A 46803-nucleotide genomic window follows, 5' to 3' on the forward strand; every position below is an offset into this window, starting at 1 on the left:
GGCGGGAAGGTAAAGCGGCGACTGGAGGTGGACTAATGCGAATATTACATACCGCCGATTGGCATCTCGGGCGGACGCTGGAAGGAAGAAGCCGGCTGGAGGAGCAGGAAGCCTTCCTGGACGAGCTGGTCGGGATTGTGCGGGATCAGCAGATCGATCTCGTGCTGATGGCGGGAGACGTCTATGATACGGTAAATCCTCCGGCCCAGGCGGAGAAGCTGTTCTATGAGAGCATATCCCGTCTGGCCGACGGGGGAGCGCGGCAGATTGTCGCCATCGCCGGGAATCACGACAATCCCGAGCGTCTTGCGGCATCCGCACCTCTGGCTGACCGTCAAGGGATTACACTGCTTGGCCTGCCGGGCACCGAAGCGATGCCGCTGGATATCCGCCGGACCGGAGAGCGGGCGATGCTCTACGCCCTGCCGTATCCATCGGAATCCCGTCTGAAGGAGCTGCTGTCCGAGGACGCGGATGAGGAAAGTCTGCAGGTCGTTTATTCGGACCGGATCGGGGCCATGATCCGCCAGGCTTCGCAAAGCTTCTCCAAGGATACGGTCAATTTGATCATGAGCCATATTTATGTGCTCGGCGGGGCGGAGTCCGATTCAGAACGGCCGATCCAGGTAGGCGGAGCTTATACCGTTAACGCGAAGGCCTTTGGCACGGCGGCGGATTACGTCGCTCTCGGCCATCTTCACCGCCCGCAATCGGTGAAGGCGGACGTGCCGGTCAAATATTCGGGCTCTCCGCTTGCCTACAGCTTCTCGGAAGCGGGGCAAGCCAAATCAGTCACGGTACTCGATATATCCCCCGGTGGAACACTGAGGACGGAGGAGATTTATCTGTCCAGCGGGCGTCCGCTCGTTCGTTGGAAAGCGGCGGAAGGAATCGCTCAAGTATACCGCTGGTTCGAGGAGAACAGGGATGCTTCCGCGTGGATCGATTTGGAAATCCATCTGGAGGAAGCTCTGACTATGGAACAAATTCAGGGCTTGCGCAAGCAGCGAGGCGGGATTGTGCAGATCCGCCCGATTTTCACCCAAGCTTCCGAGCAGCTTCCGGAGGAGCAGGAGAGGCTGCCCATCGACGAAATGTTCAGCCGCTTTTATTCGCGGCAAACCGGTGGAGCCCAACCTGAACCGGAATTAATTCGTCTGTTTATGGAGCTGCTTAATGCCGAAGAGGATTCCGATTCAGAATCAGCAGGGGAGGCGAGAGGATGAGGCCGGTCTATTTATCGCTATCCGGATTGCAGAGCTATCGCGAGAAGCAGGAGGTAGATTTCACCCGTCTGTGCGACGCGGGCGTGTTCGGGATTTTCGGGCCGACGGGAAGCGGAAAATCGACGATCCTCGATGCCATCACATTAGCCCTCTATGGCAAAGTGGAGCGCGCCAGCAACGGGACGCAAGGTATTCTGAACCATGCGGAGAAGGTGCTGTCCGTTTCCTTCGTGTTCGAATTGTCCTATTCGGGAGGGGTCAAGAAATACCGGGTAGAAAGGCAGTTCAAGCGCGGTAATGAATTGTCCGTGAACAATACGATCAGCCGTCTGATCGAAGAAGCGAATGGGGAAGGGGTCGTCCTGGCGGATAAAGCATCCGAGGTAAACCAGCGGATTCAGCAAATTCTGGGCTTATCCATGCAGGATTTTACGAGGGCCGTCGTGCTTCCGCAAGGGAAATTCGCCGAGTTCCTGTCTCTCAAAGGAAGCGAGCGAAGGCAGATGCTGCAGCGGTTGTTTCACCTGGAGCAGTACGGCGATTTGTTGAATGCGAGAGTCAGCCGCAAGCTGAAGGATACGGAGGCTGCCGTCAAGGAACTGGCGGCGGAGCAGCAGGGGCTCGGGGACGCCTCCCGGGAGGCGGTTGCGGCAGCGGAGCAGCGCTTCCAGTCGGCGGCGGAACAAGCCAAGGAGAAGCGGGAACTGCGATTGCTGGCAGACATGAGATGGGAAGAGAGCCGCAAAATATATATGCTGAAGCAGGAGGCAGCGGCACTCCGCCAGGAATGGCAGGCGCTGGCCGGGAGGGAGCCGGAAATCCGGGCCATGGAGGAAGGAATACAGCGGGCCGGACAGGCCGAGCTCCTGTATCCGCTCTTTCGGGAATGGGAGGAAGCCCGGCGATGGTCTGCCGAGAAGCTAAGGTTACATAATGAAATTAAATCCGGCTTCGAACGGATGTCGCGAATGCATGACGAGACGGCGGCACAGTATACGGAAGCCAGACAGCGGCTGGCCGAGCATGAAGCTCCACTGCGCATTCGCATGGAAGAGCTGCAGCAAGCTCTTCGGCTGGCGGAGGAAGCGGGGCGGAGCGAGGCTGCCCTTCATGCGTTGGATTCTCGTAAACAGGAGGCTCTTCTGCATAAGCAGAAGACGGAGGAGGAGCTGCTGAAGGAGCGGCAAATCCATGCCAAGGCCCTTCGTTTGCAAACGGAGCTGAAGGAGCGGAAACAGCTTGTCGAGGTCCCTTCCGAGGAGCGGCAGCGTCTTCAGGATGCTTCCAAGGCACAGCAGCAGTGGGAAACGCTGGCCCGTCAGCGCGCCGAAGGAGAGCGGGAGGCACAGGAGGCGGAGGAGCGTCTGGCCCTTGTGGAGAAGGAGGAGCGGGAAGTCCGATCCGGACAGGAGCGTCTGGCGAACCGCCTGCAGCTTCACTGGTCCGAGACGGTCAGGCAAGCGGCTTCCGCAGCACAATTGGAGCGGTCGGCCGCGGCACTTCTGCGGGAAGCCAATGACTGGCTGCGGCGGATTGAGGAGGAGGAGCGGGAGCAGGAGCTTGGCCGGCTGGCGTCGATGCTGGCCTCCTCCTTAAGCCCGGGCGACGCATGCCCGGTGTGCGGCTCGCTCCATCATCCGGCACCCGCTCAGGCCCACACGGCGCACGAATACGCAGGGGAGATCAAGGTGCTGAAGCAGGTGGCCGAGGAAGCCAAAGACCTGCAGGTACAGGCCATGCAGCTGAAGCTGTCCGTCGGCCATTTGGCGGAGAAGCTGGCGGACCGGATAGGCGGCGCTTCTCTGCAGGAGGCTGCGGCGGCTGCCGCCGAGGCGGCAACGCCACCGGAGGGCGGAGCGTCCATGGCTGCCCGGTATGCGGAATCGGCAGAGGCCTTTATCGGTCAGACCGCCAAGGACGGCAAAGAATCTGTTCCGGGACCGAACGTATCGGGTGATGAGGCCGAACAGGTGCACTTGCATAAGCTTGCGAAGGTGGAGGAGCAGGCCGACAAGCTGCTTGAACATGGACGAGCTCTGCGGGAGCGGCTGGAAGGCGAGAAGAACGCATTAGCCCGTATGGAAGGGCAGATGCGGGACTTGTTCGCAGAGTGGACGCTTCTGGAGCAGCGGCGTGGAGAGCTGGCAGCGCGGAAGGATGCTTTACGCACCGTGAAGGACGGCGGCGTCCGCAAGCTGGAGGCCGTCCGTGCGGAAATGGATCTTCAGGAACGGGAATGGCAGCGAAGGTTTCCCGATCTGAACAGGGACACTCTGGAGGAGCAGCTTGCCGCTCTGCATCACAAGGATAAAGAACGGGAGGAACTGAACGAACGGCTGGACAAGAGCGTTGTTTTCCTGGAAAACTCGTTAGCGAAGCTTAACGAGCTGCAAGCGGAGATGGTCGAACGGGACAAAGAATTGCTGCAATTGGATACGGAGCGCAAGGGGCTGGAGCAGCTGCTCTCGATGCAGAAGCAGCAGTTAGCGGAGAAGGCGGGCCATGAGCCGGTCGATCGTCAACTCTCGGAGGTTAAGAGCCGTCTGGAACGGCTTGTTGCCGAGGAGAAGGAGCAAGCTGCCAGACTCGAGAAGGTCCGGGCCGAGCTGCAGGAGCTGAACCGGCAATTCATTGCTTCCGGCCAAGATTGCAGCGCCGCCGATCAGCAGCTGGCCAAGACCGAGGCCCATTGGCGCAAGGCACTGGAGCCGTCCCCGTTTGCCGGGGAAGAGGAGGTTCGCAGGGCGCTGCTTACGCCCGAACGGCTGCAGCAGTGGTCCTCCGAAGTCGCCGAATATCGGGACAGGAAGTCTCGCCTGGAAGCCAGGTTGGAGCATATCGACGGCCAGTTGTCCGGGGCCGACATTACGGAAGCGCAATGGCAGGAAATCCAGAGAGCGAAGGAAGAGGCGCATCTGCTTGATGAACAGGCGCTGAGCGAGCGTGCCAAAGCGGAGCGGGATCTGGAAGACCTGAAGAACAAGCACGCCCACTGGACCGAGCTGGAAGCCAAGCGTGCCCGGAACGAAGAGGAATACGGGCGGCTGCATAAATTGCAATCCGTGTTAAGAGGGAATGCTTTCGTTGAGTTCATAGCCGAGGAACAATTGATGCAGGTGAGCCGTTCCGCCTCGCACAAGCTGGGTCAGCTTACCCGTCAGCGCTATGCGATTGAGATCGATTCCAGCGGGGGATTCGTTATCCGGGACGACGCCAACGGCGGAATCCGGCGCCCGGTCAGTTCCTTGTCGGGAGGGGAGACGTTCTTGACCTCCCTTGCGCTCGCCCTTGCGCTGTCTGCCCAGATTCAGCTTAGCGGCCAGTATCCGCTCGAATTTTTCTTCCTGGACGAAGGCTTCGGGACATTGGACCCCGACCTGCTGGATACGGTGATCGGCGCTTTGGAGAAGCTGCATACCGACCGTTTAACGGTTGGCATTATCAGCCATGTGCCTGAGCTGAAGGCGCGCCTTCCCCGCCGCTTGATCGTGCAGCCCGCCGAGCCCTCGGGACAGGGCAGCCGGCTTTATGTGGAGAGCTTGTAGCTATATCTAATAAGGCTTCCGCTTCCCGAATAAATCGTGATTCTTTCTCCATGAGTTGAACACGTATCCTATAATTGGTTAAACTATGTTTATCGGGGACGCTTTAGCTGTTAAGAATCCGGCTTCTACAGCCGGTTTATGATTAGACGGGCCAGTCTCCATTTGATTTTACCGATGCCCGGCATCGCTGAACAAGCTTACTATGCATTTAAACGAAGGGATGATTATGGTCATGGATTGCATCTTTTGTAAAATTATCGAAGGTTCCATTCCTTCGAAGAAAATCTATGAGAACGACAAGGTGCTTGCTTTTCACGATATCCAGCCGGCCGCACCCGTTCATGCTCTAATAATTCCCAAGAAGCACATCGCCACCATGAATGATGTCCAGGAGGAAGATGTGGAGGTTATTGGAGAGATTCATCTCGCCGCACAAGAGGTTGCGAAACAGCTTGGAGTTCATGAGAGCGGATATCGGCTGCTTAATAACTGCGGCAAGAATGCCGGGCAAGTCGTGTTTCATCTTCATTATCATCTGTTGGGCGGCGAGAAGCTGGGTCCTTTAAACGGTTAATTCTGCGGAACTGTCAACATAGATTTTCATCCGAACTCCTCTCATGCGGGAAGCAAACCGCTCGAAAAATAGTTTCTTAATAAATAGGAGAGGCGAAGCTAGGTATAAGAAAAACCGCTCGTTTAACCAACTGAAGGAACCGGAAGAACGCCGTGAGGGCAAGGAGCCGCAGCATAGTTTGGGTTATGTTGGGAGGTAGGTTGACACCCGCTTTCCTTATAACATATAATGAAGTTTGATACCCGTGTTAGTCGTTTTGGACGGTCTGTTCGGAGGGAGGGAAATCTGGTGTCAGAAACAAAAGTTCGTAAGAATGAAACAATAGATGCTGCTCTTCGCCGCTTTAAACGTTCCATCGCTAAAGATGGAGTGCTGGCTGAGGTAAAAAAGCGTAAGCATTACGAAAAGCCCAGCGTTAGACGTAAGAAGAAGTCGGAGGCCGCTCGGAAGCGGAAGTTCTAGGAGGACTTATTGATGAGCTTAAGTGATCGATTGAACGAAGATATGAAGCAGGCGATGAAGAGCCAGGATAAATTCAGACTCTCCGTAATCCGAATGATCCGCTCCGCGATCAAGAATATTGAAATCGATCAGCGTAGATCGTTGGATGACAACGAAGTGCTTGATATAATAAGTCGTGAAATCAAACAGCGAAAAGATTCCCTCCAGGAATTCGAAAAAGCAGGCCGAGAGGATTTGGCGCAAGCTGCTAAAGCAGAAATTGCCGTCATTGCCGAGTATCTTCCGCAGCAATTGACGGAGGAAGAGGTTAGAGTTCTTGTACAGCAGACCATCCAGGAAACGGGCGCTTCTTCCAAAGCGGAAATGGGCAAGGTGATGGGTGCTCTTATGCCGAAGGTAAAAGGGCGCGCAGACGGCAAGCTCGTCAATCAGTTGGTACAACAACTGCTGAATTAAACCGACAACTGGTGAAACACCCCGTTCAGGGGTGTTTTTTACTATCTTAAGGAATACGCAGACAGGTTTCTGATCCGCAGCTTAGGCTGCGGATCAAAAACCGCTACTAGGCATGTTTTACTGGTTCCTATGGAGCGGTTGCAGTACATAATTTTCCAGTCGGGAGTAATCATATTTACAAGGCAGACGACTTTTGCAAAAATTTGTTTAAGCTTTGAAACATATGCCAAAACTTTACGTAGTACTTTGTAAAAGGCTGCGAGAAAACCAAGAAAGGAGGGGGAACTATGCTCAAAAAAAGAATTATGCAGGTGGTCTGGTTATTGCCTTTGTTGTTAATGCTGCTGCCCTTTGCAGGAATCCATGCGGAGAGCCAGCCCGCTTCATCCCGTGCCGTATATATCATCCCGGTGCATCAAACGATTGAAAGCGGTCTGCAGAGCTTCCTGGAGAGAGCCTTTAAAGAGGCGCACGAAGCGTCTGCCCAACTCATCGTCCTGGATATCAATACGCTGGGTGGAGAAATTACCGCAGCCATGGAGATTGGAAATCTCGTAAGAGATAGTAAAATACCAACGGTCGCTTTCATACATGGAGACGCCGCATCCGCGGGCACATTCATTGCCTTGAATGCCAATGAAATCGTAATGTCTGAGGGGAGCGTCATCGGCGCGGCGGCCATCGTCGATGTGAGCGGCAGGGAAGTGGATAATGCCAAGCTGATTTCTTACTGGGTAGAATCGATGGAATCGGCTGCCAAGATGAGAGGGCGCAACCCGGTTATCGCCGCGGGAATGGTCGATAAAAATATCGAGGTCGATATCCCTGAAGCCGGCCGGAAATTTGCCGCAGGCCAACTGGTCTCGCTTTCCTTCGATGACGCCTTGAAAGCGGGCTATTCCGAGCATACGGCTAACACTCTCGAAGAAGTGTTGAGCTACAAAAATGTACAGGAGGCTCCGCGCATATTTGTAGAACCGAGCACAGCGGAGAACCTGAGCCGGATTCTTACAAGCCCCGTAGCGAAAACCTTGTTATTGCTGGTTGGTATCGCTGGCGTAGCGATTGAACTGTTCGTTCCGGGCTTCGGCTTGCCGGGCATCCTGGGGGCTCTCGGGTTCGGCTTATACTTTTTTAGCCATTATATTGCCGGTTTTGCCGGGATTGAGGAGATTGTTTTATTTGTTCTCGGCATCATTTTGCTCATTATAGAAGTTGTCGTTCCGGGCTTTGGATTGTTTGCCGCGGCCGGTACCATTTCCCTGATCAGCGGGGTTGTGATGGCTTCCTATAATACGGCGAGCGGTTTGAAATCGTTGGGGATTGCCGTGATTCCCGCTATTATCCTGATCGCCATCTTTATTAAGATCTTTAAGCGTAAAGGAGTATGGAAGAAATTCATTCTGAGTGAAGAGCAGAAGAATGAGGAAGGGTATACAAGCAGTTCCGTCAAAGACCATCTGTTAGGAAAAAACGGAGTGGCTTTAACGGTCCTTCGCCCATCCGGCACCGCATTGATCGGTGAAGAACGCATTGATGTGGTCACCTTTGGGGATTACATTGATAAAGGCCGGAAAATTAAAGTAACCCAAATAGAAGGAACACGGGTAGTCGTCCGCGAACTTAATGAGGATGAGATCGGCTAGAGCCGGATCCAGGCTGAGCCCCGAGGCTCATTAAGACAGATAACAATAAAATGAATCAGGAGGTTGTTACATTTGGCTGATCTAGATATTTTTACTTTGTTGATCGCAGCGCTGGTTATTATTGTGCTGGCCGTATTTTTCAGCTTTTTCCCGGTGATGCTGTGGATTTCCGCACAAGCCTCCGGCGTACGCGTCGGGATTTTCACCCTGGTGGCCATGCGCTTGCGTCGTGTCATTCCCAGCCGGATTGTCAATCCGCAAATCAAGGCTACCAAAGCGGGACTTGGGCTGTCCATTAACCAATTGGAAAGCCATTTTCTCGCCGGGGGGAATGTTGACCGGGTAGTCAATGCTTTAATCGCGGCACAGCGTGCGAACATAGCGCTTGGCTTCGAACGTGCGGCTGCCATTGACCTGGCCGGACGGGATGTGCTGCAGGCCGTACAAATGAGCGTTAACCCGCGAGTGATCGAAACTCCGATGGTTGCCGCCGTAGCCAAGGATGGAATTGAAGTAAAAGTTAAAGCGCGCGTTACGGTACGCGCGAACATCGACCGCCTGGTCGGGGGTGCGGGAGAAGAAACGATCATTGCCCGCGTCGGAGAAGGAATAGTCACGACAGTAGGTTCCTCCAACACTCACAAGGACGTGTTGGAAAATCCGGATTCGATCTCCAGAACCGTACTTGGCAAAGGCTTGGACGCCGGAACTGCGTTCGAAATTTTGTCTATCGATATTGCAGATGTAGATGTAGGTAAAAATATCGGAGCCCACCTCCAAACCGAGCAAGCGGAAGCGGACAAGCGGATTGCCCAAGCGAAAGCGGAAGAACGCCGCGCCATGGCCGTTGCACAGGAGCAAGAAATGAAGGCCAAGGTAGTGGAGATGAAAGCGAAGGTCGTCGAAGCCGAATCCCAGGTTCCGCTGGCTATGTCGGATGCTCTGCGCCAAGGCAAGCTTGGAGTCATGGATTATATGAACTTGAAAAATATAGAATCCGATACCCAAATGCGTTCCAGCTTCGGACGCATGCAGGGAATGGATGACAAGAATGACAAGGAATAACCCTGGCTTCCTCACCATAAACCGAAGCAAAGGGGGGGACTAAGTGGGAATTATCGAGTATTTGTTGGATAACATCCATATCGTTATTATTGTGCTTGCCATTATATCTACTTTGGTGTCGAAGTCCAAACCCGGCAAGCCGAAAAATACGAGAAGCATGCCTCCTTTCGGAGGGGGGCCGGTCCAACCGGCCTCATCATCGGATCGTTCCCCGGAGACCGTTCCAAGAGCGGACCGGCCGGACAGAGAGGCTATGGATCGGCGATCGGTCATAGAGGATAAGCCGCTCTACAGTCATGATGATGAAGAAGAAGAGAGATACCGGGAAGTCTTCCGCTATGAAGAACCGGAATCCGGGCAACCGGCTGCCAACGCCTCGGCTACCGGTTCCCGCCGGACCTTCGATCATCGCTCTGAAGCGGATAGGCTGAAAGAGAAGGAAAGGGCTGACCAACTGCAGCGCAAAGCGATCCAAGGTATTATCTGGTCCGAGATTCTCGGGCCGCCCCGCTCCAGAAGACCTTACCGCAAGTAATTACACACCCCTGCCGGGTTCAGCCGGCAGGGGCATTTCCATATTCACTCATAGTAAAGGAGTGGCCCAAATGATAAAGAGTATCGGGATCTTCTTGATCCTCCTGCTTACAGCAGCCTGTTCCCCGGACAAGGCTGTGGACAGGCCAGAGGCGACGGGTCCGGTCATGGGGCAGGAGGAAGAAGGACGTTTACCGCATGAAGCGGAGATAATAGCCGAGCAATTAAATGTTCCCTGGGAAATGGTATTTACCCCCGAGGGAGATATTTTATTTACGGAAAGACCCGGACAAATCCGGCTTATTAGGCAGGGAAAGTTAGTGGAGGACCCGGTATTCCGGTTTGAAGAACCGTTCATAAGCAAAGGGGAAGGAGGGCTGCTGGGTCTTGAAATCGACCCCGATTACTCTAATAACGGTTATTTGTATGCCTATCATACCTATGAGGAGAATGGCCGGGTTATGAACCGGGTGCTTCGTCTGCAGCAGAGGGAAAGCCGGATCGAAGTGGACAAGATATTGATAGCTGATATTCCCGGGGATACGAATCATAATGGAGGGCGTATTAAATTCGGGCCGGACGGGCTGTTATACATCACGACCGGAGAGCGGTATGAACCTCAGCTTGCCCAAGATTTGCAGAGTCTGGGCGGGAAGATCCTGCGCATCCATCCGGACGGGACGATTCCGGAGTCCAATCCTTTTTCGGGTTCGCCGGTCTATAGCTGGGGACATCGCAATGCCCAAGGATTAGCCTGGCATCCGGATACCGGCAAGCAGTACAGCTCCGAGCACGGCCAGACAGCGCGGGATGAGATCAATCTCATTGAGCCGGGGAAAAATTACGGCTGGCCGGTGATTAGCGGCGACCAGGAGCAGGACGGAATGGTCCGACCGCTGCTGCACAGCGGGGATGATACCTGGGCGCCCTCGGGTATGACCTTCATAAGCCAGGGCCCTTGGAAAGGCAGGCTGCTTGTGGCTAATTTGCGCGGGATGCAGATTCTCGCGGTTACCTGGGGAGCGGATCATACTTCAATCGAGCATACCTCTGCACTATTTCACCATGAGCTGGGGAGAATTCGCAATGTTACAGAAGGTCCGGACGGCTCCCTGTATGTAATGACCAATAATCGCGACGGGCGGGGTACACCCGGACCAGGGGACGACAAGTTAATTCGGCTCAAGCCGTTGTTTTAATCCCCATCTCTCTCATTTCTCCTTGAAATCCTCGTCTTTCAGCTTTCATATCGTTATGAAGAAGAGCCGGCCAGGCTCTTTTTTGCCACATAGGAATCTTTAAGTTCTTTACAGTGTTAATATGGTGCTGAATAAAGATTCCAATTGGCATAAAAAGCACCTCTTTAGCCACCGCTCAGTTCCGTAGACTCCCGTTTTATGCGACTCTTTGAGACAGTCCCGGTCATCCGCCTAATTATGTAGAAAGACAATCAAAACTGCAGGTCTTTTTGGGAAAAAGCCGCGCAGTGCCTTATTCTAAAGCGATAGTGCAGGTCTTTGGAGCGATTTTTGCGAAATGGCCCCATTTTGTCAAAAAAGATCTGCACATTTGAGCGTCTTTCCCTTTCTTTTTGGAAAAAGGCAGAATTCTAATGTACTTTTGTTCGTCTTTACGATGTCCTTACGGACCCAGATGCGACCTTCATGCATGAACAATGGGTGGCTTTCTCTTGCCTATCATTTTGCTACAATGGGCAGCGATGAAAGAGAAGAGTAGGTGGGTGCGGAAAATTGACCGCCAGCCTCGCTCTTTTTTTGGAAAGCATTCACGATTTAGTCGGTTCAGGCCGTTTCTCAGCAGTTTGGAAGCTGCTTGGGACGGCTTCTTGTTTTTTTGCATGACATTTGCGCGGCACCACGAATGCCCCAAGATGATTGGCGAGGCGGGATTTGCAAGAGTCACTATGGGTTTTCATTAAGTCACAATTGGTTAAGTTGGAGCGTCGCGAAGGCGGTTTTTCTGAACAATCTGTTACCAGCGGAGAGTCCTTTTTTCATAAATGGCGAAGCATCGGCATAATTTGTAAAAAAGCCTATCAGTTCGGGGGGATGAGCGAGGCATGCGCTCCATTAAAAAGAAGCTCAACATGATGACCGCGAAGCTGCTCGAAGTGCCTCAGGATGTCATCCTTGATCTGCCCAGATTGACGATGATCGGTAATATGCAGCTCTACATCGAAAACCACAGAGGGGTCCTGCATTTTTCCAGTGAATTGCTTAAGCTGGCGCTCGGGCAGGGGGCGCTGGAGGTCCGCGGGGAAAATTTGGTCATGAGGGGCATACAGACGGAGGAAGTCTTCATCGAGGGCAAGATCCACGATATTAAATACATCAATTCATAATAAAGGGTGAATGCGGGTGCGACCAAATATCATTTCCAGGCTCAAGGGATATGTGACTATTGAATTGCGCGGGGAAAGGCTGGAGGAATTCATCAATCTGGCTGCCTCTTCCCGTCTCGTTCTGTGGGACATGCAGATTAAACAGCCGAATCTGGCCGAGGTGAATTTGCATATCGAAGATTTTTACAAGCTTCGTCCGCTTTTAAAAAAGACAGGCTGCCGCATACATCTTCTTAAAAGATACGGGTTTCCTTTTTTCCTGGACAAGCTGTGGAAACGAAAGTTTTTCATTGCCGGTCTATGCTTCTTCATCGTCGGTCTCTTCCTGCTATCCTCCATCGTCTGGAAGGTAGAAGTGGAAGGAAACGAGAAGCTGATGAAGATGGAAATTTTGGAGAAGGCGAAGCAGCTCGGGATCTATGAATATCAATGGAAGTTTCGTCTGGGCAACCAGGAGGATTTGGCCAGGGAGCTTCACAAACAGCTTCCCGGGGTGGCCTGGGTGGGGGTGAAGGTAGAAGGCACCCACATTAAGATACAAGTGGTGGAGAGCGCCAGTCCCGAGCAGAAGGAGCTTAAAAGTCCGCGTCATCTGATCGCCTCCAAAAATGCGGTCGTTACTAAAATTTTAGCGGAGAAAGGAAAGCCGGTCGTCCAACCTGATCAGTATGTGCGGAAAGGGGACTTGCTTATTTCCGGACTGATCGGCAACGAGCAGTATCAGCAGACGGTAGTTTCGCAGGGACAGGTCAAAGGATTGGTCTGGTACACAAGCAAAATCGAAGTTCCGATGGTTCGCAAATATAAAACTTATACCGGAGAGTCCTACCGCCGCTTCTATCTTGTCTTCGGAAACCGGGCGCTGCAGCTAACCGGCTATGGCACTTCATATGAACAATCCGAGCAGGAAGCTTCGCGCAAAACGCTCCAATGGAGGAACTACGGCCTGCCGGTCGGCTGGATGAATGAGAAGGTGCGAGAGGTTCGTTACCTGGAAGAGCCGTTGGAACGGGAAGCGGCGCGTCAGATCGGTCTGGAGCGGGCTCGGGCGGATATTCTCCACGGAGCGGGTGAGGATTCGAGAATCACCTCGGAGAAGGTGTTGAAGGAGCAGGAGGAGAACGGAGTGCTGGTGATGGAGGTTCATTTCGAAGTGGAGGAGAACATTGCCGTCGAGCAGCCGATCGTAAACTTGCCTCCGGAAGCGGACCCGGCCCCGGGAGAGAGCCCCGTCAGCTAGCACCTGCCGATAACGTCCCGCCCCATGGAGCTTGAGAGAGGCCGCTATTGGGAGAGGGTATACGCTTTTGGTTCGCAGCGAATAAACAGCGTAAAGCAGCCTTCACAAGCTTATGCAGAAGTCTATATCAAACTAGCAAAAACCGGTTACGATAACAGCCGCTTCTTTCCGAAATAGAAAGCTGCGGCTCTTTTCTTTGCATTAATATTTGCTTCCGGGAGCACATATACGATAATATCTTACGTATAATATAGTTACTGATGATTAAGGAGATTGAGGCCTTTTGACCGATCGCGAACACATTGTCAAAATACCGCTAACCAACATAGCCGAGGGGCTGTCGTTGTTTGGACCGCAGGACAAGTTTCTGTCTATCGTAGAGAAGCAGACCGATGCGAAAATTTTTTCCCGGGAAGAAGAGATTGTCATTCAGGGACAAGCCCGCGAGACCCAGCGGCTGCAGCAGCTGTTCGAGGTACTGCTGGAATTGGTCCGGAACAACTATCCGTTGTCGGAACGGGACATCCATTATGCCCTGGAATTATCCAAACAGATGATGGCGGATCAACTGCTTGATTTATTCAAAGGGGAAATTACACATACGTACAGAGGCAAGCCGATCCGTGTCAAGACGATCGGACAGAAGCAGTATGTCGGGAAAATTCGCAAACAGGACATTGTCTTCGGCATCGGCCCGGCCGGTACCGGCAAGACCTACCTGGCTGTCGTGCTCGCCGTGGCTGCCTTGAAGGAGGGCAAGGTCAAGAGAATCATATTGACCCGACCTGCCGTGGAGGCGGGAGAAAGTCTCGGCTTCCTGCCGGGAGATCTTCAGGAAAAGGTTGACCCGTATCTGCGCCCATTGTATGATGCTCTTAACGATGTGCTGGGGGCAGAGCAGGTTGCCAAGTCCATGGAAAGAGGCTTGATTGAAATTGCTCCTCTCGCTTATATGAGGGGCAGAACTCTCGATGATTCATTTATCATACTGGACGAAGCCCAGAACACGACCCCGGAGCAGATGAAGATGTTTCTGACCCGGCTGGGGTTTGGCTCGAAGATGGTCATCACCGGGGACATCACGCAGATCGATTTGCCCAGGGGCAGACGATCCGGATTGGTGGAGGCTGAGCGCATACTGGAGAACATCGACGAAATCGGATTCGTATATTTCTCCGAACAGGATGTGGTCCGCCACTCTCTGGTTCAGAAAATCATCACCGCCTACAACCTGGATCAAGAAAAGCATGGATAGAGAGGACTGAAAGTTTCATGACAAGAAACGAACCGTCCGCTACCGGGAATTCACCCTCCCGGTTCAGTCAATGGAAAACAAGCCCGGTTATCCGTTATTTGTTATTGCTGGGTTTTGCCCTTCTGTTTTATTTTTCTCTTCTAAATGAAGTCGTTCCGGAAACCTATGATATTCAGCCGAATAAAGTCAGTGAGAAGACGATCTATGCTCCTTATCAGGAGGAGAATTCGCTGGCTACGGAGAAAGCCAAGGAAGAGGCCGCTTCGCGGATTCAGCCGGTTTATAAGATCGTATCGATCAAGAATGAACAAATTGTCGAGACGATCTTCGACAAGCTTGAGCAGAATAATACCGATCCGGAAATGACCTTCGATGTCAGAGTCGATCTGTATCGAAATTTGCTTCCGGCTATCTATACGGATTATGTAGAGAGATTTATGAAGACATTGAGGGCGGCCGGTAATTATAACGACACTCTCATGAATGAGATTGAGAAGCAGCTGCTGGAGCAGCAGTACAAGTTTTCGGAGGAAAGCTACTATAAATTTCCGCGGCTGACCAAGGACGATTTGACGGCCATGGAAACGGTAGCGAAGGACATCGTCAATCGGCTGATGAATGACCCGCTTGTGGAGGCGCAGTCTGCCCGGGCCAAAGTGACCGAGATGGTCAACTCTTCGACATTGACGAAGAATACGGCGCGGGAACTGGTGCAGGAAATTGTTCGCTTTGCCCTGACACCCAACAAGTTTTATGATGCCAAGGAGACCGATCAGGCCAGGGCTCAGGCAAGAGAGAATACGAAGCCGGTTCTGTTCGGAAAGAATGACGTTCTTGTCTATAAAGGCGAGATGATAACGGAAGAGACGTACCAGCGGCTCAAAACCTTCAACCTGCTCAAGGATAAAACCGATTTTCGTCCGCATTTGGGCCTGGCTCTGCTGGTAGCGCTGTTCGTTCTGGTCATTTTCATGTTCATCCGCCAGAGCAAATTGAGCATCCGGAATAACAATTCCCAGCTTGTCATGCTTCTGCTGATCTTCTTCTTGAATATTATCGGAATGAAGATTGTCTCCCTGGGACAAAATTTGGAGTATCCGCATATCGGTTACCTTGCCCCCGTTGCTATGGGAACGATGCTCGTAATCGTACTGCTGGATGCGCCTCTTGCCTACGTCTCGTCGATTATTTTCAGTTTGATGTCGGGGATTATCTTCAGCGTGGACCAGGAGCGGCTGATGGATTACCGTTACCTGTTCGTTTCGCTGATTGTAAGCTTTGCCGCTATCTTTTCCTTGCACAAGGCCAGTCAGCGGATTACGATCTTGAAGGCCGGGATTATGATATCGGTCTTCGGCTGTCTCGGTATCGTCACTCAGGCTCTGCTGGATAACCGGTTTACGATGACGGATCTGTCTTACGGATTGTCGTTCGCGGCTGTCGGAGGCATTATTAGTGCCATTCTGGTGATCGGAATTATGCCGTTCTTCGAGATGGCCTTCGGGATTCTGTCTCCACTCAAGCTGGTCGAGCTGTCTAATCCGAACCTGCCGCTGCTTCGCAAGCTGCTGACCGAAGCCCCGGGCACCTACCATCATAGTGTTATGGTCGGTAACCTGTCAGAAGCCGCAGCAGAGGCGGTGGGAGCTAACGGCTTGCTCTGCCGGGTGGGCTCTTATTATCACGATATGGGCAAGACCAAGCGCCCAAGTTATTATATAGAAAATCAGATGAATATGGATAACCCGCATGACAGCATTGAACCGAGCCTGAGCAAGGCGATTATTACCGCGCATCCCCGGGACGGTGTAGAGATGCTGAAGGAGCATAACCTGCCCAAGGCGATCCGCGATATTGCCGAACAGCACCACGGGACGACGCTGCTCAAGTATTTTTACTACAAGGCGGTTAAGCAGGCGGAGGAAAGCGGGGAAGGCAAGGTCGTTGAGGAAAGCGAATACCGTTATCCCGGTCCTAAAGCGCAGTCCAAAGAAGCGGCTATCGTGGGAATTTCGGACTGTGTGGAGGCGGCCGTGCGTTCCTTGCGGAGCCCGACGATTGAACAGATCGATTCCATGGTACGTAAAATTATTAAAGACCGTCTGGATGACGGGCAATTCGACGAGTGCGACCTGACGATCAAGGATTTGGATACCATTGCCAAAGCGCTCAAAGAAACATTGCTTGGCATCTTCCATGCCCGTATTGAATACCCGGGCGATTTGCCTAAAAATAACGATAGCAAAGGAGAGTCTTAAACGATGGCCTTATTGCTGGAATGGAGCAATGAACAGGATCAGTTAGAAATTACTCCCGAGCTGATCTCCATGATTGAAGAATTGCTGCAAATCGCCGGTAAGCGGGAAGATATTCCCCTCGGGGAAGTCGCGCTGAGCTTTGTTACCGACGAAGAAATCCGCAAGCTGAACAAGGAATACCGGGGACTGGATAAGCCGACGGATGTCCTCTCCTTTCCGATGATGGAGTTCGGTGCCGGGGAGCTTGAAATCAACTACGGCGAGCTGGAGGAGATTGCTTCCGACGAGGATACGCTTGGCGGAAGCTTGTTCGGCGCCGATCAGTTGGGGGATATTATCATATCCGTGCCGAGAGCGATAGAACAAGCAGGCGAATACGGCCATTCCATTAACCGGGAAATCGGATTTTTGTTCGTACACGGTTTTCTCCATCTGATCGGTTATGACCATCAGACAGAGGACGAAGAGAAGCGGATGTTTCGCAAGCAGGAAGAAATATTGCAGGAGGCCGGTTTGATCAGGTGAACGGGATTGCAAAATGGCTGAAAAGCTTCCGCTTCGCTTACCAAGGAATTAAATATGCTTTAACTACCCAGCGGAATATGAAATTTCATTTTTCCGCTTCTTTTGTCGCTCTTCTCTCCGCCCTCTTCTTCCGGTTGGGCAAGTGGGACATTTTATTCATTCTGCTCGCAGTCACTCTTGTCATTGTTACGGAGCTGATTAATACCGCAGTCGAGAAAGCGGTTGATCTGGCTATGCCGGAGGTCCATCCGTTGGCCAAAATCGCGAAAGATGTTGCCGCAGCCTCTGTTCTGGTGTCTGCGGTTTTTGCCGTTGCCGTCGGGATGATCGTGTTCTTCGAACCGCTGGAGAGATGGATAAGCGGGATTAGGGAGGAACCGGCCAAGCTGTCTTCCTCGGCGGTTTGGCTTTATCTGGGATTGGTCGCCTTTACTCTGATCGTGACAGAAACACGGTTTTCGGCCAAATCTTATGTTCGCCCGAGCTTGTGGATGGCCGTCTCCTTTTCCATATCGACGCTGATTGTTCTGTTGACTTTCCATCCGTTGGTATCCGTACTGGCTTACAGCTTGTCTGTCCTATTTTTGCTCATACTGTATCAGAGAAGGACCCGCACGCTTCCGGCACTGGTTTTTGGAGGAGCTATTGGGATCACTGTCACGATTATGGCTTTTTGGCTGCATACGTTATTATAGGAGTAATAGTAAAAATTTGAGGAGGGGACAGCATAATGAACGATGTATCCGCATGGATTCAAGAGGCTGCATTGGCCCGCGACAAAGCATATGTTCCTTATTCGGGCTTTAAAGTGGGCTGTGCGTTGATCGGCGCGGACGGGACGATCTTCCACGGCTGCAATGTGGAGAACGGAGCTTATGGGCCGACCAATTGCGCGGAGCGGACAGCCCTGTTCCGGGCGATTGCAGACGGACAAGCCCCGAGGTCGTTTCGGGCGTTGGCGGTGATCGGCGATACTCCCGCTCCGATTACCCCGTGCGGGGTTTGCCGCCAGGTCATGATCGAATTATGCGCGCCGGATATGCCGGTGTATATGGCCAATTTAGCGGGTGATGTCAGCGAAACGACGGTTTCCGCCTTGCTTCCCGGCGCCTTTACACTGCCAACCTGAAATCGGTCCTTTGCGGAAAATCGCACAACGGGTATCAGGTCATTTTATTTACCGCCGTCAACATTGTATAATACCAGCAGGAGGGATGGAATGAATCAGAAATTTCACTCAGGATTCGTCGCCATTATCGGCCGGCCGAATGTCGGGAAATCAACCTTGCTCAACCAGGTGATCGGCCAGAAGATAGCGATTATGTCCGACAAGCCGCAAACGACACGAAATAAAATTCACGGCGTCTATTCGACCGACAGCAGTCAAATTGTTTTTCTGGATACGCCCGGTATTCATAAGCCCCAGTCCAAGCTGGGCGACTATATGATGAAAGTGGCGGAAGGGACGCTTAACGAAGTAGATGCGATCCTGTTTTTGGTCGATGTGGCGGAAGGGATTGGCGGCGGGGACCGGTTTATTATAGAAAGGCTTAAGCAGGTAAATACTCCGGTACTGCTGGTGCTTAACAAAATCGACCGTGTGCATCCGGAAGAGCTGCTGCCGATAATCGCTCAATATAAAGACCTGTATTCTTTCGCCGAGATTGTTCCGGTATCGGCTCTGCAGGGAAATAATGTTGCCAACTTACTGGACATTATTGTCCGCTATTTGCCGGAAGGACCTCAATACTATCCGGCGGATCAGGTGACAGACCACCCGGAGCAATTCGTCTGCGCGGAGCTTATTCGTGAGAAAATACTGCATCTGACAAGGGAGGAAATCCCCCATTCCATCGCGGTCACGATAGAGGATATGAGGCAGGAAGAGAACGGTGTCGTTCATATTTCGGCCGTCATTTTCGTCGAACGCGATTCGCAGAAAGGGATTATCATAGGCAAGCAGGGAGCGATGCTGAAGGAAGTCGGAAGGCAGGCGCGGGTCGATATAGAGCGGCTGCTCGGTTCCAAGACTTTTCTCGAGCTCTGGGTCAAGGTGAAGAAGGATTGGCGCAATCAGGAGCGCATTTTGAAGGATCTCGGTTTCCGGCACGATTGATTGTAAGCAACTGTTAATAATTGCTTCGCATAGGAGCTTAAGCAATAAAGCATTCTAATGAGTAAGCATCGATACTTTTCTTTGGAAGGGTGTTGCTTATGAGAGAGTTCTATTGGGATTATTTTACCCGAACGGGAAATATAGACGCTTATTTGCTTTATAAAGACAAGGATGATTGGCCGGAAGACGAATGGAATCTGACGGAAGAGGAGCCGGACCGCGAGGAATGGATCGACTGAAGAAACGGTGCCCGGGTTGTTAAGCTTGGAGCACCGCATACAATAAATCGCCATACCTCTAAAGCGATTCGGCTTATACGGAGAGGAACGAAGCCTATGCTTAACCGGACGGAAGGTATCGTTATCCGCACGATGGATTATGGGGAAGGCCACAAAATTATATCCCTCTTCACGCGGTCTATGGGGAAGATAAGCGTGATGGTGCGGGGAGCGAAGAAGGTCAAGAGCAGATATTCCGCCATTGCGCAGTTATTTACGCATGGCGATTTTGTTATTTATAAAGGCAGTCAGATGGGGACCCTGAATCACGGGGAACCGATTCATTCTTATCAAGAGATAAGAGAAGATCTGCATAAGGCTGCCTATGCCGCCTATTTGGTCGAGCTGGTCGAGCGGATGATGCCGGAGGCCGAACCCGATCTCGTCATGTTCGAGCAGCTGCTGGCCGGTCTGTCCGCGATTGCGGAAGGCAAGGATGCTATGATTGTAATTCATATCATGGAGATGAAAATATTAGCTTTGTCCGGATACCTTCCTCAATTGGAGCAATGCGTCTCTTGCGGCCGGACTTCGGGCGATATGGTATTAAGTCCTTCCAGCGGGGGGATATTGTGCTCCGCATGCAAGGCCAAGGATCATCATGCCATGCCTGTGTCCGCCAAGATTCTGCGCCTGCTTCGCTTGTTTCAGAGAGTCGATTTGCGCATGCTGGGAACGGCGGAGGTTAAGGACGAGACGAAAGCAGTTCTGAAAGCGGCCATGAGAGGCTTTATGGATACTTATCTGGATGTCCGGTGGAAATCAAGAAGCTTCTTGGACCAGATGGAAAAGTACAAGCTTTAGCTTTAGCAAGCAGTATGCACTACGATTACTCCCGTCCCGAATCGGTCAGAAAAGGGGCGGGAGTGTTATTTACCAGATGGGTCGACGATTTAACTGTATTTTATGTAGTTAAATTCAAGTGAACGGTATAAATTGATTTAAATAAATGGAAAAACTACATTTAGAATCAAGGTTTTTCGCTGAAATCGTCTTTTTTGCACAAACTAGCTGCGGTTTTTCCACTTAGTTTCCGTCTTTCGCTCCGGAGGAAAAAACTAGCTGTATAAAATCCAGTTAAACGTCCAATAAGTTATTACGTCCTGAACATCCTTTAAACGGGGTCGTTCATCCATGAAATAGTCCGACAGGAGCTTTTTGATCACCGGATTCAAATAAAATGATGAAAATGAAACAATTTTTGCAATCATGCGTATATAATATAATGCACTACTATGAAAAACAGAGATTTCATTAGCTTTTATAAGGTTAATGTATTGAAAAAGGGGGGTTGCACTTGACGGAGCCTATTTCTTCACCTGTCGTCTTTGTAGTTTCCGATTCCGCCGGCGAAACGGGAGAATCGGTTGTAAAAGCGGCTGCAGTCCAATTTTCACCTATAAAAATAGATATTCGAAGAGCGACCTATATTCATGACCGGCAAGGAATCGATCGCATTGTGCAAACCGCTAAGCAAGCTAATGGAGTGATCGTCTTTACATTGGTTATTCCGGAGCTGCGGGACTACTTGCTGGAGCAGGCCGTTATTCAACAGGTCATTACCATTGATCTGCTGGGCCCGATCATTTCCAATCTGGAGAAAGTGCTTCATCGTCCGGCCAGGCATGAGCCGGGTATGATTCATCAATTGGATGAAGCTTATTTCAAGAAGGTAGAGGCCATTGAATTTGCCGTCAAATACGATGATGGGCGAGATCCCCGGGGAATTCTCAAGGCGGATATCGTTCTTGTCGGCGTCTCCCGGACTTCCAAAACGCCTCTGGCTATGTATCTGGCGCTGCATAAACGCTTTAAGGTGGCGAACGTGCCGCTTGTGCCCGAAATGAAGCTTCCCGATGAGCTGTTCACTATTTCGAGCAAGAAAATTGTTGGGTTGACGATCCGGTCGGACAAGCTGAATGTCATACGGAAAGAACGACTGAGAGCATTGGGATTGGCCGGGAACGCCAATTATGCGAAGGTGGAGCGGATCAATGAGGAATTGGACTATTCCGCCTCCGTTATGTCGCGGCTCGGATGCGTCGTGATCGATGTCTCCAATAAGGCCGTCGAAGAAACCGCCAGCCTGATCGAAGATATTATGCGGACAAGGAAATAGGTTTTTGCGAAGATTGGAAGGATTTCTTCTGTTCGAAGCGTATATATAAATGACGAATAAACCACCGGGGCGCGAAAGGAAGACGGTATAATGCAGGGACCCAAAGTAATAGTCGATGCCGACGCGTGTCCGGTGAAGGCCGAAATCATCAAGGCGGCGGGCATTTATGGCGTTAGTGTGTGGATGGTCGCTTCCTTCGACCATCAGTTGTCCCCCTGCGATGGAGTTCGGGTGATCCAGGTGGACCGTTCGGATCAATCCGTCGACATGTATATCGCCAATCAACTCTCCCCTCAGGATGTGTTGGTGACTCAGGATTTCGGCCTGGCTACGATCGGCCTGGCCAAAAGAGCGCACGTGCTGTCGAACCGGGGGCAGATTTATACCGACCGGACCATTGATTTCTTGTTGGAAAGAAGGCACGAGCAGTCCAAAAAGCGCCGTTCCGGGAAGCATACGAAGGGACCGAAACCTTTTACCGATGAGGATCGGGAGCGATTTCTACAAACTTTGACAAAACTTTTGGGGAATTTGCAGGAAAACGGCCCAATGTAGCGAATAGTATACGTGTTAACGAATGAAGGTGATGAGGAATGAGCTACGGACGAATTCCTGAAGAGGTCATAGAAGCCGTCTTAAAGCACCATGATATTGCCGATGTAGTGGGCAAGTACGTAAAACTGACGAAGCAGGGCCACTATTTGAAAGGATTATGTCCCTTCCATTCCGAGAAAACTCCTTCCTTTACGGTGACACCGGAAAGGCAAACCTATTACTGCTTCGGGTGTCATGCGGGCGGAAACAGCATTAACTTCCTGATGGAGATGGAAAGCTATTCCTTCGTCGAGGCCGTACGCCATATGGCTGAAGAGGCCAATATTCCGATTACGTGGGATACTCCTACCGGAGAAGAAACGGAGAAGCAGAAGGAAGCATCGGCTATGCTGACCGCTCACGAATTGGCCGCTAAGTGGTACCACTATATTCTTCTAAATACGGAGCAGGGAAAGCATGCGCTTGAATATTTGCGTTCCCGGGGATTGAGCGATAAATGGCTCGATTTTTTCCAAATTGGTTACGCTCCGGCCATGAAGGATAAGTTGTTTCAGTTTCTGCTCAAACGGGAGCTGCCTCAGACATTGCTTGAGAAGGCAGGTCTTATCGTAGAGCGATCGGATGGAAGCGGCTTTGTTGATCGGTTTAGGGACCGGATCATCTTTCCGATTCATGATTATAAGGGGAGGGTCATAGCTTTTGCAGGACGTGCGCTCGGGGATTTGCAGCCCAAATATTTAAACAGTCCCGAGACGCCGCTATTTAACAAAAGCCGTCAATTGTTCAATTTGCACCATGCCCGGCCAGCGATACGAAAATCGGGGCATGCCGTTCTTTTTGAAGGATATATGGATGTCATTAAAGCGTGGGAAGCGGGCGTGGTGAACGGGATGGCGACGATGGGGACGGCTTTAACCCAGGAACATGCGCTGGCGCTGCGCAGATTGGCCGATCGGGTCGTTATATGTTATGACGGAGATCGGGCCGGTCAAACGGCCGCGTACAAAAGCCTGCCTATCCTGGAGAAGGCAGGGCTGCAGGTTAGAGTGGCTTATATTCCCGACGGCGCGGATCCCGATGAATATATTACGGCTAGAGGAGCGGATAAATTTCGATCGGAAGTGCTGGATTATGCCATGTCGGCGGTCCAGTTCAGATTGACCTATATCCGCAGCAACTTTAATTTTAAGGACAAGAACGATACGGTCCGCTATTTGAAGGCAGCCGCAAGGATAATAGCGGAGATCTCATCGCCTATAGAGCGGGAGCACCATGTCAAGGCTTTGTCCGATGAATTTTCTTATCCGGTGGAAGCGATCAAGCAGGAAATGAACGAATTTCGCCAGCAATTTCTAAAAATGCAGGAAAACGGGGATAATAACGAAAATCCGTGGAATAATGTAATAGATAATAATAGAGCTAAGGATGAAGCCCCCTCCCTATTACCTGCTTATCATATTGCGGAAATCAAACTGCTTGCTGCCATGATGCTGGACCGGGATATTGCGGAAGAGGTCAGTATAAGGATCGGGGACCAATTCAATATAGAAGATCACGCAGCCCTGGCTGCCTATTTGTACGCTTTTTATAATGAAGGGAACCGGCCAGATATCAGCCGTTTTTTGGCTTTCCTGCAAGACGAGGAACTAAGCCGGCTGGCCAGCTCTATCGCAATCCGGGAAAGCGGGCAAGGAATCAATCCTCAAGTGATAGAAGATTACATTCAAGAAATTAAGAAAGTGCCTTGCCTGAACGCTATCAAGCAAAAGAAACAAGAGATGATCCAGGCGGAGCGTGCGGGAAATATCGTCCAGGCGGCACAAATTGCTAGTGAAATCATCATTCTAGAGAAACAAATGAAATCATTGTAGGTTCTACCTTTTGATGATTCTAGGTAGGAGGGAGCAGACATTATGGCGAACGAACATCATACGGAGCTGGAAACAGAATTGACTTTGGAACAGGTTAAGGATCAATTAATCGAATTGGGTAAAAAACGATCCACACTTACTTATAAAGATATTATGGAGAAATTGGCCCCGTTCGATCAGGATCCGGAGCAGATCGATGAATTTTTCGAACAATTGTCCGAGCTTGGAATCGATGTCGGCAACGATTCGGAAGAAGATGTTCTTCCTATCGGAGATGATGAGCAGGAGCACGACGAGTTTAATTTCGACGACGATTTATCTCTGCCCCCGGGAATTAAAATTAATGATCCGGTCCGTATGTACTTGAAAGAAATTGGCCGCGTTCCGCTTTTATCTGCAGAAGATGAAGTCGACCTTGCCAAGAGAATAGAGAATGGGGACGAAGAAGCGAAGCGCAGACTGGCCGAAGCCAACCTGAGGCTGGTGGTCAGCATTGCCAAACGTTATGTAGGTCGCGGAATGCTGTTCCTTGATTTGATTCAGGAAGGGAATATGGGCTTAATTAAAGCGGTCGAGAAGTTTGATTTTACGAAGGGCTTTAAATTCAGCACTTACGCTACATGGTGGATTCGTCAAGCGATAACAAGGGCTATTGCCGATCAGGCGAGAACGATTCGTATTCCTGTTCATATGGTGGAGACCATTAACAAGTTAATTCGTGTCTCCCGTCAGCTGCTGCAGGAATTGGGAAGAGAGCCTACGCCGGAAGAAATCGCCAAGGAAATGGATTTAAGCACGGATAAAGTGCGTGAAATTATGAAAATTGCCCAAGAACCGGTTTCTTTGGAAACCCCAATCGGTGAGGAAGATGATTCTCATCTTGGAGATTTTATAGAGGATCAGGAAGCGCTGGCTCCGGCAGACGCGGCAGCCTACGAGCTGCTTAAGGAACAGCTGGAGGATGTGCTGGATACATTGACCGAGCGGGAAGAGAATGTACTCCGGCTTCGGTTCGGACTGGATGACGGCCGTACCCGGACTTTGGAGGAAGTGGGTAAAGTCTTCGGAGTCACCCGGGAAAGAATCCGGCAGATCGAAGCGAAAGCTCTGCGCAAGCTTCGTCACCCTAGCCGTTCCAAACGGTTAAAGGATTTTCTAGAATAATTCCGTTTGGCCTTTCTGCTTGCAGTAAGGCCAATTTTTTTCGGATAAACGGGTTGAAGCTGAGCACTGTATGACAGGCTCCCGGCTTGTCTCATCCCGTTGGAATGAGGTGAACGGTTTGGAACCGGAGAGAAGAAAGCTGATTATCCGGGAAATTAGGGAATGGCGCAGCAGCCGGTTGCTTCCCGAGCAGTACTGCGATTTCCTGCTCAATCTGTATCAAGACGATCCGGAGGAGAGGAATGATCGGGGCTGGCATGGGCTGTCTCCGGCCGCTATTCGTAAAGGAAGCCTTCGCAGTTGGTTATCATTTTTTGGAACTGTTGGGATAATTTGTTTGATTGCTTTTAATTTTAACTCTTTTCCCCTCCCATTGCAAATAGCCGCCGTTTCCTTTTTCGTTATTGTATGCTACGGCTTTGGGATACGTTTGCGGAACCGGCTTCCGGTTCTTTCCTGCATTTGCATGGCGGCTGCTTCCTTGCTGCTTTTGGCAGGAGGGGTGAATCTGTTAGGCAGCGCGGGTGCTGCGGAGACAGTACTGTCTGCCTATGCCGCAGCCTGTGCAGTCATCTGGATGGTAGCGGGCCTGTCAGCCAGGCTGCCCTTGTTTCATTTCGCCGGATGGATTCTGCTTCTGGTCATATATGCATCCATGCTAAATCGCTACCTGCTTCATCCGGATTGGATAGAGCTGGAGATGGCATGGATTCCTGGCGGAATTTTGCTAATATGGGTTGGATGGCTGCTGCACAGGCATCATCGATCGGCCGCTTCGGTATTATTGGCGATTGGAGCCCTGATTTGGTTCATCCCCGAGGTTTACGGTTATGTGAACAGTGATTTTCCGAAAGAGGCTTTGCAGCTTCTCTGGCTGGGCAAATGGGCTGCAGCAGCAATCATCTTATATATGTTCAGAAAAAAATGGACCGATTGGATTGTTTAGAATGATAACTATATCAAAAAGATTGAAGCAAATTGCATTATTGGTTCCGCAAGGAAGCCGTCTGGCCGATATCGGCTCCGACCATGCCTTACTGCCGGTTTACTTGGTGCAGCAGGGGACGATAGAATCTGCTATAGCCGGTGAACTGAATCCCGGACCTTATGCCGCTGCCGCCAAGCAAGTCCGTGAAGCCGGCCTGTCGCGCCAGATTGATGTGCGTAACGGGGACGGACTGTCCGTGTTAAAGGACGGGGAAGCGGATGTGGCGGTCATAGCCGGCATGGGAGGGCATCTGATCGCGCGTATTCTAGGCGAAGGGATTGCAGCCCTTCCTTCCATTCGAAGGCTTATTCTGCAGCCCAATGTAGGAGAAGAAGCGGTTCGCCAGTGGCTGCTGGATAACGGATGGTTCCTGGAGCAGGAGCACATTATGGAAGAAGACGGCAAAATCTACGAAATCATGGCGGCGATCCGGTCGGAGGAAGCGGAAGAGGCTAATCAGGCGCTTTATTGCGTCCGGCCTGTGGAAGGCACGGAGGGAATCATGCTGGAACGAGCCGATTTGATAAGCATGGGACCTTATTTGGTCCAAGAGGTGTCTCCCGTATTCGTTGCCAAATGGGAACGGGAAATCGACAAGCTGGTCAAAGTTTCCGATCAATTGGCCAACTCCCGGCTGGAAGCATCGGAAGCCAAGCAGGAGCAAATAAATAAGAGGATTGACCGAATTAAGGAGGTATTGCAATGTTTGCAAAAGGCCAAACGGTTATCCAGCTAATGGAGAAGCTCGCTCCGAGGCATTATGCGGTTCCGGATGACCGGATCGGGCTACAATTGGGTACCCTGAACAAAGAAATCAGGAAAGTGATGGTGACTCTGGATGTGGTCGAGGAGGTCGTGGACGAGGCGATTTCCGAGCAAGTGGATCTGATCATCGCCCACCATGCGATTATTTTCCGGCCTCTCAAGCATTTGCAGACGGAAACTCCTGCGGGCCGTGTATATGCCAAGCTTATCAAGCATGACATTGCGGTTTATATCGCGCATACCAACCTGGATGTAGCGGATGGAGGCATCAATGATATGATGGCGGATGCCCTGAAGCTTGAGAATACCAAGCCTTTGGATACCGTTTTTACGGAGAAGCTGAAGAAATTGGTCGTTTTCGTTCCGCAAGATCATCATGAGCGAGTGCTGATGGCGATGCTTGATAACGGGGCGGGAGCAATTGGCGATTACAGCCATTGCAGCTTCAATCTGTCGGGAGTCGGAACGTTCAAGCCAGGTGAAGGGACTAATCCCTATATAGGTGCAACCGGGAAGTTCGAGGAGGTTCAGGAAATCCGGATCGAAACGATTGTGCCGGAAAACCTTCAGGGTAAGGTCATTCAAGCCATGCTCAAAGCCCATCCTTACGAGGAGCCTGCGTACGACCTTTATCCGCTGGATCTTTCCGGCCGAAAGCTTGGTCTGGGCCGGGTGGGCCGCTTGCCTCAGTCGATAAGTTTGGCTGAACTGGCCGAGCAGGTCAAGAAGGCATTCGACGTTCCGGCCGTTAGAATTGTCGGCGAGCCCGGGACAATGCTGAATAAGGCAGCCGTATTAGGAGGATCGGGCAGCCGGTATATCGGTTCTGCGTTATTCGCCGGCGCCGATGTGCTCATCACGGGAGACGTGGATTATCACTCGGCCCAGGATGCCTTAGCCGCCGGGCTATGTATTATCGATCCCGGGCATAATTCCGAGAAGATCATGAAGGCCGGGGTGGCCGCTTATTTAACCAAGGCGCTGGCGGATGGCCGTTATGATACGGAAGTAACAACTTCGCAAATCAATACGGAGGTTTTCCGATTCCTGTAATTGATGGTGCCAGCTTTTGGCGGTTGTAATTGAACATGAACCATTGTATAATTTTATAGATTGGGAAGTTTGACAGACAATCGCCGGCTGCGGTGACGCAGCGGGAGGAAAGTCCGGGCTCCATAGGGCAGGATGCTGGATAACGTCCAGTCAGCGCGAGCTGAAGGATAGTGCCACAGAAATGGACCGCCGATGGCTATAAGATGCTGGATCTATTCCATATCGAATAGCACAGGCAAGGGTGGAACCGTGGTGTAAGAGACCACGAGGAAATATGGCGACTTATTTCCTGGTAAACCCCATCCGGAGCAAGACCTAAGAGGAACGCCGTAAGATTCGTCTTACAGCCTTAGCCCGAGGTGCGTTCGGGTTGGTCGCATGAGTCGTGCAGTAATGTACGGCCTAGATAGATGATTGTCACTTCAATGGTGGGAGGGTCTGATCCCGTTCGGACCACTGGAAGTACAGAACCCGGCTTATGGCAAACTTTCCACATAATCTAATGAATGCATTAACCCGCCCTTGGGGGCGGGTTTTTCTGTATGCTTCACTCTATAAGCTATTCCTTCAGCCCGTAACGGGATTCCAACCGATCTATGTCACGCTGCAGCCATTCATCCCAATTGGCTGCCGACTCTCTTCCGCGGGCGGCCATTTGCAAAGCCCGGTTGACATTGATCTGCCCGTAACCGAAATATCTATCCTTCCCGGGCGTTCCCAGATCATCGGCCGATTTCCGCATAATATCCATTACTTCCGTATTTTTGAGCAGCGGATTGACGGAGCGGATCAAACCGGCCAGGGCGGCCACGTGAGGGCTGGCCATGGATGTGCCGGATAATGCCGCATACTGGTTGTTCATATAGGTGCTGGCTATGCTTACGCCCGGCGCAGCTACATCGATATAATCCCCGTAGTTGGAGAAGGGGGCCTTTTTCTTATCCGCATCCGTAGCGGCAACGGCGAAGACTTCGGGGTAAGCAGCAGGATATCCCGGCTGCTCCGTATTATCATTTCCGCTTGCGGCAATTAGCACGACGTCTCTTTCGAAGGCATAACGAACCGCATCATGAAGGAAATTGGCGTCGGCATAGTTCCCCAAGCTCAGATTGATGACTTTCGCCCCGTTATCGGTTGCCCAAATAATTCCTTGAGCGACCGCATAGGTGCTGCCGGCTCCCGTATGATCCAGCACCTTGACGGGCAGCACCGGATTATACCAGGTCATTCCGGCTACCCCAAGATTGTTGTTCGTTGCGGCAGCCACCACCCCGGCGACATGAGTGCCATGACCGACGTCATCCGCCGGAGAATTGTTCTGGGCGATCACGTTCCAGCCTTTCAGAAGCCTGTCCTTAAGGTCGGGATGATTCAAGTCCACGCCTGTATCGACAACCCCGACAATGACCTCTCTGTTCCCGCGGTCCAGCTCCCAGGCGCGGTCCGTGGCAATGATCGGGAAATTCCACTGATACTTCGTGTACAAAGCATCGTTAGGAACGACTCCGGGAGCGGGCTCTGTCGGTACACGCACAGTATCTTCGTTAGTTAGATACAAGAAATGGGGTTCGGCATATTCGACATCCCACTTTTCAAAATAGCTCAGCAGCTGCTTCGCATCCATCGACCCGGATTGAAACACATAGGTGTTTCCAAGCTTCTGGGCATCTGCAGGAGCGTGAATTTCCTGCTTGATCTGGTTTAATTGAGTATCGGTCGGAGGCTTCTTGAACTTGACCACGATTTCGTTGACGTTGTAGTGGCTGGATCGCCCATTTTCTTCAGGGTGATCGATTTTTTTGTCCTTAAGCGTTCCTGCCTCAACCGATTCAATCTTCCAGTTTCCTTCCGCAGGGTAAGGGATAGTGCGTAAATTTTGCCGCTGCTTGGCATCTACATCATTTAAAATATCTTGACGTACTGCGGCAACGAGTGACGAATTTTCATTCACCGGAACTCCGAGAACGAAATACGTATGTGCCCCCACTTTGATCGCTTCCGATTCGTAAGAACGGCCCGCCTTGGCGGCTTCCTTCGCTTCGTTCAATTTCGGCTGAAGCGTCTGTTCCGCAGCGGCATCGATTTGTCCTGCGGTCTTGGCTTGCTCCAGCGGCTGGTCATTAGGGGACCAAAGCAAGCGGGTCATGTGAGGATGACTGGCATGCAGCGAATGAAGCCGGTTCACAATCGCATCCGGATCGCTGGCTTTCAATTCATTGGCTGTTTGCTTAAGAATGGAGGCACATTGAGTCCGGCATAATTGCTCGGTAATTTGCACGTCCTGAGCGACAAGCTTATGTTTGTGTTCAAGCTCCTGCTCACCCGACATCTGCTCGGGGGGACGGTTCAGGCATCCGGCCGGGACAAGAGTCAATGAAGTAAGCAAACATAACAACGCTATGCGTTTCCCCAAATTTTCCTGCACCTCCTTTAGGGTGAAAGGTAACCGCTCTTGGCGGTTTATTTCGGAAGCCCGTTAAGCCTCCTCTTGTTAGATTTCGATTTGTGATAGCGAATTATGCGGAGCAGCATTTGCAAATTACGGGCAGGAGGGAGGGGAAATTTGGTTTTTTTACTTTGACAGTCATCTCATTTTGGATACAGTATTCAGATGCGCTTCCCGGAATTCTTTCGGCGAGACGCCTTTAAACTTCTTAAACACCCTTGAAAGCGTTTGCGAACTATTGAAGCCTACTTCCAGAGCGATGTCCAGGATGCTCATTGATGTTGATGCCAGAAGAGATGCCGCTCTTTCAACTCTTAAGAAGTGGAGATAGTCAATGAAGCTCTGGCCGACATGCTGCTTAAAAAGGCGGCTGATATAGGAGGCGTTCCAATTAAACTGTTTGGCTAGCCCATGCAGTGTAAGATCATTGTGAAAATGAAGATGCAAATAATAAAGCAAATCAAGTACATTCCGCTGCGAATCGGTTGACAGTGAAATATTGGCTTCTTCCGGATGGATGGTTCGGAACAAAAAAACGAAAGCTTCAAGCAGCTTGGAATGCAGAACGGCATCTTTGCCGAATTTTTCGCTATTGTATTCTACCTCCATCGATTTAAAAATCTGTTCCATGAAGGCAGTCTGTTCTTCATCCAAATCGTAGTGAGAGGGAAGGATTGTCCCGGTCTTTAGCAAGAAATTGACGAGGATATCGCTCGACCTGTTTGTAAGCAAAAGCTGGATATCGAACATGCAATTGTATTTATGTACAATAGGCTGATGCAGTTGAACTTCATGAATATGATGCGGCAGCAGAAACGATACGGTTCCGCGTTTAAAGCGGTGCGGCTTTCCATTCAATATCTCCACGCCGGTTCCATCAATGACGAGACTTAATTCTGCGAAATTATGATGGTGGAGCGGGTAATCCCTCTTCATGAATTTCTCCATAATAAATATCGGAAGCCGGCTCTTCCCGTAAAGCTTATGGGTCAAAGAATCCTCATACAATAATGTTGAGATCATGTACAACACCCATCCATTCCATTCATTATTTTCCCATTCCATTATAACAAAAAACGGGACGCCTTCGGTTTAGAAGTGTCCCGTTAATTGTGTTTGGAAAATTAGAAGGAATACCGCCACAGTTCCGTATCGTTATGTTTAAAATACAGATTTCCAAGCGAATCATTCGTCAGAAAGTCGGCTCCGTCCGATCTTAAGATAGTTATTTCTTTATCCTCTTTGTTAATTTTAAACAAATATTTGCTGCCAATCGTACCGTATACATAATTCGGATCCTTGTCTATCGCCACCAGATCGGCATCCCGATATGTTCCTCCGGGATAACGGACGTCGGGGAATTTTTCGTCGAAGTATTCAAATGTGCGATTTTCCGGATTGAATACGAACAGGTAGCCTTCGGCAAATCCCCATATTTTATCGTCAATCACTTTTAATTCCGTAATCGAGGTCAGCTTCTTGCCGTCGTAAGCCGCAGGTAAACTGTATTCGGCCGTCTTGGTTTGTGTTTCAGGGTCATACACGAACAGCTTCGCTTCTTCCTGCGACGGCGTGCTTGAATATCCTACCCGAATAGATGAACCGCCGTACAACAATCCGTCATAGTAAGCAAGTGCTATAATACTCTGCTCCTGAACGATGTTCTTATGGACAGTGACTGTTCCTGTTTCGTAATCATAAACGGATAAAGCCCCTTCTCTCTGCCCGGTTTCGCCAACCGTGCCCATGAACACTTTATTATTCCCGTAAGCGATGGCTTTCGGACGATCCTGATCGTATGGGGCAGTGTGGATCAATAGCTTCGGATTGACACCGGGGTTCCATGGCAGCTTGGGATCATATTCATATAACTTTCCGCCCGGGTAAACCCCTAAGTATAGTTTGTCATTATATGACCACATACGATCTATTTGCTCGATCGGTGCATAAACATGCTCCGGCTGCCGGTCATTGGAGTCGCCGTTAAAGGGTTCATATACCCCCAGACCGCCATATAAAAATGCGCTTGTATAAATATTTCCGTCCGGCCCTTGTCCGATGCTGTTGATTGCCCCGGGTATACGCGGAGTATTTTCAACACGAACCATGCGGAAATTCTCATTCTGAGGGTTAAATTTCATAAGATAAGTCTCATTGTTTGTAGAAGCAATCGCTACTAACGTTTCCCCGGGGTAATTCTCCTGATCCTGCAGCTTAACCCAACCGAAGCGCTGAACACGTCCGGGAACCGCATGACCGACAGGCGTCACTTCTCGGGAGGAAATATCATAACGGGCAAGGCCGCCTTTTTGTATCAAGTATACTTTCCCATTCCGTTCCGGCGATACCCGCGGAGTCGTGCTGGCGATCGCCGCATCCTCTGTAGCAGTAACGGTTCCGTTCGAATCAACCGTGACGTCCAATACAACGATATAACCTCCCAGTGAAACGAATACACGTTCTCCTTCATAGTCGACAGCACCTGCCAAGGGGGTTGTTTTATATCGAGCCGGCAATATGTCCGTCATATTCCCGGTTTCATGATCATAATGGACAACGGACGCGTTTGAACCGACGGCAAGGTAAGAAACATTGTTTCCAGGATCATGGACCAATGCCCTGAGGTATTTGTAATCCTCTCCGGGCGGCTCATAGATTGGCATGTTCCCAATCCGGGTGAAGCCTTTAACCGGATCATATTCAAAGAATCCTGCGCGGTCGAATGTACCTCCGTATACCTTACCGTCCTTGCCTGGAGTAAGGTCCCAAACAAATGCCTCATTCGGCAGAGGCGTTCCGAGATCGGTTATCGTCGTCTCACCCGGTACATATTTATACATTCTGCCATTCTGATACGCACCTAGATAGATCATTCCATCCGTTGAGGTTGTTGCGGCCCAGACTCCGGTCGGGTTGACGCCGGCACTCGGCAAAGTAATCGCGTCTATGACCCTTTCATTATCCGCGTCAATGATTTGCATGATGGGCCGATCATTCGCGTTGCCTGTCACAACCGAGTAAATTTTATTCTGATTTTCCCCTATTCCGAAAGTAGATCCGAGAGGGGCCGAAGTGCCGACCTGCACTCCGAGATTGGTATAATCTTTTGTAAACCGCACATGATCCCAGTAAGCCGTTCCTTCGTTTTTCTTATCGGAGTTAAGAAGAATCGTGGCGTAGGAGGCTTCTTCGGGAGCCGTCCTGCTTACTTGAACGGTCTTCCAGGTATCGGTTGGCTCGACGGATGTATTAGCTTCCTCCAGCAATTCACCATGCTGGTTATAATAACGAATGATTAAATCCGCTTTTCCGCTTTCGACTAGGACATCCGCGAATACAATATAGACAGCCCCCGCTTCTATCGAAATTTTCTCGCTTTCCAACCCGAAGCTTCTTGATTTTTTGGCATCGTAAATGCGGACACTGAATTCGCCGTGACTGGCTTGTTCCGACGTAACCAGTATATCGCTTCCTTTTAAGCTGTTATCATTTCCATTGTCCTTGTCCATAATTTTGGTCCAGCCTGCCAGACCTTGTTCGAAACTAAAGTTGTTTACTTGAAGATCGGCAGCCAAAGCCCGATTTCCAATGCCTGAGCAAGTCAAGAGGAGAACGAGTGCAGCCATTAACCAAATTCGTGCGGGATAAAAGATAAGTTTGTTCCTGGATATCATTATAATCCTCCATTTCAGATTAGATTCTACACCGTATTATCCTATAAAAGCGTTTTCTTTTCGTTGCTTATTTTTACTTTCACCGATCAAATTTTTACTTAAATTGAATGAAAACCATGGGTTGTCCAATGTCGATGAGTAGGTTTTGGAAAGAATGCCGGGATCCGCGAAAGGGAAGAATGAAGGTGGGAGGTGAAGACGATGCCGGATGTAAAATGCAGCGTAGCTAACTGCAGCTACTGGTCCGAAGGCAATAATTGCGTTGCGGATCTCATCATGATTGAAGTGGACAAACATGCGAATGCCAAATTCAATGAAGAATTTGCAGGGGAATCCTTCGACAGCGATCATAAGGATGCAGCCCACAAAAGTCGCGAAACGTGCTGTCACACCTTCAAGCCCAAGAAATAACGGAAAAGAGGTGACGCATGAAGTGAGTAAAAAGAAGTCCAACAAAGCAAACAAGCCGGATTGGAACCGAAAGGACGAGGAACGCCGCCGTCAAGGCTTGGATGATGATGCGGAATTTGCTTCCGAGGTAGCCCCTTTTCCGGCGGCCCCGGTTAAAACGGAAGACGATGCGGGTCAAGTCGGTAATGAACTGGAAACGACCCGTGTCCTGGGCTGGGTTGCTTTGATCGCGGCCATCGTCTCTTTATTCTTCCTGCCGACCGTTCTGGGTCCTGCCGCAGCTGTTCTGGGATTTATAACATTTTTACAGGGAAACCGTACCATGGGGGCATGGTCAATCGTTCTTGGTTTGGCAAGTTTGTTCGTCGCTTTGTTTTTGAGTTCCTATTATTAATAATCGGGTAGAAAACGGGCAAGCGGCAGAAAACTCAGGCAAGCTTCAAGCTATGCCTGAGTTTTTTGCTTTTTCAAGCTATAACCAATCACCAAACTTTTTGAAAAAATTTATAATAAGCCGCGAAGAGGACGGAGGCCAATACGCAAATGATTAAAGCGGGTGACTGGTAAAGAAGCCACTGCATGAGCGCAAGAGTCATTAATAACGAAGAAATGGGGGAGAAAAACCAGACGGCAAATATTTTTTTGATGACCGGTTTCCGGAAAAGATGCCAGCCGGCCTTCTCGGTGCCGACACCGATAATCGCCATGGTCGTCGCTTGCGTCAGCGGAGCCGGTATCCCCAATACGGATGCGCCGATGATGAGAGAGCCGCTCGTAAAGGATACAATGCTGCCTTGAAGAAGAGTCATCTTCGTAATTTTCTTGCCGTTAGTTTCCAACACCTTACCGCCCATCGTAATAGCCCCGGCGGCCAGGAACAAGGAACCGATCCAAATTCCCGAAGTCGTATCAATAACCCCTGCCCCGATCAGCGGGCCAATGGCATTCGCCACATTGTTCATTCCCGCGGAGAAAGCTTCGTAGCAGCCTGCGATAATGAGCAGAATAGTAAGCAGTCTGGGGATGAGTCTAGGCCATCTCCGCCTCCACATATCCTCCTTACCGGAAAGTAAACGGCCGATCACAAAAGCGATGGCAAAAGCAAGAAAAGGTATGACCAGCCAGGTAGAGACGATAAAAAGCACCTTCTGCCAGTAAACCCCGCTGCCGGCCAGGCCGGCCCCGACGATGCTGCCGACGGTCACTTCACTTGTAGACAGAGGGATGCCCATCCGGTTAGCAATAAAAAGCGTAGTACAGGCAGAGAGCAGGATGATTACGGTAACCTGCACCGTTATCGATGAGGAGGAAATGATGCCCTTACTGATCGTGGTGACAACCTCCCCGCCGCCAAGAATGGCTCCGGCAACGGCAAAGACAGCCGCCAGAATGACGGCCAGCCTGCGGTTGTTCAGAGCTCCGCTGCCGTATACGGAGCCCATGGCGGCGGCGGTTCCGCTAGCTCCGATATTGGCAGCGAAGAAGAAAGCAATGGAAAAAGCAGTAATAATTAAAAGCAATGAATTCACTCCCTTGGCCATTCGCAAAACAGCGCTAAACTAATCCCCTGATAACCTATTGGTAACATATGTCATTAGCCCTCCTATAGGTGCATTACCTATCAGCCCAAATTTAGAGACCCATAAGCTTTAGTTATAAGTCGTTTAATATGCCTGCATTTAATAGTGGATGCTCGCCGGGAAAAAGTGTACAATAAAGGAAGTATGCTCGGAGAAGGGAAAGAAGGCTGGTTATATGTCAATGAAGATCGATCCGCGCACTGTGCAGCAAATGCTGCAGCTGCAGTTATACGAACAGACGAATATTTTTTCATCCGTTAGTCCTTATGCTGTAGGCAGATCCGCGTCCACTTTCGCAGGGCTTCTCGAGGAGATTGTCAGGCTGGAAACGGTCACGGAACCCGATCCAGCGCCCAAGAGCAGCGGCTCAGGGCTTGTCGGACAAGCCGTTCCTCATCCTTCCTTAAGCAAACCGACCACTTACGATCCGTTAATTCATGAAGCGGCGCTGAAATACGGTGTGGATGCAGCTTTGATTAAAGCGGTGATCCATGCGGAATCCTCGTTTAATCCGACCGCTCAATCGCATGCCGGGGCCAAAGGATTGATGCAGCTGATGGACGGTACGGCGAAGGCTCTCGGGGTTGCGGATTCCATGGACCCGGAGCAGAACATTAACGGAGGCACCCGTTATTTGGCCGCCTTATTGGCTAAATATAACGGGCAGGAAGCTGTAGCTTTGGCGGCATATAATGCCGGTCCCGGAAGGGTAGACCGATTGGGAATAGCAACCGAACGCGATTTGCGGGCTCATTTCGACCGACTGCCTGCCGAAACGCAAAATTATATAACGAAAGTTCTGGATCTGAAGGAAACTTATAAGGTCTGATCATCAACGGAAGAAAAGATCGCAAGACGGTCTTTTCTTCCTTTTCCGTTATTTACACCGTCCCCTCTAAATCAAGAACAAAAGGAGCGCGAAACATGCTTTATTTGGATTATTGCGCCACTACACCAATGAGTAAGGAAGTTACGGAATCGATCGTTAAAGTAATGGAGAGACATTACGGCAACCCCTCCTCTATTCACCGGATCGGCATGGAGGCGGAGCGGCTGTTGAACAGGGCGAAGGAAGTCATTGCGGAGGCGATCGAATGCCGGCCGGAGGAAATCTGTTTCACCTCGGGGGGCACGGAGAGCAATAACTTGGCAGTCAAAGGCACAGCAAGAGCCTATCGGAGCAGGGGAAACCATCTGATCACATCGGCGATTGAGCATTCGTCCGTTTACGAATCGTTCCGCCGGCTGGAGAGGGAAGGCTTCCGCGTCACCTATTTGCCTGTGGATTCCAGCGGCGCCATCCGGATAGAGCAACTGAAGGAGGCCATTACGGAAGAAACCATTCTGGTCAGCCTCATGCATGTCAATAATGAAACGGGTAGAATCCAGCCTGTGGAGCAAGCAGGCAAGCTGCTGGCCGGTTATCCTAAAATTGTGTATCACGTCGATGCCGTCCAGAGCGTCGGCAAGCTGCCGGTTAGCCCAGCCCGGTTAGGAGCGGATTTGATCAGTATTTCCGCTCACAAGATAGAAGGGCCCAAAGGCGCAGGCTTACTCTATATCCGTGACGGGTTAATCCTTGAGCCACAATTGGACGGAGGAGGCCAGGAACGGGGATTGCGCTCGGGCACGGAGAACGTCCCGCTGCTGGTTGGAATGGCCAAGGCCGTCCGTCTGGCGGTAGATAAGCAGGCGAATAATAGCCGCCGGCTTTACCGGATGCGTGAAGGGCTGGCAGAGAGAATACGGAAAATTCCGGGGCTGTTTCTAACCGGTTCGGAGAACGGCGACGGAATGGCTCCGCATATCGTACATTTTACTTATCCGGGCATGAAAGCCGAAGTGGTAGTGCATGCGCTGGAGGAAGAAGAAGTCTATATTTCGACCCGTTCGGCCTGCTCCTCGGGAGAAACTAAACCAAGCCGGGTTCTGCTGGCTATGGGTATGGATCAAGAGCGGGCGGCCAGCGGACTCAGGGTCAGCTTCTCTGCGAACGAGACGAGCGAAGAACTGGAGAGGTTCGCTGATCTGTTGGAAAGAACGATTCAGCGTTTTAACGGAACGAATGCAAGGATGAAAGGATGAGCGGCAAGATGGAAAAGAACAGGCAGCAGGAGGATTGGAAGACGCCTCCGGATGTAGTGATTGTGCGCTTCGGTGAATTAATGCTGAAGGGCAGAAACCGGCATCGGTTTATCCGCTCCGTCAACGATCAAATACGGAACGCAATGATTCCTTATCCGGACGTGACCATTCAGGAAGAACACGGACGGCTGTATCTGGTCTTAAACGGGACAGCGTTCTCTAAAGTGGCGGAAGGACTGGACAAAGTGTTCGGAATCGCCAATTATAGTCCCGCCTGGATAACGGAGCTCGATCTCAAGGCGATACAAGAGTCGGCGGTGCGGCTGATCGAAGCGTCCGATCCGCGTCCGGCCACTTTTAAAGTTACCGTCCGCAGAGCGAATAAACGGTTCCCGTATGATTCCCAGGAGGTGGGAAGGGAAGTTGGCGGATATGTGCTGCAATCGGTAGAAGGGCTTAAGGTGGATGTTCACTCACCGGAGATGGACGTCAGAGTCGAGATCCGGGACCGGCATGCTTACGTTTTTACAACCGTGATCGAAGGAAACCGGGGATACCCGCTGGGAAGCAACGGCAAAGCCCTTCTTATGCTGTCGGGAGGAATAGACAGCCCGGTAGCTGGCTGGCTTGGAATGAGAAGGGGGCTGGAAATTGAAGCGGTCCACTTTCACAGCTATCCCTACACCAGTGAGCGGGCTAAGCAGAAGGTAATAGAGCTCAGCAGAATATTATCGCAGTACGCCAACCCGTTTACACTTCATTTGGTCTCCTTCACTGAAATTCAGACGAAGCTGAAGGAGCAGTGTCCCGAAAGCATCCTGATTACCGTGATGAGGAGAATTATGCTGCGTATTTGCAGCAAGCTTGCGGAGCGCAGGCACGCCTCAGCCATTGTCACCGGCGAGAATTTGGGCCAGGTAGCCAGTCAGACCTTGGCCAGCCTGAATGTTATCGGACGGGCGACGGAGCTCCCTCTGCTTCGTCCCCTGATTACAATGGACAAGCTGGAAATTATACGGCATGCGGAACAGATCGGCACCTATTCCACCTCTATTCTTCCGTACGAGGATTGCTGTACGATCTTTCTCCCCAAATCGCCAACCACCAATCCTTCGCTGTCCCGAGTGGAGCAAGCGGAGCGGAAAATGGAGGAGTGGCTGGAGGAAGAAATGGAGAAAGCCGTCTTATCCGTCGAAACCATGCGAGTTAGCTGGCAGGATAAAGACAAGTTGGACGAATATTTTTAAAAGCAGGGCTGTACAATGTAGAGAGCAGAGAGTTCTCTTTCCGATAGAAAAGCTATATTTCCTTTAGGAGCGCTCCGGTTCAGAGCGCTTCTATTTGTTAGATGAGCTCAAGAAAGCGAAGGAAACTCTTCTCAGCCGCAGGCGGTCATACAGACGAATCCATGGTTAACCCGAATTAATAGGGGGTCAACACATGCTGGAAACCTTCTCTCTATTTGTGCAAATTCTGCTGATTAATATTGTGCTGAGCGGCGATAATGCGGTCGTGATCGCTCTTGCCAGCAAAAATCTGCCGGAAGCCCAAAGGAAAAAGGCCGTTCGCTGGGGGGCCTTCGGGGCGGTAGCCTTGAGGGTAGCCTTGACGCTGGTGGCGCTGGCCATTCTGCAGGTAGCCTATCTTCAGGCGATCGGAGCCCTGCTGCTGCTGTGGATAGCGGTTAAGCTGCTGGCGGATGACGGAGAAGCTTCTCATGTGAAAGAAGCCTCCACCTTGGGCAATGCCATCACGACGATTATTATGGCCGACATCGTTATGAGCCTGGATAATGTGCTGGCGATAGCCGCCAAGGCGAACGGACAGATCGGCATCGTCATGATCGGAATTGCAATCAGCATTCCCATTATTATTTGGGGAAGCACATTGGTCATGAAGATGCTCCATAAATATCCCGTTCTGGTCTTCCTGGGAGCGGGGATTCTCGGATATACCGCAGGCGAAATGATTTTGAAAGATCATAAGCTTGGGCGGTACTTGGACCATGAGCCGCTTCATTGGCTGATACCCGTGGCGGCCGGGCTGTTCGTCATTATCTTCGGACTGGTTAAGAAAAGACTGGGCAGGCCGCGCTCCGTGTAAGGCTTCCATACCTTAACCGGCATCGTTGCAAGCCCCCCTTATTGATGCCGTTTCCGGCGAACCTCGGAAGCAGTCTTCCGGAGCCGAATCTATTTGATATGATTTTTCCGACATGGATAATTATAGTCCCTGTCTTTTTTTGTGCCCCATTCTGTTAATTAAAAAAATGAATCAGGCGCTTCATACGCAGGAAATCCGCGCCTTCACCGCAAAATAAATAAAAAATATCGGCCTCACCGGCAAACCTTTTCCCCGGAAAATCGTCTATAATGGATGAAAGCTGCCGTCGAAAAAGCGAGAGTAGAAATGAACGAGAGGGGCTTGTTTGTGGCTATAACCAAATCTATCAAAATGATTAGAGTTATTGTATTATGGATCGTCCTAGCGTCAATAGTTGGCAGTCTTATGATTCTGCCGGGAATGGCATCGGCGGAATCCGGATCGCTTCAAGTGCAAATCCAGATTGGAATGGATGGCAAGATCAAACCAGATCACTGGTTCCCGGTTAAATTTACGATAACCAATTCAGGCGAAGATGTAAGCGGAGAGCTCGCCGTTCATTTAGCCGGAGGGAATGGGGACAAGGATACCACCTATGTGCAGAAAGTCGACCTGCCCGCGCAAAGCACGAAAGAAATAATAATGTCACTGCCGGGAGGGAATTGGCACAAAAGGAACAGCGAAGTCAAGTTTTATAAGGACTCCGCAGAGAGCGGAAAGGTTATAGAATGGTCGTCGGGCCCGGCCTATCTTGAAACGAGTCCCGTTTCGTCGGCGACCATTCAGGTTGGAATCATTGCCCGGGACCCCGATACGATGAATTTCTTGAATTTGCTCAGCCAACGAGGATACGAGCTGCGGACGTTCCCGATTCCGGTTAGTGATTTGCCTCAAGAATCCTTCATGTTGGACAGCTTGGATGTGCTTGTGCTGAATGATATCGCATCCGACCAATTCCAACCGGAGCAAATAGATGCCATCACTAGCTGGGTTCAACGGGGCGGGAAGCTGTTCCTGGCGGGAGGAGCGGGATATCCGAAAACAGCGCAGCGCTTCGAAGAGCTGTCTCCGGTCCGATTCGAAGGGACGGAGCAAGTAACGGATTTAAGCTCGTTGGCCGCCGCTTCCGGCAGAGAATTGGCACTGACCGAGCCATTTACCTTGTCCAAAGCGGCCGTCAAGGAGGGAGCGAATGCCACTATTCATTATTCTCATAATGGGCTGCCGCTTTTTGCCTCCGCCCCTGTGGGCAAAGGAGAGGTCTGGTACGTGGCGTATGATACGTCGCTGAATCCGCTCGCTTCCTGGAATGGTAATCCCGACATTTGGGAGAGAGTCTTGTCCGATTTGCTGCAGCAGTCTGTTGGCGGTCAGTTTATAGGAAACATCAGGTACACCTCTTGGGAAATGAACGAGGCGCTGGAGTATTTTCCTTCTTTGGCCCCCCCTTCGATTGGTCTTCTGGTGCTGGCTATTATTTTTTATGCGATCATTATCGGACCGATTCTGTACTTCACCCTTCGCAAGCTGGACAGAAGAGAATGGCTCTGGTTCGCAATCCCATTGGTAGCAGTCGTATTCAGTGTAGGGATTTACGGGGTGGGAGCCTCCGGGCGGGGCTCGGTCATGGCCCAGTCGTTAAGAACCGTTGAACTGGACGGCACAGGCAAAGGATTGGAAGAAACAGCGGCAGCGGTCTTCATCCCGAAGGGCGGCAAATTCAATATGCAATTGACCGGCTCCACTTATGTCATCCCTTTTTCGCCTCATGGTTTAGGGAATGGGGATTTACGGGGCAGCTCCGAGATGATTGTCGAAAAAAATCCGGAGAACACGAATGTTCTCTTCCAGGGAGTTTCCTATTGGTCGGTGCGTAAAATCCTGCTGCAGACCGATAAGCTTGAAGCTGTAGGGAAAATGGATTACACCGCCCAGGCCAATTCGACCGGAATAACAGGGGAATTGACCAACCGTCTCGGCCAGCGATTGACTCATGTCGGTTTGTTTATGAACGGCCAATTGCAAAATCTCGGGGAGCTGGGCATAGACGAAACGGTTTCCTTTCAACTCGCAAGCAGCACCGGCAATATGTATCTCTCCCCTTATGACGTGGCCCAGATGATGTTCCCCTATGGAGGAAGGGTAGACGAGAACAAGCATAAGCGCTCGTTATTATTGGATTATGTTCAAAAAAATATGGCGATCCTCTCGGACGGCAAACCCTACTTGTTCGGCTTCACCGAGTCCCGGGAAGAGGCGGACTATCAGGTAGGGGGCAAGCGGATCAACGCGAATGAAGTTACGTTATGGGTTCAGCCTATTCCTCTGAGCTACGTGAACGGCTCCAAAGTGCATTTGCCTCCGGGCACCGTACTGCCGACACCTGACTTCGGGGCCGTAAGCGTGAACGGCAAAGATCCGAACGGACGCTATTATTTAGGCCAGGGAGAAGTGATTCTCAATTACGTTCTGCCGGATATGGCGAACGTCACTTATGAAGCTCTGACCGCATTCCAGCCTTATATGGAGAACCCGGGTGTAGTCTACGAAATATGGAATGAAGCGAAGCAGGTATGGGAGCCGATAGATAAGAATACAACCATTTCCGCAGGGCTGGCGGACTATTATGTCAAGCCGAACATGCTTAAATTGAAGGCCGTCCTCCATCAGGAAATGGATTTGAAATTCCCGGACATTGCTGTGGAAGGAGCGGTGAATCCATGATAGAAATTCGTGATCTGACTAAACAATACGGAAGCTTCACCGCGGTGGACTCGCTGAACATGGATATTGCTCAAGGAACGGTTTTCGGCTTTGTCGGCCCCAATGGCGCCGGAAAATCGACAACGATGTCCATACTCGCCACTTTGCTCAGTCCGACCTCAGGCACCGCCAGAGTCGGGGGCTATGAGGTGACGAGAAATCCGAAGGAAGTTCGCAAGCTGATCGGATATATGCCCGATTTCTTCGGGGTATATGATCATTTCAAGACTACGGAATATCTGGATTTCTACGGCGCGAGCTACGGAATTCCGAGAGCGGACCGCCAGAAGATGATTCCCCAGCTGCTGGAGCTGGTCAATTTGACGGATAAAGCCGATTTCTACGTAGATTCCTTATCCAGAGGAATGAAGCAGCGCCTGTGTCTGGCGCGCTGTCTTGTACATGAGCCGGAGCTGCTTATTCTCGACGAACCCGCCTCCGGAATGGATCCCCGCGCCCGGATCGAAATGAGGGAAATTCTGAAGGAATTGAAGCAGATGGGAAAAACGATCATTATTTCCTCTCATATCCTTCCCGAGCTGGCAGAAATGGTGGATGAAATCGGAGTGATTGAGCACGGCAGGCTGATTGCCAAAGGCCGGGTTGCCGATATCCAGAACCGGATGCGGGCCAAACGGGTGCTTCATCTGAGACTGCTGGATAGGGAGGAGGAAGCGGTCCATCTGCTTAAAGACGAGGCCTTCGTCTCGATGGTGCTTCACGACGAGAAAGGCATCCATCTTCATTTCAGCGGGAAGGATGCCGAGCAGTCCGAGCTGCTGGCCAAATTGATCGCACTGGGCTTCCGGGTGGTTGCCTTCAATGAAGCCCAGACGAATCTGGAAGATGTCTTCCTGGAAATTACGAAGGGGGTGCAGCCATGAACTGGAGCCGCAGATGGATCAATCCGGTGCTGGAGAAAGAGTTCAGGCTCCGCATGCGCACCATAAGATCGCCGCTGGCCGTCCTGTTTTATTTGGCGGCGATGTCGCTGTTGGCGCTTGGGTTTATGTATATGACCATGAATAATTACGGTTATTCGGCTTTTAACCCGCGGCGGAGCCAGGAGCTGTTTTATTTTATTAGCGGAGCCCAATTGGTACTGATCTGTTTCATGGTTCCCGGACTGACGGCGGGAGTCATCAGCGGCGAACGGGAGAAACAGACGCTTAATATACTGCTTACGACCCAGCAAAGCTCGACCACGATCATTCTCAGCAAGCTTTTCTCATCGCTAAGCTTTATGGTGGTCATTATCGTTGCGACGCTTCCGATTTACAGCATCGTGTTCTTGTACGGAGGAATTTCTCCCGTGCAGCTCATTTCGGTATTTATGTTTTATCTATTTATGATGATTATGCTCGGCTCGATCGGCGTGCTCTTCTCGACGCTGTTCAAGAAAACGATGGTAGCCGTTATTATGACTTACGGATTTACCGTGTTTATTTCGGGTTTTACCGGATTGTTCGCTATATTTCTGCACTCGATTATGTCAAGCGGTACCCTCGCCGGCTACGTTCTCGGACTTAATCCGATGGGAGCGCTGGTCAGCATTCTTAACCGGGATTTTACCCAGGATGTATTCGGGCGCCACATCGATCTTCAGATTTGGCAAATATTCGTCCTGTTCTATACGGTCGTTACCGTCTTGGCGATATGGCTAAGTATCCGCTACTTGCGTCCCATTCTGAAGAAGAAGTAATAAGCCAAAGGAGCGTAAACGCCATGAAAACCCCTGTTCTGAACGATGTGATCCGGCCCGTTCGCAACCGGTTGTGGAAACAGAATATTGTGCGGATGGCGCTGATCGGCCTGCTGATCGGTCTGTGTGCCGCCTGTTTGTGGGGAGTCGCGGGTTGGCTGGCTCCAGTGGCCGGGTACCGCTGGGGGAGTTTGTTCTGGATCGGGATGGCGGTAACAGGCTCGGTTACCTATGCATTGTGGAGAAGAACGGAGCTGAAGGAAGCGGCGCAGGTTATGGACCAGGGCGGCTTGGAGGAACGGATGACGACGGCTCTGGCCTTCGAGCAGCAAGACTCGCCGATTGCCGCCATGCAGCGCGAGGATGCCTTGCGGTATGGGGAGGAATATATCAAGCAGCTTCGCTCCAAGCTTCCCTATCGCTGGGAGATAAGGTGGCTGATCGCCAATGGGACGGCTCTTGTCGTCCTGGCCGCCCTGCTTCTTCTGCCCAACCCGATGGATGAAGTCGTCGAGGCCCGGAGCAAGGAGAAGGCCTGGACCGAGGCCAGGCTGGAAGAGGCCCGGCAGCAGTTGGAGGAATGGAAGAAGGCGGATCCATCCAGTGAAATCACAAGAGGGATGGAGCAAACGCTGGAGCGTCTGGAGACAGGTCTTAAAGAGACCGCTAACGGTATAGAGGCTCTGGAGAAGCTGGAGCAGGCGCTGAAGGAAACGCAAAAGCTGGCCCAGACGGAGCAGAAGAAGCTGGAGGAGGCCGCTGACTGGGCGGAAAGAATGGAGAAGCAGGAAGCGCTTCGGCAGCTTGGAGAAGCGCTCCGCAATCAGGATTCGCAAGAGCTGGAAGAGGCGGTGCGGCAGCTGCATGAGCAGGTCAAGCAAATGAGCGAGGCGGAGCGCAAGCAGCTGGCTGAACAGCTGGAGGCACTGGCCGAATCGGCCCCGGCTCATTCCGCCGAGGCGGAGCAGGCACAGGAAGCGCTGAGGCAGCTAGCCTCGCAGCTGCAGAGCGGCCCGAACGGCGAAGGTGCCGGAGCCGGGCTGGACGAGGAGCAGCTGGCTCAGCTGCAGGAAGCGCTGGCGAAGCTTATGCAGCAGCAGCTGCAGGCCCAGCAGCTTCTTGCTCAGCTGCAGCAATCCGCGTCGCAGCTCGCGCAGCCGGGCCTGGCCCTGGCGCAGCAGCTAGCCGCGCAAGGCATCGCGCTGCCGACGACGTGGGGCGCGAACGGCCTGGCCTCGTCGCTGGCTTCCGGCAACGGCCAAGGGGCGTTGCCGGGCAGCAGCGGAGCCGGCCAAGGCAGCGGCGGCCAAGGCAGCGGTGGCCAGGGCAGCGGCGGCCAAGGCAGCGGTGGCCAGGGCGGAGGCGGCCAAGGTGGCCTCGCCGGGGGAACCGGCAGTGGTTCGCGCAGTATGATCTCTACCCCGCGTACTCCCGACGGCGGAGGAACGCCCACCTCGGACCAGGGACCGCTGAACGGCCGCGGCGGGGAGATCGAGAAAGGCGGCCAGGCCCCGGTATTGGACGGAGCGTCCCGCCCTTACGAGGAAGTGTATTCGGAGTATGCGGCTGAGGCAACGCAATCGTTGAACCGCTCCCAGCTTCCGCAAAGCATGCAGAACCTGGTGCGGGATTATTTTACCGAAATTCAACCTAACCGCTAACAACAAATTCAATGATGCTCAGACACACCTCTATTTGTATGACTGCCAATGAACTTGGCTATTCCAGCGGAAGAATGATGCGTCCTAACCGGAGTGCGTTGATGTCTACCTTGAAAATCCGTCTATTTCACCGTCTGCTGGTGCCGTTGCAAGCGAAATGGCACGTCTACCTTGAAAATCCTTCTATTTTCACCATCTGATGGTGCCGCGGCCAGTGGTATGGGGGGTCTAACTGTATTTTGGGGGCTGTCGATTTAATGTGGAAAAGGTGTTCAACTGGATGATTGTAATAGTAAAAGCAAAATTGTGTAGCATCAATGA

At 51.3% G+C, this 46803-nt stretch carries 42 protein-coding genes and 1 other RNA gene (1 of these 43 cut by a window edge); 38 read left to right on the forward strand and 5 right to left on the reverse strand.

The window, feature by feature from the left end:
- The 10 genes from addA to FS806_RS07640 form a co-directional block, all read left to right on the forward strand.
- On the forward strand, window positions 1-36 hold the final stretch of the coding sequence (gene addA, locus FS806_RS07595; protein ID WP_144934103.1) for a helicase-exonuclease AddAB subunit AddA. Its footprint begins 3864 nt before the window's first position; the window shows 36 of its 3900 coding nt (coding positions 3865-3900); the start codon falls outside the window, past its left edge; the stop codon is at window positions 34-36.
- Window positions 36-1226, forward strand: coding sequence for an exonuclease SbcCD subunit D (locus FS806_RS07600; protein ID WP_144934105.1), 1191 nt, complete (start codon window positions 36-38; stop codon window positions 1224-1226). Before addA ends, FS806_RS07600 begins: the two co-directional genes overlap by 1 nt.
- Entirely contained in the window at window positions 1223-4771 is a 3549-nt protein-coding gene (locus tag FS806_RS07605; protein WP_144934107.1) for an AAA family ATPase, read from the forward strand. The genes FS806_RS07600 and FS806_RS07605 overlap by 4 nt, the downstream gene beginning before the upstream one ends.
- A 232-nt stretch (window positions 4772-5003) precedes the next feature.
- Window positions 5004-5345: a histidine triad nucleotide-binding protein gene (locus tag FS806_RS07610; RefSeq protein ID WP_144934109.1), complete on the forward strand. Its 342-nt coding sequence runs from the start codon at window positions 5004-5006 to the stop codon at window positions 5343-5345.
- 288 nt (window positions 5346-5633) lie between these two features.
- On the forward strand, window positions 5634-5807 hold the full coding sequence (rpsU, locus tag FS806_RS07615) for a 30S ribosomal protein S21 (protein WP_144934111.1): 174 nt from the start codon (window positions 5634-5636) through the stop codon (window positions 5805-5807).
- A 12-nt stretch (window positions 5808-5819) separates the two neighbouring features.
- Window positions 5820-6263, forward strand: a complete 444-nt coding sequence (locus tag FS806_RS07620) for a GatB/YqeY domain-containing protein (protein WP_144934113.1) — start codon at window positions 5820-5822, stop codon at window positions 6261-6263.
- A 287-nt stretch (window positions 6264-6550) separates the two neighbouring features.
- Entirely contained in the window at window positions 6551-7909 is a 1359-nt protein-coding gene (locus tag FS806_RS07625; RefSeq protein WP_144934115.1) for an NfeD family protein, read from the forward strand.
- 72 nt (window positions 7910-7981) lie between these two features.
- Complete coding sequence (gene floA / locus FS806_RS07630) at window positions 7982-8974, forward strand: flotillin-like protein FloA (RefSeq protein WP_144934117.1); 993 nt, start codon at window positions 7982-7984, stop codon at window positions 8972-8974.
- 43 nt (window positions 8975-9017) lie between these two features.
- Window positions 9018-9509 carry a hypothetical protein gene (locus tag FS806_RS07635; RefSeq protein ID WP_144934119.1) on the forward strand — a complete coding sequence of 164 codons (492 nt, stop codon included), beginning with the start codon at window positions 9018-9020 and terminating at the stop codon, window positions 9507-9509.
- 70 nt (window positions 9510-9579) lie between these two features.
- A complete protein-coding gene (locus tag FS806_RS07640; protein ID WP_144934121.1) occupies window positions 9580-10707 on the forward strand; it encodes a PQQ-dependent sugar dehydrogenase in 1128 nt (375 codons plus the stop codon).
- Here FS806_RS07640 and FS806_RS25680 read toward each other — a convergent pair.
- Window positions 10691-10879 (reverse strand): hypothetical protein, encoded by a 189-nt coding sequence (locus FS806_RS25680; protein WP_222126609.1) that lies wholly within the window; start codon window positions 10877-10879, stop codon window positions 10691-10693. The genes FS806_RS07640 and FS806_RS25680 overlap by 17 nt on opposite strands.
- A 709-nt stretch (window positions 10880-11588) precedes the next feature.
- On the opposite strand from FS806_RS25680, the gene yqfC reads away from it, so the two are divergent.
- The 18 genes from yqfC to rnpB all read left to right on the forward strand — a co-directional run bounded on the left by yqfC (window position 11589) and on the right by rnpB (window position 28551).
- Window positions 11589-11870 (forward strand): sporulation protein YqfC, encoded by a 282-nt coding sequence (gene yqfC / locus FS806_RS07645; RefSeq protein ID WP_144934123.1) that lies wholly within the window; start codon window positions 11589-11591, stop codon window positions 11868-11870.
- Window positions 11871-11886: 16 nt separating this feature from the next.
- Window positions 11887-13110, forward strand: a complete 1224-nt coding sequence (yqfD, locus tag FS806_RS07650; protein ID WP_144934125.1) for a sporulation protein YqfD — start codon at window positions 11887-11889, stop codon at window positions 13108-13110.
- Between the two features lie 283 nt (window positions 13111-13393).
- Window positions 13394-14365 carry a PhoH family protein gene (locus tag FS806_RS07655; RefSeq protein WP_144934127.1) on the forward strand — a complete coding sequence of 324 codons (972 nt, stop codon included), beginning with the start codon at window positions 13394-13396 and terminating at the stop codon, window positions 14363-14365.
- Between the two features lie 17 nt (window positions 14366-14382).
- Window positions 14383-16623, forward strand: a complete 2241-nt coding sequence (locus FS806_RS07660) for an HD family phosphohydrolase (RefSeq protein ID WP_144934129.1) — start codon at window positions 14383-14385, stop codon at window positions 16621-16623.
- Between the two features lie 3 nt (window positions 16624-16626).
- Window positions 16627-17148 carry an rRNA maturation RNase YbeY gene (gene ybeY, locus FS806_RS07665; protein ID WP_144934131.1) on the forward strand — a complete coding sequence of 174 codons (522 nt, stop codon included), beginning with the start codon at window positions 16627-16629 and terminating at the stop codon, window positions 17146-17148.
- A complete protein-coding gene (locus FS806_RS07670; protein ID WP_144934133.1) occupies window positions 17145-17843 on the forward strand; it encodes a diacylglycerol kinase family protein in 699 nt (232 codons plus the stop codon). Before ybeY ends, FS806_RS07670 begins: the two co-directional genes overlap by 4 nt.
- A gap of 35 nt (window positions 17844-17878) precedes the next feature.
- Window positions 17879-18277: a cytidine deaminase gene (gene cdd / locus FS806_RS07675; RefSeq protein ID WP_144934135.1), complete on the forward strand. Its 399-nt coding sequence runs from the start codon at window positions 17879-17881 to the stop codon at window positions 18275-18277.
- A 90-nt stretch (window positions 18278-18367) separates the two neighbouring features.
- Window positions 18368-19264 carry a GTPase Era gene (gene era, locus FS806_RS07680; protein ID WP_144934137.1) on the forward strand — a complete coding sequence of 299 codons (897 nt, stop codon included), beginning with the start codon at window positions 18368-18370 and terminating at the stop codon, window positions 19262-19264.
- A 98-nt stretch (window positions 19265-19362) separates the two neighbouring features.
- Window positions 19363-19503, forward strand: a complete 141-nt coding sequence (locus FS806_RS07685) for a YqzL family protein (protein WP_144934139.1) — start codon at window positions 19363-19365, stop codon at window positions 19501-19503.
- A gap of 96 nt (window positions 19504-19599) precedes the next feature.
- The gene (gene recO, locus FS806_RS07690; protein ID WP_144934141.1) at window positions 19600-20346 is read left to right on the forward strand and encodes a DNA repair protein RecO; all 747 of its coding nucleotides are present in this window, start codon (window positions 19600-19602) and stop codon (window positions 20344-20346) included.
- A gap of 493 nt (window positions 20347-20839) precedes the next feature.
- Window positions 20840-21661, forward strand: coding sequence for a pyruvate, water dikinase regulatory protein (locus FS806_RS07695; RefSeq protein WP_144934143.1), 822 nt, complete (start codon window positions 20840-20842; stop codon window positions 21659-21661).
- Window positions 21662-21751: 90 nt separating this feature from the next.
- Complete coding sequence (locus tag FS806_RS07700; RefSeq protein ID WP_144934145.1) at window positions 21752-22216, forward strand: YaiI/YqxD family protein; 465 nt, start codon at window positions 21752-21754, stop codon at window positions 22214-22216.
- A gap of 38 nt (window positions 22217-22254) precedes the next feature.
- Window positions 22255-24087, forward strand: a complete 1833-nt coding sequence (gene dnaG, locus FS806_RS07705) for a DNA primase (protein WP_144934147.1) — start codon at window positions 22255-22257, stop codon at window positions 24085-24087.
- Between the two features lie 42 nt (window positions 24088-24129).
- Window positions 24130-25251, forward strand: a complete 1122-nt coding sequence (gene rpoD / locus FS806_RS07710; RefSeq protein WP_144934149.1) for an RNA polymerase sigma factor RpoD — start codon at window positions 24130-24132, stop codon at window positions 25249-25251.
- Between the two features lie 109 nt (window positions 25252-25360).
- The gene (locus tag FS806_RS07715; RefSeq protein WP_222126610.1) at window positions 25361-26197 is read left to right on the forward strand and encodes a hypothetical protein; all 837 of its coding nucleotides are present in this window, start codon (window positions 25361-25363) and stop codon (window positions 26195-26197) included.
- 1 nt (window position 26198) lies between these two features.
- The gene (locus tag FS806_RS07720) at window positions 26199-26975 is read left to right on the forward strand and encodes a tRNA (adenine(22)-N(1))-methyltransferase (protein WP_144934153.1); all 777 of its coding nucleotides are present in this window, start codon (window positions 26199-26201) and stop codon (window positions 26973-26975) included.
- Window positions 26942-28057 (forward strand): Nif3-like dinuclear metal center hexameric protein, encoded by a 1116-nt coding sequence (locus FS806_RS07725; protein WP_144934155.1) that lies wholly within the window; start codon window positions 26942-26944, stop codon window positions 28055-28057. Before FS806_RS07720 ends, FS806_RS07725 begins: the two co-directional genes overlap by 34 nt.
- Before the next feature lie 64 nt (window positions 28058-28121).
- An RNA gene (rnpB, locus tag FS806_RS07730) (RNase P RNA component class A) lies at window positions 28122-28551 on the forward strand.
- Window positions 28552-28616: 65 nt separating this feature from the next.
- Here rnpB and FS806_RS07735 read toward each other — a convergent pair.
- The 3 genes from FS806_RS07735 to FS806_RS07745 form a co-directional block, all read right to left on the reverse strand.
- Window positions 28617-30470: a S8 family peptidase gene (locus tag FS806_RS07735; protein ID WP_225312717.1), complete on the reverse strand. Its 1854-nt coding sequence runs from the start codon at window positions 30468-30470 to the stop codon at window positions 28617-28619.
- 171 nt (window positions 30471-30641) lie between these two features.
- Window positions 30642-31568, reverse strand: coding sequence for an AraC family transcriptional regulator (locus FS806_RS07740; protein ID WP_144934157.1), 927 nt, complete (start codon window positions 31566-31568; stop codon window positions 30642-30644).
- 59 nt (window positions 31569-31627) lie between these two features.
- On the reverse strand, window positions 31628-34177 hold the full coding sequence (locus FS806_RS07745) for a carbohydrate binding domain-containing protein (RefSeq protein WP_144934159.1): 2550 nt from the start codon (window positions 34175-34177) through the stop codon (window positions 31628-31630).
- A gap of 201 nt (window positions 34178-34378) precedes the next feature.
- Between FS806_RS07745 and FS806_RS07750 the strand changes: the two genes are divergently transcribed.
- Together FS806_RS07750 and FS806_RS07755 are read left to right on the forward strand one after the other, a co-directional pair.
- Window positions 34379-34588: a DUF1540 domain-containing protein gene (locus FS806_RS07750; RefSeq protein WP_144934161.1), complete on the forward strand. Its 210-nt coding sequence runs from the start codon at window positions 34379-34381 to the stop codon at window positions 34586-34588.
- A gap of 22 nt (window positions 34589-34610) precedes the next feature.
- Window positions 34611-34982, forward strand: a complete 372-nt coding sequence (locus FS806_RS07755; RefSeq protein ID WP_144934163.1) for a hypothetical protein — start codon at window positions 34611-34613, stop codon at window positions 34980-34982.
- 88 nt (window positions 34983-35070) lie between these two features.
- Here the strand turns inward: FS806_RS07755 and FS806_RS07760 are convergent, their stop codons facing one another.
- The gene (locus tag FS806_RS07760; protein WP_186328260.1) at window positions 35071-36108 is read right to left on the reverse strand and encodes a sulfate permease; all 1038 of its coding nucleotides are present in this window, start codon (window positions 36106-36108) and stop codon (window positions 35071-35073) included.
- 235 nt (window positions 36109-36343) lie between these two features.
- Between FS806_RS07760 and FS806_RS07765 the strand changes: the two genes are divergently transcribed.
- The 8 genes from FS806_RS07765 (at window position 36344) to FS806_RS07800 (ending at window position 46482) form a co-directional block, all read left to right on the forward strand.
- On the forward strand, window positions 36344-36997 hold the full coding sequence (locus tag FS806_RS07765; RefSeq protein WP_144934167.1) for a lytic transglycosylase domain-containing protein: 654 nt from the start codon (window positions 36344-36346) through the stop codon (window positions 36995-36997).
- 95 nt (window positions 36998-37092) lie between these two features.
- Window positions 37093-38253 carry a cysteine desulfurase family protein gene (locus FS806_RS07770; protein WP_144934169.1) on the forward strand — a complete coding sequence of 387 codons (1161 nt, stop codon included), beginning with the start codon at window positions 37093-37095 and terminating at the stop codon, window positions 38251-38253.
- 8 nt (window positions 38254-38261) lie between these two features.
- On the forward strand, window positions 38262-39500 hold the full coding sequence (thiI, locus tag FS806_RS07775) for a tRNA uracil 4-sulfurtransferase ThiI (RefSeq protein ID WP_144934171.1): 1239 nt from the start codon (window positions 38262-38264) through the stop codon (window positions 39498-39500).
- A gap of 193 nt (window positions 39501-39693) precedes the next feature.
- A complete protein-coding gene (locus FS806_RS07780) occupies window positions 39694-40356 on the forward strand; it encodes a TerC family protein (RefSeq protein WP_144934173.1) in 663 nt (220 codons plus the stop codon).
- Window positions 40357-40707: 351 nt separating this feature from the next.
- Window positions 40708-43080, forward strand: a complete 2373-nt coding sequence (locus FS806_RS07785) for a DUF7408 domain-containing protein (protein WP_222126611.1) — start codon at window positions 40708-40710, stop codon at window positions 43078-43080.
- Window positions 43077-44003, forward strand: coding sequence for an ABC transporter ATP-binding protein (locus tag FS806_RS07790; protein ID WP_144934177.1), 927 nt, complete (start codon window positions 43077-43079; stop codon window positions 44001-44003). The genes FS806_RS07785 and FS806_RS07790 overlap by 4 nt, the downstream gene beginning before the upstream one ends.
- On the forward strand, window positions 44000-44821 hold the full coding sequence (locus FS806_RS07795; protein WP_144934179.1) for an ABC transporter permease: 822 nt from the start codon (window positions 44000-44002) through the stop codon (window positions 44819-44821). The genes FS806_RS07790 and FS806_RS07795 overlap by 4 nt, the downstream gene beginning before the upstream one ends.
- Window positions 44822-44844: 23 nt before the next feature.
- On the forward strand, window positions 44845-46482 hold the full coding sequence (locus tag FS806_RS07800; RefSeq protein ID WP_144934181.1) for an ATP-binding protein: 1638 nt from the start codon (window positions 44845-44847) through the stop codon (window positions 46480-46482).
- Window positions 46483-46803: the final 321 nt, after the last annotated feature.

This window comes from Paenibacillus sp. 32O-W, from assembly GCF_007679495.1.
GTDB classification, from domain to species: Bacteria; Bacillota; Bacilli; order Paenibacillales; family NBRC-103111; genus Paenibacillus_L; species Paenibacillus_L residui.

What these genes read in the sequence shown, in the direction of transcription:
- thiI (WP_144934171.1), top strand. Translation starts at nt 38,262, where the DNA reads ATGGAAAAGAACAGGCAGCAGGAGGATTGGAAGACGCCTCCGGATGTA.
- FS806_RS07700 (WP_144934145.1), top strand. Translation starts at nt 21,752, where the DNA reads ATGCAGGGACCCAAAGTAATAGTCGATGCCGACGCGTGTCCGGTGAAG.
- FS806_RS07640 (WP_144934121.1), top strand. Translation starts at nt 9,580, where the DNA reads ATGATAAAGAGTATCGGGATCTTCTTGATCCTCCTGCTTACAGCAGCC.
- FS806_RS07765 (WP_144934167.1), top strand. Translation starts at nt 36,344, where the DNA reads ATGTCAATGAAGATCGATCCGCGCACTGTGCAGCAAATGCTGCAGCTG.
- FS806_RS07625 (WP_144934115.1), top strand. Translation starts at nt 6,551, where the DNA reads ATGCTCAAAAAAAGAATTATGCAGGTGGTCTGGTTATTGCCTTTGTTG.
- FS806_RS07740 (WP_144934157.1), bottom strand. Translation starts at nt 31,568, where the DNA reads ATGGAATGGGAAAATAATGAATGGAATGGATGGGTGTTGTACATGATC.
- FS806_RS07600 (WP_144934105.1), top strand. Translation starts at nt 36, where the DNA reads ATGCGAATATTACATACCGCCGATTGGCATCTCGGGCGGACGCTGGAA.
- FS806_RS07770 (WP_144934169.1), top strand. Translation starts at nt 37,093, where the DNA reads ATGCTTTATTTGGATTATTGCGCCACTACACCAATGAGTAAGGAAGTT.
- FS806_RS07660 (WP_144934129.1), top strand. Translation starts at nt 14,383, where the DNA reads ATGACAAGAAACGAACCGTCCGCTACCGGGAATTCACCCTCCCGGTTC.
- FS806_RS07800 (WP_144934181.1), top strand. Translation starts at nt 44,845, where the DNA reads ATGAAAACCCCTGTTCTGAACGATGTGATCCGGCCCGTTCGCAACCGG.
- FS806_RS07720 (WP_144934153.1), top strand. Translation starts at nt 26,199, where the DNA reads ATGATAACTATATCAAAAAGATTGAAGCAAATTGCATTATTGGTTCCG.
- FS806_RS07725 (WP_144934155.1), top strand. Translation starts at nt 26,942, where the DNA reads ATGTTTGCAAAAGGCCAAACGGTTATCCAGCTAATGGAGAAGCTCGCT.
- FS806_RS07785 (WP_222126611.1), top strand. Translation starts at nt 40,708, where the DNA reads ATGATTAGAGTTATTGTATTATGGATCGTCCTAGCGTCAATAGTTGGC.
- dnaG (WP_144934147.1), top strand. Translation starts at nt 22,255, where the DNA reads ATGAGCTACGGACGAATTCCTGAAGAGGTCATAGAAGCCGTCTTAAAG.
- FS806_RS07795 (WP_144934179.1), top strand. Translation starts at nt 44,000, where the DNA reads ATGAACTGGAGCCGCAGATGGATCAATCCGGTGCTGGAGAAAGAGTTC.
- yqfC (WP_144934123.1), top strand. Translation starts at nt 11,589, where the DNA reads ATGCGCTCCATTAAAAAGAAGCTCAACATGATGACCGCGAAGCTGCTC.
- FS806_RS07605 (WP_144934107.1), top strand. Translation starts at nt 1,223, where the DNA reads ATGAGGCCGGTCTATTTATCGCTATCCGGATTGCAGAGCTATCGCGAG.
- FS806_RS07685 (WP_144934139.1), top strand. Translation starts at nt 19,363, where the DNA reads ATGAGAGAGTTCTATTGGGATTATTTTACCCGAACGGGAAATATAGAC.
- FS806_RS07780 (WP_144934173.1), top strand. Translation starts at nt 39,694, where the DNA reads ATGCTGGAAACCTTCTCTCTATTTGTGCAAATTCTGCTGATTAATATT.
- recO (WP_144934141.1), top strand. Translation starts at nt 19,600, where the DNA reads ATGCTTAACCGGACGGAAGGTATCGTTATCCGCACGATGGATTATGGG.
- FS806_RS07745 (WP_144934159.1), bottom strand. Translation starts at nt 34,177, where the DNA reads ATGATATCCAGGAACAAACTTATCTTTTATCCCGCACGAATTTGGTTA.
- ybeY (WP_144934131.1), top strand. Translation starts at nt 16,627, where the DNA reads ATGGCCTTATTGCTGGAATGGAGCAATGAACAGGATCAGTTAGAAATT.
- FS806_RS07620 (WP_144934113.1), top strand. Translation starts at nt 5,820, where the DNA reads ATGAGCTTAAGTGATCGATTGAACGAAGATATGAAGCAGGCGATGAAG.
- cdd (WP_144934135.1), top strand. Translation starts at nt 17,879, where the DNA reads ATGAACGATGTATCCGCATGGATTCAAGAGGCTGCATTGGCCCGCGAC.
- FS806_RS07750 (WP_144934161.1), top strand. Translation starts at nt 34,379, where the DNA reads ATGCCGGATGTAAAATGCAGCGTAGCTAACTGCAGCTACTGGTCCGAA.
- era (WP_144934137.1), top strand. Translation starts at nt 18,368, where the DNA reads ATGAATCAGAAATTTCACTCAGGATTCGTCGCCATTATCGGCCGGCCG.
- FS806_RS07790 (WP_144934177.1), top strand. Translation starts at nt 43,077, where the DNA reads ATGATAGAAATTCGTGATCTGACTAAACAATACGGAAGCTTCACCGCG.
- rpoD (WP_144934149.1), top strand. Translation starts at nt 24,130, where the DNA reads ATGGCGAACGAACATCATACGGAGCTGGAAACAGAATTGACTTTGGAA.
- FS806_RS07610 (WP_144934109.1), top strand. Translation starts at nt 5,004, where the DNA reads ATGGATTGCATCTTTTGTAAAATTATCGAAGGTTCCATTCCTTCGAAG.